The sequence below is a fragment of the Streptomyces tatrensis genome (genome assembly GCF_049310065.1).
Classification (GTDB): Bacteria; Actinomycetota; Actinomycetes; order Streptomycetales; family Streptomycetaceae; genus Streptomyces.
The window spans coordinates 4,444,843-4,499,461 of record NZ_JBMDLB010000011.1 but is presented as its reverse complement, the minus strand read 5'-3'; the positions used below and the strand labels follow the sequence as shown (position 1 = coordinate 4,499,461).

Here is a 54,619-nt window from a genome sequence, read left to right as displayed (position 1 = left end):
CGTGGCCCGCGGCGCAGGCGCCCAGCGAGACGATCGAGAACACGACGGCGGTGGCGGCGAGGGCGCCGCGTCGAAGGCTGCGGCTCACGGGGGAGGCAACTCCTTGGACGTACGGAACGGAAGGGTGGACGCCTCGGAGCGGCGAAGTAAAGCCGCTCTAAGGATGTGTCAGCGGGCCTTAGGTTACCGAGCCGCTGCCCCGCCCCCGCACCCGACCCTCCGCAGCGTGGGGCCGGGCCCTGTACGGGGTCCCGCCCCCGCACCGGCGGGTTCGATCACCGCCCCGCCGGGGCCGGGTGATCTTCCATTCGCAAAAGGCCCGCCCGCAAAGGCCGGCGCGCCTGCGGTGATCAATTTCCGGATTTCCTCGAACACCGCCCGGTGATCAATTCCGGATTGGGCCGGAACGGACGCCGTACGGGTGGCCGCCAGTCGAACGGAGTAGTTCGGTTTCCCGTCCTGGAAACCGTCAAAACGGGACGTACGCCACATCGTCGGGGGTCCCGGGCGGGTGTAACGTAGCCGTTTCGCCCGGTCCGCACAGCACCTCCGACCTGCGAATACCCCCTTCCGGAAGCCTCTCGCAGCACGTTCCTGTCGCTGTTGTCAAGCCCTGAGATGGGCCCTGACCTGCGAAAACGCCATTCATAACGGTCGATTCTCGTGTTACCCTGGATAGCCACGGAAGGGGTACCTGTCACATGACGTTCAAGGTTGGCGACACCGTGGTCTATCCCCATCACGGGGCCGCGCTGATCGAGGCTATCGAAACTCGCCAGATCAAAGGCGTGGACAAGACCTACTTGGTGCTCAAGGTCGCGCAGGGTGACCTGACCGTTCGCGTCCCCGCGGACAATGCGGAGTTCGTAGGCGTTCGCGACGTAGTCGGCCAGGACGGGCTGGACCGGGTCTTCGAGGTGCTCCGCGCACCGTACGCAGAAGAGCCGACGAACTGGTCCCGGCGCTACAAGGCAAATCTGGAAAAGCTCGCTTCTGGCGATGTCATCAAGGTCGCCGAAGTTGTGCGTGACCTGTGGCGTCGTGAGCGTGAGCGCGGACTCTCCGCAGGTGAGAAGCGCATGCTCGCAAAGGCGCGCCAGATCCTGGTGAGCGAGCTCGCGCTCGCCGAGAACACCAACGAGGACAAGGCCGAGGCCCTCCTCGACGAAGTGCTCGCGTCCTGACGCGATCATTCGTACGCTTTGTCGTACACAGTTGTGCCGCGGTGCCCGCTGACAAGGAGACTTGTTGCCGGGCGCTGCGGCATGTCTGGACCCATACCCGCGCTCGCTGAAGCCGCACCTGTGCTCGGCCACTCGAGTACTCGGCTGCTCAAGCCGTGCTACTCAAGCCGTGCTGCTCAAGCCTTACTCACTGGCGTGCCGGGTCCGGGCAGCCGACTCGACCGGTCGTCACGGAAGGGGCGAGGGCGTCGCACCCGGCACCCTTCAGGCCATACCCATGTCGGCCGAAGTCACAAACCTGGCTCGGAGCTACTGATGTCTGACGAATCGCGCCCGCACCGCACCGCCGCGGTGATCCCGGCCGCCGGCCGCGGAGTCCGTCTCGGCCCCGGAGCCCCCAAGGCCCTGCGGACCCTGGGCGGCACCCCCATGCTCATCCACGCCGTACGCGCCATGGCGCGCTCCCGCGCGGTCGCCCTCGTCGTCGTCGTGGCGCCGGCCGACGGCACCGCCGAGGTGCGCCGGATGCTCGACGAGCACGCGCTGCCCGAGCGCACCGAGATCCTGGTCGTCCCCGGCGGGGAGACCCGGCAGGAATCCGTACGCGCCGGCCTGGACGCGCTCCCGGCCGACATCACCGCCGTCCTCATCCACGATGCGGCCCGTCCCCTGGTTCCCGTGGACACCGTCGACTCCGTCGTCGAGGCCGTCCGCGACGGCGCGCCCGCCGTCGTCCCCGCCCTGCCGCTGGCCGACACCGTCAAGGAGGTCGAGCCCGGCCTGCCCGGCGAGCCCGAGCCGGTCGTCGCCACCCCCGTACGGGCCCGGCTGCGCGCCGTACAGACCCCGCAGGGATTCGACCTCGCCACGCTCCGCCTCGCGCACGAGAAGATCGCCGTGAGCGGCGAGGGCGCCACCGACGACGCCGGCATGGTGGAACAGCTCGGCGTCACCGTCGTCGTGGTCCCCGGCCACGAAGAGGCCTTCAAGGTCACCCGCCCGCTCGACCTGGTCCTCGCCGAGGCCGTACTCGCCCGCCGGAGGGCCACCGATGCCTACTAGTCCCGACCCGCTGGTCCCCGCCCCGCTGATCCCGCTCGTCGGCATCGGCACCGACGTGCACGCCTTCGAGACCGGCCGCGAGCTGTGGTGCGCCGGCCTGCTCTGGGAGGGCGAGGACGGCCTCGCCGGGCACTCCGACGGGGACGTCGCCGCGCACGCCGCCTGCGACGCCCTCTTCTCCGCCGCCGGTGTCGGCGACCTCGGCGCGCACTTCGGCACCTCCCGCCCCGAGTGGTCCGGCGCCGCCGGAGTCACCCTTCTGGCGGAAGCCGCCCGCATCGTCCGCGCCGAAGGCTTCGAGATCGGCAACATCGCCATCCAGGTGATCGGCGTACGCCCGAAGATCGGCAAGCGGCGCGAAGAGGCACAGAAGGCGCTCGCCGCCGCGGCGGGCGCCCCCGTCTCCGTCTCCGGCACCACCACCGACGGACTGGGCCTCACCGGCCGCGCCGAAGGCCTCGCCGCCATCGCGACGGCCCTCGTCTACCGGACGAACCGGGCCTAGTACCCCGTACGGCTACACCCCGCCCGCAGCTCTTCGACAACAAAGCGGGCCCCGCGTGCCGAAAGGGTCGCGGGGCACTGCTACAGGCGCACTACCCTGGATGCCGTGACTATTCGCCTGTACGACACCAGCGCCCGGCAGATCCGTGACTTCACCCCGCTCGTTCCGGGCTGCGTCTCGATCTACCTCTGTGGCGCCACCGTGCAGGCGGCTCCGCACATCGGGCACGTCCGCTCGTACCTGAACTTCGACATCGCGCGCCGCTGGTTCACCTACCGCGGGCTCGACGTCACCTTCATCCGCAACGTCACCGACATCGACGACAAGATCATCACGAAGGCCGAGGACCAGGGCCGCCCCTGGTGGTCCATCGGGTACGAGAACGAGCGCGCCTTCAACGACGGCTACAACGCGCTGGGCTGCCTCCCGCCCACCTACGAGCCGCGCGCCACCGGCCACGTGCCCGAGATGATCGAGATGATGCGCGGGCTCATCGAGCGCGGCCACGCCTACGTCGCCGACGGCAGCGTCTACTTCGACGTGCGCTCCTTCCCCGGCTACCTGGAGCTGTCGAACCAGGACATCGACGACCTGCGCCAGCCCACCGAGTCGGGCATCACCGGCAAGCGCGACCCGCGCGACTTCGCCATGTGGAAGGCCACCAAGCCGGGCGAGCCCGACTGGGAGACCCCGTGGGGCCGCGGCCGTCCCGGCTGGCACCTGGAGTGCTCCGCGATGGCGCACAAGTACCTCGGCAGCGCCTTCGACATCCACGGCGGCGGGCTCGACCTGATCTTCCCGCACCACGAGAACGAGATCGTCCAGGCCAAGGCCTACGGCGACGAGTTCGCGAAGTACTGGATGCACAACGCCTGGGTCACCCTCTCCGGCGAGAAGATGTCCAAGTCGCTGGGCAACTCCGTCCTCGTCTCCGAGATGCTCAAGGTCTGGCGCCCGATCGTGCTGCGCTACTACCTCGGCACCCCGCACTACCGCTCGATGATCGAGTACAGCGTGGAGTCCCTGCGCGAGGCCGAGTCCGGCTTCGCGCGCATCGAGGGCTTCATCCAGCGCGTCATCGAGAAGGCCGGCGGCTCCGTCGAGCCCGCCGCCGAGGTCCCGCCCGCCTTCGCCGAGGCCATGGACGACGACCTGGGCGTCCCGCAGGCGCTCGCGATCATCCACACCACCGTCCGCCAGGGCAACAGCGCGCTCGCCGCCGACGACAAGGACGCGGCCATCGCACGCCTGTCGGAGGTACGGGCCATGCTGGGCGTCCTCGGACTCGACCCCCTCGACCCGCACTGGGCCGGCGAGGCGGACCGCGGGGAGGACCTCCACGGAGCCGTGGACACCCTCGTGCGCCTGGTCCTGGAGCAGCGCGAATCGGCGCGCGCCCGCAAGGACTGGGCCACCGCCGACGCCATCCGCGACCAGCTCCAGCAGTCGGGCCTGGTCATCGAGGACAGCCCCACCGGACCCCGATGGACGCTCGGCCCCCGCTGAGCCCACCGGCGCAGTCCCACTGGAGCACTCGGATTGGGCTGCCCGGCGTCCCGGGCGGCACACTCTTCATACGTACATATCGCAGAACCAACGAAATCAGGTAGAGGTCATGGCCGGGAACAGCCAGCGCAGGAACCGCCGCACGTCCAACAAGAAGGGCGCGACGGTCGGCAGCGGTGGCCAGCGGCGCAAGGCCCTGGAAGGCAAGGGCCCCACGCCCAAGGCCGAGGACCGCAAGAAGCACAAGGCCAACCGCATCAGCAACGCCATGGCCAGGCAGGCGGCCAAGCGCCGCCCCGCCCCCCGCCGCGGCGGCCCCAAGGGCACCAGCGAGATGGTCGTCGGCCGCAACCCGGTCTTCGAGGCGCTGCGCGACGGCGTACCGGCCGTCACCCTGTACGTACAGCAGTTCATCGACAACGACGAGCGCGTCCGCGAGGCCCTCCAGCTCGCGGCCGAGCGCGGCAACATCAACCTGATGGAAGCCCCGCGCCCCGAGCTCGACCGCCTCACCAACGGGCTCAACCACCAGGGCCTGGTCCTCCAGGTCCCGCCCTACGAGTACGCGCACCCGGAGGACCTCACCGCCGCCGCGTACGAGAACCACGAGGACCCCCTCATCGTGGCCCTCGACGGCGTCACCGACCCCCGCAACCTCGGCGCGATCGTCCGCTCCGTCTCCGCCTTCGGCGGCCACGGCGTGGTCATCCCCGAGCGCCGCGCCGCCGGCATGACCGCCGGCGCCTGGAAGTCCTCGGCCGGCACCGCCGCCCGTACCCCGGTCTCGCGCGTCACCAACCTGACCCGCGCCATCCAGGAGTACAAGAAGGCCGGCATCACCGTCGTCGGCCTCGCCGCGGAGGGCACCCACGAGGTCCACGAGCTCGAGGCGCTCGGCGGCCCCGTCGTCATCGTCGTCGGCTCCGAGGGCAAGGGTCTCGGCCGCCTCGTCGGCGAGAACTGCGACTACCTCGTGCGCATCCCGATGCCGGGCGGCGCCGAGTCGCTCAACGCCGGTGTCGCCGCGGGCGTCGTCCTCTACGAGGCCTCCCGCCGCCGCGCCACCCGCGGCCGCGCCTGAGCACCACGGGCAGCAGCACCGCCCGCAGCGCCACCCGCAGCACCACCGGCGGCAGCCGCCTGAGCACCACCGCGGCCGCCGCTTGATCCACTTGGCTCATCGGACGTGACCCGTGAGCGTGTCACCCCGCCCCCTACGGGCGGGGTGGCTTGATTTGACGGGTCTCGGACACATCCCTGATGTCAAGGCAGTGTCCTAAACACTCATCACTCGGTTAGATGAGTGTGGACACCAGAACGCCAGGGTTCGACGACCAGCCCGCGCTGAGCATGGTCAAGGTGCCGTGCGACCCCGCACAGGTCATCGTCAACCACGCCAGCTTCCGCGTGCGGCTCGCTCCGAGCCCCAGCGCGCGTCCCAGGCCCTCGGGCGCCCCCGGGCTCGCCCCGGCACTCGGCGGGGCCCTCGCGGCCGCCGGAGCCGGCGCCGCACGCCGCCGCCCCGTCGTCTGGAGCGGCAAGTCCGCCCCCGGCGACGCCGCTGCCAGCGCCGCCATGGGCGGCCTGCTCCAGGCCGTACGCGAGCACGGGCGCGGCCACGACGAGTACGACGGCGGGGCCACGCAGGTCATCCCGCGCATCGACCTCGCCCACGACCTCGCGGACGACACCCTCGCCACCCCGACCGTCATCGGCCAGCGCAGCTACGGCGACGCCGAGGACACGCGCATGCAGCCCGCCGTGGGGGGGCTCTCCCACCCCTACGACGCCTACGACGACACCCACTCCGGCGCCGGATCCGCGGACTCCCGCCGGGTCAACGGCGACGCCCGCGCGCAGGCCTCGTACTACCCCGGCCGCCGCATGAACCTCGGCGTCGTGCTGCTCCCGCTGCGCGTCTTCCTCGGCTTCATCTCCATCTACGCCGGCATGGGCAAGCTGTGCGACCCCGTCTACTTCGACGGCGGCGAGCGCGGCTCCATGGTCACCTGGCTGCAGACCCTGCAGCCCTGGGCGCTCGCCGAACCGCTGCGCGACTTCGCCCTGGCCCACCCGGTCGGCGCCGGACTCAGCGTGGCCTTCCTCCAGGTCATCGTGGGCGTGCTGACGGTCTTCGGCCTGTGGCAGCGGTTCGCCGCCTGCTTCGGCGCCCTGCTGTCCGCCGCGCTGCTGATGACGGTGAGCTGGAAGACCGTCCCCGCCTACGACGCCCCCGACATCATCTACCTCGCCGCCTGGAGCCCGCTGATCATCGCCGGAGCCCCCGTCTACTCCCTGGACGGCCGCCTCGCGAGCGAGGCCTGGCGCACCCTCGGCCCGCGCTCGGAGGTCTGGCGGCTGCGCCGCCGGGTCCTGCGCCGCGGGGCCATCATGGCCAGTGTCATCTGCGGACTCACCCTGCTCATCGGCTCCCTCCTCGGCGGCGCCGTCCGCTCCACCACCGTGGTCACCGTGCCCGGACCGGGCGAGGCCCCGAGCAACTACCTGCCCGGGCGGCCCCTGCCGAGCACCTCCAAGCAGCAGCAGCCCGCGCGCCCCACCTCCCCGAAGCAGGCCGCGAAGCCCTCGGCCGGAGCCTCCTCCCCGGCCGCCAAGACCGGGCGCGGGGCGGCCGGTTCGAGCTCCCCGACGGCCGGCTCCGGTTCGCCCTCCGCGACCCGCGGCACCACCAGCGGCACCAAGGCCCCGCGCAGCACCACCCCCCGCCAGTCCACCCCGCAGAAGCCCCCGGCCAGCTCCACGGGAACGAGCGGCAGCGGATCCACCGGCGGGACGGGGAGCTCGGCACCGTCGCAGCCCGACCTGCTGGGCGGCCTCCTCGGCGGCTGAGGGCCGCAGCACCCGCGAAGACGAAGGGCCCGGTACGCGAGAGCGTGCCGGGCCTTCTTCGTGTGCCGGGTCTTCTTCGTGTGCGGGGGCTGCAAGGGCCCGTACGGGTGCGTGTGGGCCCGTACGGGCGCCAGGAGGCGCTACGGGGCGCTCTGCGCGGCCAACTCCCGTGCGGCCTCGGTGAGGTCCTTCGCCGTGTCGATCGCCCGCCAGTAGGCCCCCTGGGGCAGCGGGAAGCCCGCGAGGCGCCGCTCGCGGGCCAGGCGCGGGAACGTGGTCCGCTCGTGGTCGCCCAAATCGGGCAGCAGGGCCGCGAATTCGGGACCGAAGACGTACACGCCGGCATTGACCGGGTACGGGGACTGCGGCGCCTCGATGAAGTCCAGCACGTGCCCGTACTCGTTGATCTCCACCACCCCCCACGGAATCCGCGGCCGGGCCAGCGCGAGGGTGGCCGTGGCGCCGCGCTCGGCGTGGAAGGCGGCCATCTCGCGCAGCGAGAACCGGGTCCACACATCGCCGTTGGTCGCGTACCAGGACCGGTCGGGGTGCGGGAGGTGCCGGGCGGCGTACTTCAGACCGCCGCCCCGGCCCAGCGGCTCCTCCTCCACGACGGTGGTCACCCGTAGCGGCAACGGAGCCTCGGCCAGCCACTCCTGGAGCACCTCGGCGAGGTGCCCGCAGGAGACCACGGCGTCCGTCACCCCCTCGGAGGCCAGCCACGCGAGCTGGTGCCCGATGATCGGCATCCCCGTCCCGGGGATCTCCACCATCGGCTTGGGGCGGTCGTCCGTATACGGCCGCAGCCGCGAACCCTGGCCCCCCGCCAGGACAACCGCCTGGGTCGGGGAGGCCGGGAACGCGGCCGCGTGGGGTCGGTCGGAACGCTCGGAGCCTTCGGAACGCTCGGAATCGGTCATGTCGTTGTGTCTTCGCGTCTTCGTGTCCGGGTGCAGAAGGGCGTACGGCGGCGGCCGTCAGCCCATGGAGGCGACGCCGGACGCGTACGAGGTGTCACACACCGGCCGGGCGAACGACTGGGCCTTCGTGGGCCCGTAGGCGTCCACCGCGGCCCGCCCGAGGGCGCGCGCGATGCCCACGCAGTGCTCGGCGAGGGACGGCCGCCGGTCGACCTCCTGCTGGAGGTGGGTGAGGACGTCACCCGGCTGCTCGCCCTGCTGGATCTCGCTCAACAGCTTGTCGCGCAGCACGTCCTGGGCGGCGCGCGGCTTCGCGGGGACGGAGACGTCCTCGGCGGACGCGGTCAGGATCTGGGAGGGGGTGTTGTCCGCCCAGGGGACCATGGTGACCGCGAGGGTCCCGGACAGGACCAGGACGACGGGCAGGACCAGGGCGAGGGATCGGCCGATACGGCGGGCAGTGTGGGTCACGAGGGCGAGAGTAGCGCTCGGTGAAGATATGGCGACATTTAGTCACCCGGTCGGGGGATGGTTCGACGTGGCTTTTCGAATTAAGGGTTGACGCTTGGGGCCGAATGGCCCGATCTGCCGGACCTGGAGCCGGCCTTGCGCCGACCTTGCCCCGACCTCGCGCGGGAACTCACGCAGGAACTCATGCCGAAGGGGCGCCCCTTGACGGGACGCCCCTCCAATGGCTGTGTGCAGCCTGCGGGTCAGCCGGAGAGGCGGGCACCCGAGGAGGTCGAGAAGACGTGGATCTCGTCGCCGCGCGGCACCACGTGCAGCGTGGAGCCCTTCTCGGGCACCTGGCGGCCGTTCACGCGCACCACGATGTCCTGCGAGCCCTCGGAGTGCGAGGTCGAGCCGTAGACGTACCCGTCGGCGCCCAGCTCCTCGACGACGTTCACGGTGATTTCCAGGCCGCCCGTCTCGCCGATGTCGAAGTGCTCGGGGCGCACGCCCACGGTGACCGTGCGGTCGCCCGCGTCGGCGGCGGCGGACAGCGCCTCGCGCGACACGGGGACGACGCTGTCGCCGAACTTCACGCCGCCGTCGGTGATCGGGACCTCGACGAGGTTCATGGCCGGCGAACCGATGAAGCCGGCGACGAAGAGGTTCGCCGGGCGGTCGTACATGTTGCGCGGGGTGTCGACCTGCTGGAGCAGACCGTCCTTCAGCACGGCCACGCGGTCGCCCATCGTCATGGCCTCGACCTGGTCGTGGGTGACGTAGACGGTGGTGATGCCCAGGTCGCGCTGGAGGGCCGCGATCTGCGTACGGGTGGACACGCGGAGCTTGGCGTCGAGGTTCGACAGCGGCTCGTCCATGAGGAACACCTGCGGCTTGCGCACGATCGCGCGGCCCATCGCGACGCGCTGGCGCTGACCGCCGGAGAGCGCCTTCGGCTTGCGGTCGAGGTACTGGGTCAGGTCCAGCATCTTCGCCGCGTCCTCCACCTTCCGGCGGATGGTGGCCTTGTCCTCACCGGCGATCTTGAGCGCGAAGCCCATGTTGTCGGCGACGGACATGTGCGGGTACAGCGCGTAGTTCTGGAACACCATCGCGATGTCCCGGTCCTTGGGCGGCAGGTGCGTGACGTCGCGGTCACCGATGCGGATGGCACCGCCGTTGACGTCCTCCAGGCCGGCCAGCATGCGCAGCGAGGTGGACTTGCCGCAGCCGGAGGGGCCGACGAGGACGAGGAACTCGCCGTCCGCGATCTCCAGCTCCAGCTGGTCGACGGCGGGCTTGTCGCCGCCGGGGTACAGACGGGTCGCCTTGTCGAAAGTGACAGAAGCCATGGTGATGAATCCCTTCTACCGGCAGGAACGTGCCGGACGATCCGAGTGGAAGGTCTAGTCCAGTGGACTGGACTCGGCCCGACGCTACCCGCCCGCGCCGCTCCTGTCAGCACCTGGGGGCGAGCGACTTCCAGGGCGTCCTCACACGGCGGGGGCGACTGTCGGAGGCGGCTGTCAGAGGCGGCTGCTTTGATCACGGCCATGACCATCTACGACGTGACCCGCGCGCTCCCCGACATCGAGACGCTGCGCGACCGCTGCCGGGCGATGGCGGCGCTGGAGCTGGTGATCAGCGGCGAGGAGGACGACGGCTACTTCGCCTACGACCCGGCCTGGGGCCCCGGGGAGGAAGCGGCGCTGATGGACAACGGCTCCGGCGACGACTACGCGATCGTCTTCACGCCGGCCGGGGTCTTCGGGCACGGCTTCGACCACGAGTCGCCGATGAGCCCGTGGGCGGACACGGACAACGAGGACGGGTGGCCGGGCCTGACCGACGGCATACCGGAGGCCTTCCGGCCGTACCTGACGGAGCCGGCGTTCTGCGTGGACGGCGTGCTCAACGCGACCGCCGTCTTCTGGCGCGGGACCGGCGACGCGCAGTGGAGCGCGGGCAAGGTGGAGTTCCCGGAGGGCAGGTCCGACGCGGACGGCGCGGATTACCTCTTCGAGCTCCTCGTGGCGGGCACCCCGGAGGCCTACCGGGACTTCGCCGAGGACTACTACGAGACGGACCTCCCCCTGGAGGCGGTCCGCCACGTCTGGGAGCTCCGCCCGCTCACCCAGGCCGTCGTGGACGCCCTCAACCCGGGCCTGCCCCTGGCGGCGGTGGCCCCGCGGCTGGTGCGCGCGGGGTATCCGGGGGTGTGACGGAGGCCGCCGACGGCGGCCCCGGACACCGGAAAGTCCTTCGCTGAGGGGTCGGGGCGATGTGTAGAGTGAAGGCGATTCCGTGCCGTGCGCAGAGTCACCACGCCTCCTTAGCTCAGTCCGGCCAGAGCAACGCACTTGTAATGCGTAGGTCGTCGGTTCGAATCCGACAGGGGGCCCCATCCCGGGTCGGAAGCTTTTCGGTCAAGGGAGTTCGTACGGAAGCAGAAGGCCCCGGGCGGTTGCCCGGGGCCTTTTGCGTGCCGTCAGTGGCGGCCCGAGATGCGGTCTGCCAGGCGGGCCAGCGGGGTTGTCGTCGGGGTGTGGGTGGTGGTCTCCCGGCGGTCGGCCTCGCGGTAGGCGGCGTAGAGGGCCTGGACGCCGAGCCAGCGGAAGGGTTCCGGTTCCCAGCGGCGGACCCGGTGGTTGACCCAGGGGAGGGTCGTCAGGTCCGTCTTGTCGCCCAGGACCAGGTCGCGGAGGGTGCGGGCCGCGAGGTTCGCCGTGGCCACGCCGGAGCCCACGTAGCCGCCGGCCCAGCCGAGGCCCGAGGCCGCGTCCAGGGTGACCGTGGCGCACCAGTCGCGGGGGACGCCGAGGACGCCGGACCAGGCGTGGGTGATCTCCACTCCCGTGAGGGCCGGGAAGAAGGATTCGAGGAGGTTCGTGAGGGCCGTGATCGTGGCGGGCTGGGTGCGGCCGTCGTTGTCGGTGCGGGAGCCGTAGCGGTAGGGGACGCCGCGGCCGCCGATGGCGATGCGGTCGTCGGCCGTGCGCTGGGCGTACATGTAGGCGTGGGCCATGTCGCCGAGGGTGGAGGCTTCGCTCCAGCCGATCTGGGACCAGACCTCCGGGGGGAGCGGGGCCGTGGCGATCATCGAGGAGTTCATCGGCAGCCAGGAGCGCTTCTGGCCCTTGAGGGCGGCGGTGAAGCCCTCCGTGCAGCGCAGGACGTACGGGGCGCGGACCGTGCCGTACGGGGTGAGGGCGCGGCGCGGTGCGATCTCCGTGACGGGGGTGGACTCGTGGATGACGACGCCGAGGCGTTCGCAGGCGGCCGCCAGGCCCTTGACCAGCTTTAGGGGGTGGATGCGGGCTCCGTGGGGGGTCCAGGAGGAGCCCACGGCGTCCGCGACGTTGATGCGGGCGCGGGTGTCGGTGGCGTCGTAGAGCTCGCGGTCCGTTTCGCCGAAGGCGAGTTCGGCGGTGTGGAAGGCCTTGAGTCGGGAGAGCTGGGCGGGGGTGCGGGCGACTTCGAGGACTCCGCCGCGGTGGATGTCGGCGTCGATGCCTTCCTTGGCGGCGGTGTCGATGACCTCGGTGACGGTCTCGTTCATGGCGTGCTGGAGGCGTTGTGCGGCCTGGTGGCCGTGGAGGGCGGCGTAGCGGTCGCGGCCGGCGATGCCGTTGTAGAGCCAGCCGCCGTTGCGGCCGGAGGCCCCGTAGCCGCAGAACTTCTGCTCCAGGACGGTGACGCGGAGGTCGGGGGCGGCGGTCTTGAGGTAGTACGCGGTCCACAGGCCGGTGTAGCCGCCGCCGACGATGACGACGTCGGCCGTGGTGTTGCCGGTGAGCGGGGCGCGGGGCGGGTGGTCGGGGGCGGTCTCGTCCGTCGCGTACCAGAAGGAAATTCCGCCGTTGATCGTCATGGGGGATTTGGTACACGGCGTTGCGGAGGGGTGTCCAGGGGCGTGACGTCGGGTTTTGGGTGCCCAGAGGTGGCCGAATGGCTGATGTGGGCGGTGCGGATCCTTCTTAGGGTGGGGCGGGGATTTTGTCAGGTTTTTGTGTGAGAGGTGCTGGTTCGTGTGGCGCGGGTGGTGAGGGCAGGACGGCTGGTCGCGGCGGTCGCGTCCGTGGCCCTGTTGGGCGGGGCGGTCGTCGGGTGCGGTTCCGGGACGGGTGAGGGGGAGGCCGTGGCCGCCTCCGAGGTTCCGGTGCGGACCAGTCCGATCGCCGCGCAGCTCGCGGGGCTGCCGGCGGCGGTGGACGGGGCGAAGATCGTCGTGGGGAAGCCGGACGCGCCGCGTACCGCGCAGGTGCTGGTGGATCCCAAGTGCGGCTACTGCGCGCGGTTCGAGGAGGCGGGCGGGGAGTCGCTGCTGAAGCTGGCGGTGGCCGGCCAGGTGAAGATCGAGTACTTGTTGGCCTCCTTCCTGGACCAGGGCGGGGCGAGCGGTTCGGTCAGGGCGGTCAACGCGCTCCGCGCGTCGGCGGACTCGGGGAAGTTCGCGGAGTTCAACGCGGCGGTCTTCGCCAGCCAGCCGAAGGGGAAGTTCACCGACGAGCTGCTCCTGAAGATCGCGGACCGGGTGCCGGGGCTGCGCGGGGCGGAGTTCGACGCGGCGGTGAAGGACCAGAAGTACAAGGGGTGGGTCGCCGAGGCGGAGAAGGGCTTCGAGGCGACGGGCGCGCAGGCGACGCCGATGGTGCTGGTGGAGGGGAAGCCGGTCGGGGCGAAGGACGGGTCGCTGTTCGACGCGGGGGCGTTCACGCGGGCGTTGAAGGGCGCCGGGATCGGGGGCTCCGCCGAGTAGGACGGAGGTGGTCCTGGATCGGCTGCGTCTGCTTGTGGGTTGTCGGATCGGCGCCGTCGGGTTCGTCGGTGAAGGCTAGGGCCTGTCGTCACACTCCCGTCGTCACACTCCCGTCGTCGCCCGAAGGGCGAGCCAGACGGGAGTGTGACGACAGGCCCTAGGGTCGGGTCATGGACGGTGCGACGGCGGGTGGTTCGGGCGGCTCGGGTGGTGTGGGCGGCTCGGATGGTGGTGGGTTCGGCGGGGTGCCCCGGGGGTTCGCGCGGGCGCAGGTGCGGGACAACGGCGCGGCCGGGCGGGCGTTCGTCGACGCGTTGCCCGGGCGGGTGGCCGCGTTCCTGGAGCGGTGGGAGCTACGGGTGACCGGGCCCGGGATGTACGGGGTGACGGCCCTGGTGCTGCCGGTGGTGCGGGCCGACGGGACGGCGGCGGCGCTGAAGCTGCCTGCGCTGGACGAGGAGAACGCGGACGAGGCCCTCGCGCTGCGCGCGTGGGCGGGGGAGGGCTGCGTACGGCTGCTGGCGGACGACGCGGAGACCGGCACGCTGCTGCTGGAGCGCCTCGACGAGGGCCGGCCCCTGTCGGCGCAGGCCGTACGGGACTCCGGGCGGGCGGTGGAGGTCGTCGGCGGGCTGCTGGCCCGGCTGACGGCGGTCCCGGCGCCGGCCGGGCTGCGGCGGCTCGGGGACGTGGCGGCGGGGATGCTGGAGGCGGTGCCGGGGGCGCTGGAGCAGCTGGGGGACGGCCGGGAGCGGGGGCTCGTCGCGGACTGCGCGGCGGCGCTCGCGGAGGTGGCGGGGGAGCCGGGGGACCGGCTGCTGCACTGGGACCTGCACTACGACAACGTCCTGGCGGGCGGGCGCGAGCCGTGGCTGGCCATCGATCCGAAGCCGCTCTCCGGCGACCCGGGGTTCGAACTGCTGCCGGCGCTGGTCAACAACTTCGGTGCGCGGGAGGTGCGGTGGCGCTTCGAGGCGCTCGCGGAGGCGGTGGGGGTGGATCGGGAACGGGCGCGGGCGTGGACGCTGGGGCGGGTGCTGCAGAACTGCCTGTGGGACGTGGAGGACGGGGACCGGCCGGCGGGGGTGCAGCTGAGGATCGCGGAGTCGCTGCTGGGGCGGGACGGGCGCGGTGGGAGGGGCGGGCGCGGTGGCTCGTAGGGTGCAGGCATGATCCGTAGCGCCGTCGTCAGCGACGTACCCGTCCCTTGAGGGGGTGGACCAGCTTGGGAGGCTGCGCCTTCGGCGGGTATTGCGCGAACGGGTGCACGTGGTCCTGTTCGCCGTTGAGCTGTTTCAGCTCAGCTCAGCTCAGCTTCGGAGTCGGCGCGGAACTCCCGCGTGATCTCTTCGGTGCGGGTCAGCATGACGTCGGTGAATGCTTTCCGCCGGTACATGGTGACGAAAGCCAAGTGAACGTGCAGGTTGTGAACAATATGACGTCCGGTGCGTACATCGGGACGAGGGTTCCAGCGCGGCGACATTAGCCAGTGCTAGGTTCTCGATCGTGAGTCAAGACATCCTGGTCAAGCAGCAGTTCGGGCACTGCGCCCGGCTCACGCTGTCGCCTGCCGGGGTGTTGAAGACTGATGGCCAGGCGCATGCCGCCCGCACTATGTGGAACTGTCTGCACGCGTGGTGGCAGATGATGCCGAAGGATAAGCGGACTCTGGCGAATGCGGATGCTGCGATCCGGCAGGCCCGCGAGGACATCGACTTTCTTGCTGTTCTTCCGGCACAGGCCGCGCAAGCGGTGTTGAAGACGTATTTCCAGGCGTGGAAGAACTGCTGGGACGGCCGCGCAGACGCCCCCAATTTCAAGGGGCGGTTCCGCACGGTGATGTCCGTGGACATTCCGCAGGGCCGTGACCTGAACATCACACGTGTGCATCGCCGCTGGGGCATGGCCAATATCCCCAAGGTGGGCCGGGTCCGTTTCCGGTGGACCAAAGACCTGCCCGTCGGCAAGCGTGCCGACGTGGAGAATCGGATCACCGGGGCCCGGCTCATCAAGGACGCACTCGGCTGGCACATCGCCTTCCGCGTCCAGACCCTGGAGGTCAGCCCCGCGCCCCACCGGGGGCCGGACGTCGGCATCGATGTGGGCGTCACCGTGCCCATCGCCCTCTCCGACGGCGAAACCTACGAGCACGGCGAGTGGCTGACCGGTAAGGAGAAGGCGAAGCTCCTGCGTCTGGAGCAGCGCGCCGCGCAGCGCAAGGCACACCGCAAGCCCGGCGAGCACGCCAGCCGCCGGCTGCACCGCACCTACGACCAGATCGCAGGACTCCGCGCGAAAGCCAAGCGCCGGGCCTTGGACTGGCAGCACCAGGCGACCACCTTCATCGCCCGTACATACGGCACGGTCGTGGTCGAAGCACTCACCATCACGAACATGGTCAAGTCGGCCAGGGGAACCATCGAGGAGCCGGGGAAGAACGTCGCCCAGAAGTCCGGGCTGAACCGCTCCATCAGCGGGGAGGCATGGGGCCGGACGGCCGCCATGCTGACGTACAAGACCGCCCGGCACGGCGGCGCCCTGCACAAGGTCCCCGCCCCCGGCACCTCCCAGCGCTGCTCAGCGTGCGGCTTGACCACGCCCGGGAGCCGGGAGTCCCAGGCCGTTTTCGTGTGCAAGAACCTGGACTGTGGATGGTCGGGCAACGCCGACCACAACGCGGCCCGCAACGTCTTGCACCTGTACCGGATGGGCCTTGCGCTCGTCCCGGCTGCCGGGAGGGCAGTCGTCAGGCGCGCGAAGCGCGTCAAGCCCGCTGCCGCAAGGTAAGCAGGAATCTCCCGGCTTCAGCTGGGAGAACACTTCAACTGGAGGACCTGTACGTCCGTCCGGGCGTGCGCGGCGGCGGCCACGGGAAGGCGCTGTTGCGGGAGTTGGTGCGGATCTGTGTGGAGCGCGGGTACGAGCGGCTGGAGTGGTCGGTCCTCGACTGGAATGTGTCTGCCATCGACTCCTACCGATCGGTCGGAGCGGTGTCGATGGACGAGTGGACCGTGAACCGGCTGATGGACGAGGCGCTCCGAAAGCTGGGCGGGGCGGAGTAGCCGCCGGACGCCCGCCCGGGACGGCGAGAAGGCGGCACCGGGTGGGCTGTCCGCCTATCCGACGGCCGGGACCGGGTGTTCCGGGGAGTCGAGCCAGGCCCAGGCAGTGCCGTCGGGGTTCACGGTGAGCCCGAACCGCTCGAAGTCCGGGCGGCCCCGGTCGTCCCACCAGGCGTGGGCGGCCGTGAGTTCGCTCCACAGCTCCCGTGGCCCAGACTGGTAGACCTCGAACTCCTCCGCGCCGGGAACGAAGTCGATCGACGCCCAGGAGGTAACCTGGGTGTCCCGGAGCCAGAGCGTGTAGCGCCCGCCGTCGAGTTTCTCCGGGTAGGGGAACATGCCTTCCGTCTGGAGCCCGATGGCGAACATCGGGAGCCAGTCGGCCACGTCCGCGGGGGACATGGAGGTGGTTCTCCGGCGGCCATCGGCCGGCCACGGCTTCCCGCCCAGGTACGTCTTCACGTGGGTCCGGTACGCGCGTTGCTGCCGGAGCCGCATGAAGGCGGAGGATGTGACGAACGGGCCGGACGCGCTTCCGTCCTCCCGGACGGTCAGGCGGACCACGGCCTCCCCGCCGTACTCCGTGGCGTACGGGGAGACGATGATCCCGCCGGGCCGGGTCTGCTGGATGATGTCCGCCGGGATCTCCCGGAGGGAGGCCGTGATCAGCACCCGGTCGTACGGCGCGCGTGCCGCCCAGCCCTGAGAGCCGTCACCGACCACGGCCACCGGGTTGTAGCCGGCGGCGTCCAGGCGGGCACGGGCCGTGGCCGTGTTCTCCGGGTCGAACTCGATGGTGGTGACGTTCTCCGAGCCGACCCGTTCGGACAGCAGCGCCGCGTTCCAGCCGGTCCCCGTGCCTACTTCCAGCACCTTGGCGCCCGGCTGGACGTCCAGGGCCGTCAGCATGGAGAACACCATGGCGGGCTGGGAGTTGCTGCACGTCGGGATGTTCCCCCGCTTGGAGCCTGCGTGGCTTCCATCGTCCCACTGGGTGGTGAGGGAGGTGTCCGAGTAGACCGCGCGGAACCACGCTTCCGGCTCGGTCCGCCGGTCGATGCTCGCCACCGGTCCGCCGTCGGCCGGGCCGACACCGGGCCAGATCGCATCCGGGACGAACGACTCCCGGAGCACCGCTTGGTAGGCGGGGAGCCAGCCGGAGGTCAGGGCCCCGGCATCCATGAGCCGGGAGGCCAACCCCTGGGGGCCGGCCTCCGTCGTGGCGCGTTCGGTCACTTGGTGCCGCTGCCCTTCGTGTCGCTGTGACCGGAGTCCTGGCCCTCCGAGCCGCCTCCGCCGTGACCGGCGCCCGACTGGCCGTCGTCCTGCTGGCTTCCGCCCTGGCCCGAACCCGATCCGCCGCCGTGCTGTCCGCCCATGAACGTGCTCCTTCTCGTGATGGATGAGTGGTGCTGTGGGCCGCCCCAGATGAGCGGTGTACTGGTCACCGGGGCGGAGTTTGTGAGGGTGAGGGACAACCCGGCCCGCGATGCGGCCTGCACCTGTCGCTCTCCGGCCTCCGCCAGGAATTCCAGGAGGGGACTCCCCGGAGTCAGATGGCGCGCGAGCTGGGCGGCCCATTCGCCGCGTTCCCGGAGGTCATGGAGCTGGGCCGCTATGTCGTCCCAGGACTCTGGGCGAGGTTCCGGTGGGGTGGTCACCGCGCCGTCCCCCGGCTCCGCCGGTTCGCTTCGGTCACCTTGGCGTTCAGCCGCTGGGTGCTGCCGGTGGCCGGTCGGTACTCCGGGCAGACCGGTTGTCCGCACTCGCACGGACGCCATTTCAAGGCGTTGCCGGGACTCAGGTCCGGGCCCTCGAACCGCACCCAAGTGGATTCCGTACGGCTCTCCTGGCTGTCCCGGGAGCTCATGTGTTTCCCCGCTTCACGACCTGCGCCAGCCTTATCGCGACGTCGAGGCGGACACTTCCCAGCCTCACCAGGCCGGGGCCCGGCGGTGCCGGGTCGATGCCGAGGGAAGGGAGAACGATTCCAGCGGCCATCAGCGATTCGCGCAGCGACTCCACGACCGTGCTCGGGGTCACTGTCTCCAGTTCGTGCAAGCTGTCCATGAGAGGGACGCTAGGGCTGAGCACCTGGCTCTGTGGGGGCTGATTCGCCGGGATTCTTGAGCTGGTCCGTGATCTTCCGGGGGATTCTCAGGCGGTGTCGAGAGCGCGCCGGGCGCGGGCGATCACGCGGTGGGCGTCGGCGCCGTAGACCGCCGAATCGGAGAGTGCCTGCCAGACCTTCCGGTATACGCCGACGCTGTCCGCGTCGTCCATCCAGAGTTCCGCGTGCCAGTCCTCCACGATCACCAGGCGGTCGTCGTACAGCCAGAAACCGTTGGCCGGCGGGATCTTCAGGGAGGCACCGAACGGGACGATGCCCAGGGAGACGGTGTCCAGCCCGAGGACTCCCGCCAGGCGGTCGAGCTGGGCGGCCAGTACGGGAGGAGGGCATACGAGAGCCCGGAGCGCGGCCTCCCACATCACGATGTGGAACGTGCGCCCCGGCTCGTAGAGCATCTCCTGACGCTTCACGCGGGCCCGTACGGCTTCCTCGGTGTCCCGGACGGACTGGTGGAGGTCGGCATAGCGGGTGAAGACGTGGCGGGCGTACTCGGCGGTCTGGAGAATCCCCACGACCGTGGAGCCCTGCCAGACGTGGAACGTCCTCGTACGCTCGTACTCGGCCGTCAGCGTGTCCTGGACCGGCTTGTGGCCGGCTGCGAGCTGTCTGCGCCAGGCCCGGGAGCGGGACTCCAGGCTCCGCAGCCGGGTGATCAGCTCCTCTGCCGCCTCTGGATGGCCGGTGCCGTCCGCCCAGGCCACCAGATCGTCCGCCGTCGCGGTCTGGCGGCCTGTCTCCAACTTGCTGACTTTGGACTGGGTCCAGCCGAGCAGGACCGCCAACTGGCGTCCCGTGAGCCGCCGATCGGTGCGCAGCTCGCGCAGCCGCGCACCGAGGGCAACTCTTGCTTGTTGGAAGTCGGTGCTCACTCGGCGGACGGCACCTGTTCCGCGAAGGTCTCGTACGGGACGGCGTGATGCCACGCGGCGTCCCGGACCTGGCAGGCGCGGGCGACCTCGACAGGGTCCGTGACCAGTTCGACGCTGGTCATTCGGTCGTCGTCATCGAAGTGGAGCCGGGCGATGACCCGCGAGTCGAAGAGCCAGAAGTCGTCGTCGGGGAGTTGGAGCCGCTCGGCATCGGAGCGCCACAGGTTGCGGATGTCCTCGCCCACCGCGCTGTTGCGGCGGGCGTTGTCGAGTAGGTAGCGCTGGCCGGGGGTGGGCGGGTTGTCGGCGATCCGTACCCGCTCGAAGCGCTTGCCCAGGGTGGACTGTTCACGCCGGGACACGCACCAGGGGTCGTTCAGGTTCCAGCCGGCGTCCTCACCCCGGACGAACCGCTGGTAGGTTTCCGTCTCCTCGTCCGACTGGTAGCGACGCCGCGTCTCCAGGCGCCAGGAGGTGCGCGCGAAGGTCCGGAACATCCCGGCGAACTCCTCGAAGCTGATCAGCACGGGCGTCCTTTCCGCGTCCCTGGGCGCGAAGTCGGCCAGGAGCACGCGCGGGACGACCACGAACCCCTCCCCATCCTTGACGTTCCGGAGCTGCGCCACGTCGTGGGGGTCGGTCACCGCGTCGCCCTGGACCAAGACCTCCCCGGTGTCCAGGTCCTCGTACAGGGTCGGGCATCCGTCGTTGCCGGAGTTGGTACCGATGAACCGGAGTCGCCGTGCCATTGCCGTTCCCCTCCCACCAGCGGACAAGTCCTGACCAGGATGGGACGGGCACGGGCTCCCTGTCCTGCTTGATTCGCAATGATTCTCGGGACGCGACGCAAAGAAGCCCCCTGCTCCCGGCGTTTGCCAGGGAACAGGGGGCAGGTTCGGTTGAGACGAAAGGTGAGCCGAAAGGGCAGTAGCGGCGGTTCGGCGGGCATACGTGAACCTTGCAAAGGGTTAGTAGTCGCAGGTCGGAGCGGGTGCGAGTGGTCAGCGGACCCGGGCTGCTGGACCGTGGAACCCGTACAGACAGCGGACTGCCATCACGCTTCGATCTGTCTCGGCTCGATCCGGGGGGCTTCCCCCAGGTCGGAATCACTCGGAGTTACAGCGATTCCAGCGACCGAACGGAGATCAGATCAGAGGTCTCCCGGGTGCGGACGCTCCGGCCGGCGGACGGTCGGACGGACCGTGGCCGCTCGGGCCTCCGAGTAACCGGACTTCCAGGTGCGCTCGGGAAGGTAGTGGCGACGGTCGATCAGTGCCCGCCAACAAGCAGGGTCTACGCCATGTTCCGCGGCCATTGCACCATCTTCAGAAGTCCGCACAACCCTCGACGATCACGCGGTGGCCGCTCCCGAATCGGTTCCACCCGCCAACTGGTGCCAGGCATGACCACACCCGTCGGCGCAGAAGCGCTCCCGGCGACGCTCGTCCGCCACCCACAAGAGCGCGACCAACAGCCGAAATGACTTCACACGCTCGTCCTGCGGCAGATTGATAATCCTCTCCAGCTGCACGTTCAGCTGCCCACGCGTGATCAGCACCGCTGGGGTGTACGTCGGCCGAAGACCGGCGCGTCGCACGCTCCCCGGCCCGTCCTCCTCCGTTGCGCGGGCTTGCATGCAGTGTCCGCACAGATCCCGCAAAACCTCGAACTGGTTCTCAGCTGGCAGAGCTTCGAACCACTCGACACCCTGCTCGATCGGACGCAACTTCTGAGCGAGCATGTTCAGCATGACCGCGCGCTCGTCCATCTGTCCCCCCTGCGATTCGTCCGAGGCGAGTCGCCCCAGTGGGCCATCGAACCAGATCGCGGAGTATGACTGGAGTATTAGGTCCATCCCCCATTGCAGCCCACACAAGGCAGGCCAGGGGGCCCGTGTGCGCAGGACGAGTGGTCGGTGTACCGGCTGACCGACGGGGCGCTGGCGGAGCTCGGGGGCGCGTAGCCGCGTAGCCGCTCAGGGTTCCAGGACGACCTTGCCGGTGGTGGCGCGGGTCTCCAGGTCGTGGTGGGCCGCGGCGGCTGCGGCGAGGGGGTAGCGCTGGAGGGCGGGGCGCAGGCGGCCGGTGGCGGCTTCGGTGAGGGCGCGGGTTTCCAGGAGGCGCAGGGGGTTCTCGCCGCCGGCGCGCCGGAGCATTTCGGGGCCCAGGACGTGCTGCGTGGTGATGCCGCGGGCGTCCAGGGCGGACTGTTCGGCGCCGGTGAGGGCGAGGGGGCCGCCGGACCAGCCGAAGACGAGGTGGAGGGCGCCGTCCCGGAGCAGTCCGAGGGCGGTGCGGGCGACGGAGCCGCCGACGGAGTCGAAGAGGACGGTGGCGCCGTCGGGGTGGTGGGCGCGGAGGGTGTCGGCCCAGTCCGGGGCGGTGTAGTCGAGGGCGAGGTCGGCGCCGTTGGCGGCGGCGCGGGCGGTTTTGGCGGGGCCGCCGGCGAGGGCGACGACGGTGGCTCCGGCGTGCTTGGCGTACTGGACCAGCAGGGTGCCGATGCCGCCCGCGGCGGCGGGGATCAGGGCGACGGAGCCGGGGCCGAGCTCGGCGAACTGCAGGATGCCGAGGGTGGTGCGGCCGGTGCCGATCATGGCGACGGCGGTGGCGGGGTCGAGGCCGGGCGGGATGGCGTGCAGCCGGGCGGCGTCGGTGACGGCGTACTCGGCGTAGCCGCCGGGGGTGAATCCGAGGTGTGCGACGACGGGCCGGCCGAGCCATCCGGGGTCGGTGCCGGGGCCGAGCGCGTCGACGGTGCCGGCGACTTCGCGGCCGGGGACGGTCGGCAGTTCGGGCAGGGGCGCGGGCGGGCCCTGGACGCCGCGGCGCAGTGCGGTGTCGAGGAGGTGGACGCCGGCGGCGGTCACGGCGATGCGGACTTGGCCGGGGGCGGGGACGGGGCGGGGGACGGACTCGTAGGTGAGGTTCTCGGCGGGGCCGAAGGCGTGGAGGCGGATGGCGCGCATGGTGGATGTGGTGGATGTGGCGGGTGTGGTGGGCCGCGTGGGTGTGGGCATGGGTGAAGCCTCGGACCTCAAGCGGGGTTGAGGTCAAGGGGTGGGCCAGGATGGGGGGATGGCGATGGCGCGGGACGGGCGGAAGACGCAGCAGCGGCAGCAGGGGCAGCAGCAGCGGCAGCAGCAGGGGGTGAAGGCGGCGCGGCGGCCGGAGGTGCGGTTGCCGGAGCTCACCGGGTGGGAGGACGCGGGGCCGGGGCTGGAGCCGGACGGGGACTACGACGGGCTGGAGCTCGTCGAGGTGGACCTCGCGGGCGGGGACGGGCGCGGGGCCCGGTTCATGGACTGCGCGCTACGGCGCTGCGTGCTGGACGAGACCGGTCTGGCCAAGGCGCGGATCCTGGACTCGGTGCTGGACGGCGTGCGCGGGGTGGGGACGGACCTGTCGCAGGCCTCGCTGCGCGACGTGGAGCTGCTGGACGCCCGGCTGGGCGGGGTGCAGCTGCACGGGGCGGTGCTGGAGCGGGTGCTCGTGCGCGGGGGCAAGATCGACTACCTGAACCTGCGCACGGCGCGGCTCAAGGACGTGGTCTTCGAGGGGTGCGTGCTGGTGGAGCCGGACTTCGCGGGCGCCGTGCTGGAGCGGGTGGAATTCCGGGGCTGTGAGCTGCGGTCGGTGGACTTTTCGGGGGCGCGGATGGCGGACGTGGACCTGAGGGGGGTCGCGGAGCTGGAGATCGCGCGGGGCGTGGAGGCGCTGGCGGGGGCGGTGATCAGTCCGGCGCAGCTCATCGGCCTGGCGCCGGCGATGGCTGCGCAGCTGGGGCTGAGGGTGGTCCCGTAGCGGGCGCCGTCGGGCGGGTTACGGGTACGGCCAGTGCGGGTCGTTCCAGCGGTCGGCATCGGTGAGGCCGAGCAGCCGCACGGTGTGGAGGACCGCTGCGGGGGCGCCGTGGGCGTGCAGGCGTGCGGGTGCGCGGCTTGCGAGCCAGTCGGTCAGTTCCGTGCGTACGGCTTCTTCCTCGTCCGGCCGGAAGGTCCGCGTGTACCAGGGGAGCGCGTAGCAGAGGAGGTCCCGTTCCCACGCGTCGACCGTGTCGGCGAGGTGCCGGTCGGCGACCGGGTGGTGGAGGGTCTCCCAGTCCGCGAGCCAGGGGCCGATGGTGCCGGAGGCTTCGGTGCACATCTGGAGGACTTCACGTGCGGGGAGGGCGGGGTCCGGGGTGAGGAGGGTGTGGGCCCACCAGGCGTGCAGGAACTCCCCTACGGCCGCGCTCTGCGGCGCGGGCCACTGCTGCCACTCGGCGCGGTGGAACGAGTCGCCGACCCGGTCGACGTCCCACGCGTAGGCGCCGAGGCCGGCGGTCAGCTCGCGGGCGAACTGCGGCAGGACGCGGCGCAGCACGGCGCCGTGGTCGCTCCAGTCGGGGGCGCTCCAGGTGCGGTGCACGAGGTCGGGGTCGAGGTCCGTGCCGTCCCTGCCGTCCCTGCCGTCCCTGCCGGGGAGCTTCAGCAGGGCGAGCTCCTCCGTACTGCCCCAGTGGCAGTCGCACTGGCCCTCGCCGGCCGGGGCGGTCATCCCGCGGAAGGTGACGGCGAGCCGGGCCAGCGCGCGGTCGAGCCGTACGCGGGCGGCGGTCGCGGCGTCCGCCGCGGGGGCGTGCGCGGGATCGGTCATTGGTCGGCGTGCCTCACGGGGACTCCAGGCCGTCCGGACCCGAAGAGTGCGACCGTACCGGCCGACCGGCCGGTCGTTCGCGGCGGCCTGGCGGCCTGGCGGCCTGGCGGGGCTGTGGCCCGGTAGCCCGACAGGCCGATGGTCCGGCAGCCCAGCAGCTTCGGCAGGCCGTTGGTCCGGGAGTCCGGGAGCCCCAGCAGGCCGGTGGCCGGCCAGGCCCGGCGGCCCCGGAGGGCGGTGGTCCGGCGGGCCTGGTGGTCCGGCAGCCCGGGAGCCCGGGAGCCCGGGAGCCCGGGAGCCCGGCAGTCCCGGCAGGCCGGTGGCTCGGCAGCTCGGCAGGCCGGTGGTCCGGGAGGCTGCTGGTGGCTCGTTGGTCCGGGAGCCTGGGAGCCCCGGGCAGGCCAGTGGCCGGCAGACTCGGCAGACTCGGCAGACCCGGCAGACCCGGCAGGCCGGCCGGGCCCGGCAGACCGGGCAGGCCGACGGCCCGGCGGCCCCGACGGCCCGGCGGCCCCGACGGCCCGGCGGCCCCGACGGCCCGGCGGCCCCGACGGCCCGGCGGCCCCGACGGCCCGGCGGCCCCGACGGCCCGGCGGCCCCGACGGCCCGGCGGCCCCGACGGCCCGGCGGCCCCGGCAGGGCGGTGGTCCGGCAGGCCGGGAGCCCCGGCAGCTCCGCAGCCCCGGCAACTCCGCAGCCCCGCAGGCCGGTGGCTCGTTGGTCCGGGAGCCTGGGAGCCTGGGAGCCTGGGAGCCTGGGAGCCTGGGAGCCTGGGAGCCTGGGGAGCCTGGGAGCCCCGGGCAGGCCAGTGGCCGGCAGACCCGGCAGGCCGGTGGTCCGGCGGCCCGGACAGGCCCGTGGTCCGTCCGGACGGCAGCTTCGGCAGCCCGGTGGTCCGGCAGGACGGGAGCCCGGGAGCCCGGTGGTCCGGCAGGACACTGGCTCGGTGGCTCGGCAGCCGTTGGCCCGGTAGCCCGGTAGCCCGGTAGCCCGGTAGCCCGGTAGCCCGGTGGGGTGGCCGGGGCGTCGGGTAGGGGTCAGGCCGGGACTCGGGGGAAGCGGGACTGGAGGGTCCAGATGACCGGGTTGTCGCCGAGGCCGTCGTGCATGTCGACGAGGTCCGCGATCACGTCGTGGAGGAAGTCCCGTGCTTCGCGGCGCAGCAGGCGGTGGCTGAAGGTGAGGGGGGCTTCCTCCGACGGCATCCAGTCGGCCTCGACGTCGACCCACCCGAAGCGGCGCTCGAAGAGCATGCGGTCCGAGGACTCGGTGAAGTCGATCTCGGCGTACTGCCGGTTGGCGGCGCGGCTGCCGCGCGGGTCCTGGTCGAGCTGCTCGACGATGTCGCACAGCGCCCAGGCGAAGTCCAGTACGGGCACCCATCCCCAGGCTGTGGACACTTCCCGGTCCGCGTTGGTGTCGGCGAGGTAGACGTCCCCGCAGAACAGGTCGTGGCGCAGCGAGCGGACGTCCGCCGAGCGGTAGTCGGTCTGCGGGGGGTCGGGGAAGCGCCGGGAGAGGGAGTAGCCGATGTCGAGCACGTCTCCGATGGTGTCACGTGCGGGGCGGGGGGTCTCCCGCGCGTCCTGGCGGGGATCCCGGGGGTCGCTTGCCGCACCGCTCGGCGGGGTCCCGTAGCGCTCCGTCCGCCGGGGTTCCGTACCGCACCGTCTGCTGGGGTCCCGTAGTGCACCGTCCGGCGGGGTCCCCGTAGCGCACCGTCTGCCGGTGTCCGGTACCGCACCGTCTGCTGGGGTCCCGTAGCGCACCGTCTGCCGGGGTCCCGTACCGCACCGCCCGCCGGGGTCCCGTACCGCACCCGTCCGGCGGGGTCCCGTACCGCACCGTGCGGCGCCGGGTACCAGGCCCGCGGGGTTCCGTACGGCGGCTCCGTGGGCGGTGCGGGTACGGGGATCAGAGTTCCTGATGCCCCCCGGGGGTGTCGGGTCGGCCGGATTAAGCTCGGCGCGTTCGGGGGGCGTGGCGAGAGGGGGCGGGTGTGGGGGGAGCCGGGGGGCACGGTGAGGCCGTGGGGGTCGGGGTGTTGCGGGAGCGGAACCGGCTCGCTGCCGAGTTGCACGACACCGTGGCCCAGGGGCTGGCCAGCATGCACCTGTTGCTCGACGCGGCCGACCGGGAGTGGACCCGGGAGCCGGGGCAGGCCCGCCTGCTGGTCCGGCAGGCGGCCGCCGCCGCGCGCGAGAACCTCGCCGAGGCCCGGCGGATCATCCACGACCTGGCTCCGGTGGAGCTGGAGCGGGGTGCCCTGGCCGAGGTGCTGGGCGAGCTGTGCGCCGGGGTGGACGGGGCCCGGTTCCGGCTGGAGGGGGAACCCCGGCCGGTGCCGGGCAGGGTCGAGGGCGCGGTGTTGCGGGCGGCCCAGGGGGCCCTGGCCAACGTACGCCGGCACGCGCGGGCCTCCGTTGTCGTGGTGACGCTGACCTACCAGCCGTACGTACTCGCCCTGGATGTCTGGGACGACGGCGTCGGGTTCGACCCGGCCGCCGCCACCGGGGACGGCCAACCGGGCGGGGACGGGCTGCGGCTGCTGCGCCGCCGTATCGGGTACCTGGGGGGTACGGCCACGGTGGAGAGCAGCCCGGGTGGGGGCGGGACGGTGGTGTCGGTCTGCGTGCCGGTGCCCCCGCTGGTGCCGGTGCCGGTGCCGGTGCCGGTGCTGGGGCTGGGGCCGGTGCCCGCGCCGGGGCCGAGACCGGGGCCGAAACCGGGGTCGGGATGATGCCCGTCCGGATCCTGCTGGTGGACGATCATCCCGTCGTGCGGGCGGGGCTGCGCGCGCTGTTGGGCGGGTGTCCCGAGTTCGAGGTGTGCGGGGAGGCGGCCGACGGGGGTGCCGCCCTGCGGATGGTGCGCGAGCTGCGGCCCGAGCTGGTGTTGATGGACATCCGGATGGGCCCGGGGATGTGCGGGGTGGAGACCACGCGGCGGATCGGCCGGCTGCCCGCGCCGCCCCGGGTGGTCGTGCTCAGCAGCTACGAGTCCGACGCGTACGTGGTCCGGGCCGTGGAGGCGGGTGTGGCGGGGTACCTGCTGAAGGGGTCCCCGCCCGACCTGCTGTTCCAGGCGCTGCGGACGGTCGCGGCGGGGGAGTCGGCGCTGTCGCCCTCGGTGGTCTCGCGGCTGATGAGCCGCTACCGGGCGCCGAGCGCGGCGCTGACGGCGCGGGAGACCGAGATCCTGGAGCTGATCGCGACGGGCCGCTCCAACCGGGAGATCGGCTCGGCGCTGTTCATCAGCGGGACCACGGTCAAGACCCACCTCGTGCACGTCTACGAGAAGCTCGGGGTGGAGAACCGTACGGCGGCCGTGCGCGCGGCCGTCGACCGGGGGCTCATCGGGCTGGGGTGAACCCCGGGGCGGGTCGCGTCAGTTCGGGTAGTTGATCTGGACCGCGGCGGCGTTGTACTGCCAGAGCGGGGAGAAGACGCGCTTGCGGATCTTCCAGACGCCCGCGGACCTCACGTACTCGTCGCGGTAGCGGATGCCGCGTACGACGACGGTCTCCGGGGCGGTGGCGGTGGCCGGGTACACGAGCTGGGCGGTGGCGTGGCTGTCGCCGGTCGCGGTGTAGCGGCCGGTGACGCGGATGAGGGCGTTGGCCGTGACGTGGGTGGAGTAGCCCCAGGCCGCCGCGCCGTCGAGGTTCGCGACGACCGCCTCGATGCCGGACTTGACGATGCCGGCGGTGCCGTCGGGGTGGGCCATCACCGTGAGGGTGGCGTCGTCGGTGAAGAGGGTCCGGAAGACCGTCTTGTCCTTGGTGTCCACGGCGAAGAGGTAGGTCTCCAGCAGGCGGTTGATCGCCAGCTCGTCCTCCGCCGAACCGGCCGGGCCGGAGCCGTAGGAGGCGGTCGAGAGCTCCTCGGACGCGGCGGAGGTGGCGGGCGTCGCGGAGGCGAGTGCGCCGAGCCCGGCTACGGCGGCGCCGGTGCCCAGCATGGTGAGCATGCGGCGGCGTTCCGGGGCGAAATCGGTGGTCGGCATGGCGGGTTCCTCTCGACACGGCTGGTTGCGCCCGGGCCGGCTCGGGATGGTCCGGGCACTGACGAGCCTGTCGTGCGGCCGCCCGCGGGGGATCGGCGCGGCGTACGAGCGCGATCTCGTACGGATGGACGATGCCGATGGCCCCCGTCTCGGGGACGGCTTCAGGGACGGCTTCAGGGAAGGAGGCGCTGCTCCTTGGCCACCGAGACCGCGCCCGCGCGGGTGTCGACGCCGAGCTTGTCGTAGATGCGGCCCAGGTGGGTCTTGACCGTGGCCTCGCTGATGAACAGGGCGCGGGCGATGTCGCGGTTGCCGAGGCCGCGGGCGAGCTGGCCGAGGATGTCGAGCTCACGGTCGGTCAGGGTGGGCCGGTTGCCGCCGCGCATGTGGGCCATGACGCGGCTGGCCACGGGGGCGGAGAGCGTGGTGCGGCCCTGGGCGGCGGAGTGGATCGCGGCGAACAGCTCCTCCGGGCGTTCCGCCTTCAGGAGGTAGCCCGTGGCGCCCGCGCCGATGGCCCGGGTGATGTCCGCGTCGGTGTCGTACGTGGTCAGGACCAGGACGTGCGGGGGGTTCGGGGCGGCGGTGATGCGGCGGGTGGCCTCCACGCCGTCGATGCCCTCGCCGAGCTGGAGGTCCATCAGGACCACGTCGGGGCGGAGTTTGGCCGCCAGCGCGACCGCCTCCTCGCCGCTGCCCGCCTCGCCGAGCACCTCGATGTCCGGCTCGCTGCCGAGCAGGGCCAGCAGGCCGGCGCGGACCACCACGTGGTCGTCGCAGAGGAGGATCGTGGTCATGGGGTGTGCTCCAGGGGGATCGACGCCGACAGGACCGTGCCCTCGCCCGCGGTGGATTCGATGGTCAGGGTGCCGCCGAGCTGGCGGACGCGGGCGCGCATAGCGGGGAGGCCGTGGCCGCGTTCGGCGGCAACGGAGCGCAGTTGGGTGAAGCCGTGGCCGTCGTCGGCGACGTCCAGGACGACCTGGTCGCCCAGGAAGCTCAGCGTGAGGGCCGCGGTACGGGCCCCCGAGTGCTCCCGTACGTTCGCCAGCGCGCCCTGCGCGATGCGCAGCAGCGCCTGCTCCGCGCGGGCGGGGAGGGGGACCGGCGCGCCCTCCAGGTGGAAGCGGACCTCGATGTCCGGTCCCGCGTCCAGCGCGCGCAGGGCGTCCGGGAGGCCGGCGCCGTCGGAGAGTTCGCGCGGCGCGAGGTCGTGCACCAGGCGGCGGGCCTCGGCGAGGCCGCGGGCGGTGATGTCGGTGGCGGTACGGACGTGCGCGCGGGCGGTGCCCGGGTCGGTGTCCCAGGTGCGGTCGGCGGCTTGGAGGAGCATCTGCTGGCTGGACAGGTGCTGGGCCAGGGTGTCGTGGATCTCCATCGAGAGGCGCTGGCGTTCGGCGAGGGTGCCGGCGCGGCGTTCGGTGGCGGCCAGTTCCCGGCGGGTGCGGATCAGGTCGTCGATCAGGGTGCGCTGGGCTGCCGCCTGGCGCTCCATGTGGACGAACACGGCGGTGGCGATCGCGGCGACGGCGGGCGGGGCGAGGAGGAGGTTGGGGTCGAAGGGCTCGCCGCCCGGGCCGGAGGTCTGGGCGAGGCGGAGCTGGGCCGCTACGACGAACACGGTGAGCAGGGCCACGAGGACGACGGCCGCGCGGGGCGGGAGGGTGCGCAGGGCCGTGTAGAAGAGCGGTACGGCGCACCAGGCGAAGCTCGGCGCGAGGACGACGAGGACCACCCAGACGGCGACGACCAGGCCGAGCCAGAGGAGGCGGCGCAGGGTGGGGGCGGCGCCGAGGGCGGGGCCGAGTACGTAGAGCAGGGCCAGGGTGATGCCGAGGGCGATGATCCACGGGGTGCGGGGTTCGCCGGGGTGGCGGAGGAGGAAGCGGGCCACGGAGGCGCCCAGGAGGAGGAAGAACGCGGTGTGCATGACCGTGGCGAGGGCGCGGGTGTCTTTTTGGGGTGGGGTGGTTGCCGGGCTCGGCGGGCCGGGGAGGTGTGCGCTGGTCACGGGGGTGCTCCTGGGGGTGGTGCGTATGTCCATGGTGCCGGTTGTCCGGCTGTGCGGGTGGTCGGCCCTGCGGGGCGGAGTCCCCTACCCGCCCTTCCTCCGTTCCCAGGGCCGGCCCTGACCCGGTCCTCAAGCGCCGGACGGGCTGGAGGGGTACCGGGCTGCGCCCGGACCCCCCGGGGCTCCGCCCCGGACCCCCCGGGGCTCCGCCCCGGACCCCCCGGGGCTCCGCCCCGGACCCCCCGGGGCTCCGCCCCGGACCCCCCGGGGCTCCGCCCCGGACCCCCCGGGGCTCCGCCCCGGACCCCGGTCCTCAAACGCCGGACGGCTGAAAGTGCCCAGGCCCTGGGCCTCCGACGCCGGACGGCTGGAAAGGCCCGGACCCTGGTCCTCGAGCGTCGGACGGCTGGGATGGGTGGGAAGGCGGCCCGGGCGGCTGGGTGTGGTGCCGGAAGGTCAGGTAAGCGTGCCGTGGGGGCAGGGCGCATCAGCCGATCGGTTGACCCCTGGGTCAGCCGGTGGGGGGCGGGTTCGGAGCCGGTACGGGGACGGGGTGGTGGGGGTGGCGGGGAGAGGCTTGGAGCAACGGCAGGACCGCCCGCCGTGCCGACGTTCACAGGAGCAGCAGACATGAAGACCCGCACCCGCGTTCTCACCGGTACCGCCGTCGCCGTCGCCCTCGGCGCCGGAGCCTTCGGCGCGGTCAGCGCCAGCGCCGCCCCGGCCTCCGCTCCGGCCGCCGCCACCGCCGCCGTCGCGAAGAAGGACGGCGACAAGAAGAACTTCACCACCTCCACGCACCTCACCATCGACGCCGCCACCCGCGCCGCCCAGGCCGCGCTGCACGCCGCCGAGCAGGAGAACCAGAAGGTGACCGTCGCCGTGGTGGACCGCAACGGCAACACCATCGTCACGCTGCGCGGTGACGGCGCCGGCCCGCAGTCCTACGAGTCCGCGCAGCGCAAGGCCTTCACCGCCGTGTCCTGGAACGCCCCGACCTCGGTGCTCGCCGGCCGCCTCGCGCAGACCCCGAACCTGAAGGACATCCCCGGCACCCTCTTCCTCGGCGGCGGCACCCCGGTCCAGGCCGAGGGCGCCCCGGTCGCGGGCATCGGCGTGGCCGGCGCCCCGAGCGGTGACCTGGACGAGAAGTTCGCCAAGGCCGGCGTGGACGCCCTCGCCAAGTAGCCGGAGACGAGCGTTACGGGACGTAGTCTCGAAGGCGTGGATCACCGCTTTCTCGCACGCCTGGCCGCCCCTGCCGTCGCCACCCTGCTCGCCCTCACCGGCTGCACGGGGGAGACCGTGCAGGGGCGGCCGGGTGCGTCGGGGGTGCGCGACCCGTTCTTCCCCAAGGCCGGCAACGGCGGTTACCAGGTCGAGCACTACTCCCTGGACCTCGACTACGACCCGGCCGACGGGCGGCTGCACGCCACCGCCGTCATCACCGCCCGCGCCGAGCACGGGCTCAGCTCCTTCAACCTCGACCTCAGCGGACTCGAGGTGGAGGGCGTGAGCGTGCAGGGCGTCGGGGCCCGCTTCAACCGCTCCGGCAACGAGCTGACGGTGCGCCCCGCCGAGGATCTGGAGCGGGGGGAGGTCTTCCGTACGGAGGTCGACTACTCCGGCCGGCCCAAGACGGTGACCGACCCCGACGGGTCCGAGGAAGGGTGGATCGTCACCCCGGGCGGCAAGGGCGCGGTCGCCGTCGGCGAACCCGTCGGGTCGATGGCCTGGTTCCCGGGGAACCACCACCCGAGCGACAAGGCCACGTACGACATCAGGGTGAGCGTCCCCCGGGGGTACGAGGCCGTCTCCAACGGCGTGCTGCGTTCCCGTACGGAGGAGAAGGGGGAGGCGGGCGGCGGGCGGACCGTGTTCGCCTGGCACTCCGCGGAGCCGATGGCGAGCTACCTGGCGACCGTGGCCGTCGGGAAGTTCGAGGTGACGACCGGGCGGACCGCCTCCGGGATCCCCGTCTACACGGCGGTGGCGCCCGGCGAGGCGGCGGCGAGCAGGGCCCCGCTGTCGCGGCTGCCCGAGATGGTGGAGTGGGGCATCGGGCGGTTCGGCCCGTACCCCTTCTCCGCGACCGGCGCGATCGTGCTGCCCGCGCACAGCCTCGGCTACGCACTGGAGACGCAGACCCGGCCGGTGTTCCCGGGGGCGCCCGGCAGCCAGGAGCTGGTGCTGCACGAGCTGGCGCACCAGTGGTTCGGGAACTCCGTGTCGCCGAAGTCCTGGAAGGACATGTGGCTCAACGAGGGCTTCGCGACCTACGCCGAGTGGCTGTGGTCCGAGGACCACGGCGGGCCGAGCGCACAGCAGCACTTCGACGCCTACCTCGCCGGGGACACCCGCGTCGACGGGGAGGCGGGCTCGGACTGGGGCGCCTTCCCGCCGGCCGCCCCGCGGAGCCCGAAGGAGATCTCCGCGTCCCCGGTGTACGGGCGCGGGGCGATGGTCCTGCAACGGGTCCGGCAGGAGGTCGGCGACGAGAAGTTCTTCGCCCTGGTGCGCGGCTGGGCCGCCGACCACCGGCACGGGAACGCGAGCACGGCCGACTTCACCGCCTACGCGGAGGAGAAGACCGGCCGTGACCTGACGGAGGTCTGGGACGTGTGGCTGTACGGGAAGGACCGCCCCAAGGCACCCAAGGCGCCGTAGGCGGCCCCGCAGCTCCCCCGCCTACAGGGCCTTGCGCAGGACCGTGCAGGGCCGGCCCGCCTCGCGGTCGGCGCCCTGGCGCAGGGTGACGTAGCCCTGGGACTGCCAGAAGGCGAGGCCCTTCTCGTTGCCGTCGAGCACGGCGAGCCGTACGCCCGAGCGTCCGGCGGCGCGGAAGCGGTCCTCGACCAGGGCGACCACGGCGCGGCCGTACCCCTCGCGGTGCGCGGTGGCGTCGATGAGCAGGAGGCCGATCCACGGGTCGGGGTCCTCGGACGCCGGATCACCAGGGGAAAGGTGACCAGTGTGGGCGAGGGTGGCGGCCAGGCCTACGAGGCGTCCGGCGGAGCGGGCGAGGAGGACCTCGGCGCCTTCATGGGCGAGCTCGTCGGCGAGTGCGGCGGCGACCTGCTCGACCGTGATGCGGCCGGGGTCGGGGAAATCGCCGCTGAGCTCGAAGAACGCGTGGTTCGTCGCGTAGAGCGTGGCGATTTCGCTGAGGACCGGGCCCGGCAGGGCGCCGTCCTCGAGGGGAGCGAGCGGCAGGAGGATCACGTACCGAACGGTAGCGAAGCCCCCTCCCCGGACGGCCGGGAGGGGGCTTCAGCTGAGACGCGTCCTCGGACGCGGGCGCTCAGGGTCAGACGTTGACGCCGAAGTCCTGGGCGATGCCGGTCAGGCCGGAGGCGTAACCCTGGCCCACGGCACGGAACTTCCACTCGGCGCCGTTGCGGTACAGCTCGCCGAAGACCATGGCGGTCTCGGTCGCCGCGTCCTCGGAGAGGTCGTAGCGGGCGATCTCGACGCCGCCGGCCTGGTTCACCACGCGGATGTACGCGTTGCGGACCTGGCCGAAGTTCTGGCTGCGGGTCTCGGCGTCGTAGATGGAGACCGGGAAGACGATCTTGTCGACGTCGGCGGGCAGGCCCGCGAGGTTGACGTTGATGGCCTCGTCGTCGCCCGCGCCCTCGCCGGTGCGGTTGTCACCGGTGTGGACGATGGTCTGGTCCGGGGTGGACTTGTTGTTGAAGAAGACGAAGTGGCCGTCGGAGACGACCTTGCCCTGCGGGTTGACCGCGATCGCGGAGGCGTCCAGGTCGAAGTCGACACCGGTGGTCGTCCGGGTGTCCCAGCCGAGGCCGACGGTGACGGCCGCGAGGCCCGGGGCCTCCTTGCTGAGCGAGACGTTTCCGCCCTTGGAGAGGCTTACTGCCATGGTGACTGGTGTCCCTTCCTAGTCTCACTTGGTCTCACTTGTCGTATCGACCGTGAGAGTGCCCAAGTTACCGCTGCCCTCCATAACGCGGGGAGAGGGGCGCCAGGTTCCGCATTCGGAGAATTGTCCGCGATGCGGTCGGAAATGCGGGTGACGGGGCCCCGGCGGGCACGGATCATAGGGGGCATGCCTGGTCCCTATGTCATCCGCGGTTCGGTCGTGCTCCCCGAGGGCGAGCTCGCCTGGCGTTTTTCGCGGTCCTCCGGGCCGGGCGGCCAGCACGTGAACACCTCGGACTCGCGCGTCGAGCTCCTCTTCGACGTCGCGGCGACGAAGTCGCTGCCCGACGTGTGGAAGGAGCGGGCGCTGGAGCGCCTCGCGTCCCGGCTGGTCGACGGGGTGGTGACCGTACGGGCCTCCGAGCACCGCTCGCAGTTCCGCAACCGGGAGATGGCGCTGGTCCGGCTGACCGCGCTGCTGGCCGAGGCCACGGCGCCGCCGCCGAAGGCGCGGCGGGCGACGAAGATCCCCCGGGGCATCAACGAGCGGCGGCTGCGCGAGAAGAAGGCCCGCGGCGAGACCAAGCGGGGCCGCAACGCGCGGGACTGGTAGCCCCCGCTCCCGGCAGCCCCCGGACGCCGGCGCTCAGGGCGCCAGGTGCCGGTAGCGCCCCCGGAAGTACGTCAGCGGCGGGGAGTCCGGCGCCGGCTGGGTCGCGGTGAGGACGTGGCCGATGACCAGGGTGTGGTCGCCCGCCTCGACGCGGTTCTCCGTACGGCACTCCAGGGTGGCCAGAGAACCCGAGAGCAGCGGGGCGCCGGAGATGCCCCCGCGCGTGTGGGGCAGGTCGGCGAAGAGCAGCCGGTCGCTGATGCGGTTCTTCATCGAGAACCGGCTCGCGGTCTGGACCTGGTGGTCGGCGAGCACCGACACCGCCCACAGGGGCTGCTCGGCCAGCAGGTCGTCCATCCGGGAGCCCTCGCGCACGCTGACGAGGACCAGGGGCGGTTCCAGGGACACGGACATGAAGGCGGTCGCCGTCATGCCGACGTCCTCGCCGCGGCCGCCGGCCGACAGGGGGGGTTCCTGCGCGGTGATCAGGCATACGCCTGCCGCCAGTCGGGACATCGCGGCCCGGAACTCGTCGTTGCTCACCCCCTCAGCATGGGGGGCGGGTACGGAAAGTGGTGTCACGGGGGTCGTTGGGGGCACGGTCGGGACGCTACTGTCACCCCTCGCGCGGCGCATCGGGCGGAGGTCCGAGGTGCGCCCCCGCCCCTCGCCCTAAGCCGCCCCGGCCCGACCGGGCCGTTCCCAGCAGATCCGGGAGCCCTCGGGCCCCCTCGGGTCCCCGGGATCTCCCGGGTCCGGGCGTATCGTTTGCTCCCGGGAACGAGTCGGGCGAACCGGCCGGAATGGATCCGAGTGGGGCGGCGCGGCGGTCACCCTTATTCATCTCATGTGACTTGAGCCACAGAGAGCAAGATTTGTTGACCCTGTGTACCTGCCGCACAGCTCACTGTGATTCAGTGGACGGGACACCGCAACGAAGCGCCGATGACAAACCTGGAGTTGCTGTCGAGGTCTCGGGGAGAGCGAGCAATGGAGACCGAGTCGGAGCCGTACGTCCGTCTTGCGACCCTGCGGCAGCTGCACCGGGTGGTGGCCGAGCTCAATACGGCCCGGAGCCTGGCGGACACCCTGCAGACCGTCGTCGACGGCATCGTCCTCGGCCTCGGCTACGAACTCGCCTGTGTCAACCTCGTTCGCCCCGACGGTGATCTGGTCGTCGCCGCCTTCGCGGGAGACCCCGCCGCCGAAGCCCTGATCACCGGCCGCGTCGGCTCGCGCGCCTCCTGGGAACGCCGCCTGACGATGGGCGAGAACTGGGACGGACTGCGCTTCATCCCGCACACCGAGGGCTGGGTCCTCGTCGAGGACGACGTTCCCCAGTGGCACACCGAGGGCCCCGACCCGCGGTTCGAGGACGAGTGGCACCCCGAGGACCGGCTCTACGCACCCATGTACGCCTCCGGCGGCGAACTGCTCGGCGTGGTCTCCGTGGACCGCCCGCGCAACGGCCGCCGGCCCGGCGCCTGGGGTCGCGAAGCGCTCCAGATGTATGCCTTCCAGGCCGCGATTGCCATCAGCAACGCCCGGCTCCGCGCGAACATGCAGCGGGCCCTGGTCCGCCTCGAGCGCGAGCAGCAGGCCCTGCGCGCCAGTGAAGAGTCGTTCCGCCAGGCCTTCGAGTACGCGCCGAGCGGCATGGCCATCGCCGAGATGGGCGGCGACCAGCACGGCCGCCTGCTGCGCACCAACGACGCGCTGTGCCGGCTGCTGGGGCGGCCCGCCTCCGTGCTGCGCCGGTACTCCTTCTCCGACCTCGTGCACCCCGAGGACATCGGCACCCTGCTGCGCACCTCCGCCGAGGGCGGCCGCGCCGAGCTCAGACTGGGCCGGCGCGACGGTACGTACGTCTGGGTCTCGCTGCGCAACTCCGTCGTCGCCGACGCAGCCGACGGGCCGCGCTTCCTGCTCACGCACGTCGAGGACATCGAGGAGCGCAAGCGGCACGAGCTGCAGCTCGCCCACCGGGCCAGCCACGACTCGCTGACCGGCCTGCCCAACAGCGCCGAGCTGCGCTCCCGGCTCGGGGCCCGGCTCTGTCGCCGCCCGCAGTCGGTGCGCGCCACCGCCGTGGAGGCGCTGGACGCGGCCTTCGAGACCCGGCCCTCGGTGGAGGGCGCACCGGGCGAGCACGGGTTCCGGCCCGACGGCTTCCCCGAGCCCTTCGAGTTCCCCGGCGGCATGGGCGGCCCGGGCGGTTCGGCCGCGGGCGGCCCGTACGACCACCACGTGCACACGGTCGCTCCGGCGACCGACATCGACGACGGTACGAAGGGGCTCGCGGTGCTCTTCTGCGACCTCGACGGGTTCAAGTCGATCAACGACCGGTTCGGGCACCACACCGGCGACGCGGTCCTGATCGAGGTGGCCCGGCGGCTGACGACCGGTGTCCGGGACGGGGACACGGTCGCCAGGCTGGGCGGTGACGAGTTCGTCGTCCTCGCCGACGGGCTGGGCGCCGCCGACGCCGCCGACCTCGCCGTGCGGCTGCGGAACGCCATCATCCCGCCGATCCGGGTGGACGGCCGTGCGGTCCGTGTGGGAGCGAGTTTCGGGATCGGTTGGGCGAGCTGCGGCATGTCGGCGGACGAGGTGTTGCGCTCCGCCGACCAGCGCATGTACATCGAGAAGCGTTCCCGTTCGAAGGCACACCGCAGGGCCGGGTAAACTCTCGGGCCGCCCGTGGGCGCACCTGTTCGGGGTAGGCTCCCCGGGGTCGAAAGGAGTGACCTGCGATGACGACGCCCGCGAACCACGGCCCGAACAACGGGGCGAACAAGCCCGAGGATGACGACCCGTTCGGCTACCTCTACGAGGACGGCCAGGCCGCGGGTGCCACCCCGCCCGGGCAGGGCGGCGGGTACGGCTACCCGGGACCCACCGGCGGTCAGCCGGGTGTGCCCCGGACCTCGTACAACCAGGTCCGCACGGTCGGTGACCGGCCCTACGGCGGCCAGCGCGGGCAGGTCCCGCAGCAGCAGCCTCCGGCCTACCAGGCGCAGTACCAGGCACCCGAAGCGCTCCAGGCGGGCGGCTACGGCGTTCCGCCGCAGCAGCAGCCCCCGCAGTACACCCAGTCCGTTCCGCTGCCGGGCTCCGGCGGCGGGCGCGGCGGGAGCCACGGCGGCGGGCACGGCGGCGGCGGGTCCAGCCGCAGGGGCATGCTCATCGCGGCCGTCGCGGTGGTCGCCGCGGTGGCGATCGGCATCGGCGCGGCCGTGATCTTCGGCAAGGACGACGACGCCGACAAGAACAAGAACAACGCGAACGCGGGCCAGAGCCCGTCGGCCCCCGCCCAGAACACCCCCTCGAACCAGCCGAGCGGCTCCGCGTCGGCGGACGCCCCGCTGCCCAAGGGCGACGCGGGCGGCCCGGGCATGGTGATCAGCGGTGGCGCGGCGCTGGAGAGCGCGGTGCCGGGTGCGAAGAGCGACGGCGGCAAGTACGTCGGCGGCTTCAACCAGCAGGGTGCCGCGGTGACCTGGACGCTGGAGGTCCCCAAGACCGGCGAGTACACCTTCCGGATGTACTACGGCGTGCCGGGCAAGGACGCCGGCATGACGCTGGCGATCAACGACAAGGTGCAGACCCGGCCGATCAACATGAAGAACTTCGCGAAGGCCGGCGAGGGTGACTGGGCCAAGGGCTGGACCAACACCTACTCCTACGTGAACCTCAAGCAGGGCACGAACACCATCAAGATCTCCTGCGAGGCGGGCAACTCCTGCGAGGCGGTCATCGACCGGTTCGTCCTCGAGAAGCGCTGACCTCCAGCCGGCCGCTCAGCCGGCCGTGACCTTCACCGACCCCCGTACCTCCTCGTAGGTGCGGGGGTCGAAGTCTCCCGCCGTGGGGGCCGCGACCGTGGCTGCCGAGAGGGCCACCGCGCGGGTCAGGCGGTCCGGCCAGTCCAGGCCTTCGGTGAGGGCCGAGAGGAGGCCCGCGACCGCGGAGTCGCCGGCGCCGGTGGGGTTGCCCGCCAGGGTGCGGGGCGGGGCCGCGCGCCAGGTGCCCTGGGCGGTGGCGGCCAGCAGTCCCTCCGGGCCGAGCGAGGTGACCACGGCGTGGGCCCCGCGGCGGCGGGCGTCCCGGGTGGCGGGCAGCGGGTCCCGCGATCCGGTCAGCTCGGCCAGCTCGGCGGCGTTCGGTTTGATCACGTCGGGGCGGGCGGCGACCCCGCGGCGCAGGGCTTCGCCGCTGGTGTCGAGGAGGACGGGCACGCCGGCCGCGCGGGCCGCCCGTACGAGGGTCGCGTAGGCCCCTATGGGGACGCCCGGGGGCAGGCTGCCGCACAGGGCCACCGCGCGGGCGCCGCCCGCCAGCAGGGCCTCGTAGCGGGCGAGGAAACCGGACCACTCGGCGGCGGTGATCAGCGGGCCGGGTTCGTTGAACTGCGTGGTGTCCCCGGAGGCCTCGTCGACGACGGCCAGGGTGCGGCGGGTGGTGCCCGCGCAGGGGACGAGCTCGTCGCGGACGCCGGGGGAGCCGGCGAGCAGCTCGCGCACGAGGGTTCCGGTGGGGCCGCCCGCGAAGCCGGTCGCGGTGACCTCGTGGCCGATCGCGGCGAGCACGCGGGCCACGTTGAGGCCCTTGCCGCCGGGGCGTTCGGTGACCTCGGTGACGCGGTGGGAGGCGTGCGCGAGCAGGCGCGGTACGCGGTAGGTGACGTCGAGCGCGGTGTTGAGCGTCACGGTCAGGATCATGACGGGCCCCGGTCTCGGTGTGTGCCGCCTCGTGCGGGGCAACAGCATGTCAAACAGAGGAGCGGTCGGCCCAGCACCCGGGGCCGACCGCTTCCGGAGAAGTCCCTGATCAGTTGCCCGCGGCGAGCGGGTCCACGATCCATTCGCCGCGCCGCATGACGCCGCGGACGTCGAAGGCGGAGTCGAGGACGACGAGGTCCGCGTACTTGCCGGGCTCCAGCGAGCCGACCTGGTCGTAGACGCCGATCAGCTTGGCCGGGTTGGCGGAGATCGCCTGGACCACGGACTCGACGGGGAGCTTGTCGAGGGTGACCGACCGCTTGAAGGCGGTGTCCAGGGTGAGGGTGGAGCCCGCGATGGAGCCGCCCTCGACGAGGCGGGCAACGCCCTCCTTGACCTCGACCTCCAGCGGGCCGAGGTGGTAGATCCCGTCGCCGAAGCCGGCCGCGTCCATCGCGTCGGTGATCAGCGCCACCCGGTTCGCGCCCGCGTGGTGGAAGGCCAGCTCCAGCATGGCGGGGTGCAGGTGGGTGCCGTCGTTGATCAGCTCGACGGTGACCCGCTCGTCCTCCAGCAGGGCCGCGATGGGGCCCGGGGCGCGGTGCTCCAGGCCCGGCATCGCGTTGTAGAGGTGGGTGGCGACGGTCGCGCCCGCGTCGATGGCTTCGAGGGTCTGCTCGTACGTGGAGTCCGTGTGGCCGATCGCCGCGATGACCCCGTGCTCGGCGAGCAGCCGTACGGAGTCCAGGCCGCCGGGGAGTTCGGTGGCGAGGGTGAACATCCGGGCTGCGCCGTGCGAGGCGTCGATCAGCTTGCGGACCTCGGCCGGGTCGGGGTCGCGCAGGAGGTCTTCCTTGTGCGCGCCCTTGCGGCAGGGGTTGATGAAGGGGCCCTCGAAGTGGATGCCCGCGATGTCGCCCTGCTGGGTCAGCTCGGCGAGCAGTCCGGCGCGGCGGGCCAGCTCGTCCAGGTCGCCGGTGACGGTGGAGGCGACCAGGGTGGTGGTGCCGTGCTCGCGGTGGGTCCGTACGCCCTTGAGCACCTCCTCGGCGGTGCCGGAGGTGAAGGAGGCGCCGCCGCCGCCGTGGTTGTGCATGTCGACGAAGCCGGGGACGATCAGGCACCCGGAGAGGTCGACGACGGCCGCGTTCTCCTCGGCGCTGCCGGCGATGCGCTCGCCGTCGACGATGAGGCGTCCGCCCTTGACGATGCCCGTGGGCAGCACCACGTCGGCGCCGGTCAGAACGGTGCTGCGGCCCACATGTGCGCTTCCGGACATCAGGCAGGTACCTCCGTGGCGAGTAGATCCCAGGCGAGCAGCCCTGCACCCAGGCATCCGGCGGTGTCCCCGAGGGCCGCCGGAACGATGTGGGGCAGCCGCTGGAACGTCACGCGTTCCTCGACGGCCGTCCGTAGTGGTGTGAACAAGGTTTCCCCGGCCTCGGCCAGCCCGCCACCGATGATCAGCGTGCGCGGGTCCAGCAGGGTGATCGCGGTGACCAGCCCGTCGGCCAGGGCGCCGATGGCGGCGAGCCAGACCTCCCGGGCGCGCTCGTCGCCCGACTCCACGGCCTTGGCGCAGTCCGCGGCGTCCGCTTCGGGGTCGCCGGAGGCGGCAGCCCAGGCGCGGCTGACGGCGGAGGCGGAGGCGAGGGTCTCCAGGCAGCCGCGCTGGCCGCAGCCGCAGGCGGGGCCGCCGGGGCGGACCACGATGTGGCCGATCTCGCCCGCGTACCCGTGCGCGCCGGCCTCGATGCGGCCGGCGATGCCGATGGCTCCGGCGATGCCGGTGCCGAGGGGGACGAACAGGAAGCGGTCGGCGCCGCGGCCCGCGCCGATGCGGCCTTCGGCGAGTCCGCCCGTGCGGACGTCGTGGCCCAGCGCGACCGGGATCCCGCCGAGGCGTCTGCCGAGCAGCTCGCGCATGGGGACGTCGCGCCAGCCCAGGTTCGCCGCGTAGACGGCGATTCCGTTCTCGGCGTCGACGATGCCGGGGACGGCCACGCCGGCCGCGGAGGCGGTGGTGGCGAAGCGCTCCCGGCCGAGGTCGAGGAGCTCGGCGGCGAAGTCCTGGATCGTCTCGACGACGGCTTCGGCGCCCCGCTCGCGGCCGGTGGCGCGGCGCGCCTCGTGGAGCAGGGTGCCGTCGGCGGCGACGAGGGCGGCCTTCATCCCAGTGCCGCCCACATCGAGGGCGATGACGTGTTTCACGGGTTTCACGGGTGACAGTCTCGCGTGATCGGAGGGCAAAGGTCTAGTCCACTGGGAGGGATTGTTGAGTAGCCATACAAATTCAGGACCTTCGTCGGGCGGCGGGCCGGCACGCGGGTCCGTGCGCGGGCCCGTACGCGTGTGCGCGTGCAGGCTGTGTGCACGTTTGGACCCGGATGTTGACGAGGCTCAAAAGTGGTGTAGACCTTTACGCGAATCGTACGGAACAACCTGGGGTGGAACGAGAACTTTGAAGGCGCGAACTGTCCAGGCCAGAAAGCTGAACCTCGCCGCGTCCGGCCTCGCACTGTGCCTGACGACCGTGACGCTGACCGGCTGCGGCGCCGTGTCGGGCCTCACCGGAGACAACGAGGTCACCCTGAAGGTCGTGGCGGCCGACTACGGGGACAAACCGGAAAACTCCTCCAAGCCCTACTGGAAGGACCTCGCCGCGTCCTTCGAGAAGCGCAACCCCGGCATCAAGGTCCAGGTCGACGTCTACTCCTGGTCCGAGGTCGACGCCAAGGTCGCCGAGATGGTCAAGGCCGGCGAGGCCCCCGACATCGCCCAGATCGGCGCCTACGCCGACTACGCGGCCGAGGGCAAGCTGTACTCCGCCGACGAGCTGCTCTCCGTGAACACCCAGGCCGACTTCCTCGAACCGCTCGCCGAGGCGGGCAAGGTCCGGCGCGTCCAGTACGGCATGCCCTTCGTGGCCAGCACCCGGCTGATGTTCTACAACGAGAAGCTCTTCGCCGACGCCGGAATCATCCCCAAGGACGGCAAGACCCGCTGGCAGCCCAAGAGCTGGGCCGACCTGGAGGCCGCCGCCAAGAAGCTCAAGGCGGACGGGGTCCCGACGCCCTTCGCGCTGCCCCTGGGCCGCGAGGAGGCGCAGGCCGAGACCATGCAGTGGCTGCTCGCGGGCGGCGGAGGCTACGCCGACAACGAGGACGCGTACTCGATCGACTCCGCGGCCAACATCAAGACCCTGGAGTTCCTGCGCGACGAGCTCGTCGGCACGGGCCTGACCGGCCCCGTCGCACCGGCCAAGCTGGACCGCCAGGCCGCCTTCGACTCCTTCGCGCGCGGCGAGGTCGGCATGCTCAACGGGCACCCGACCCTCCTCAAGCAGGCCGCCGCGAAGGGCGTGGAGTACGGCATGACGCCCATGCCGACCTCCGACGGGGTGCCCCACCCGACGATGGGCGTCGCCGACTGGGTGATGGCCTTCAAGACCGGCCACCAGACGCAGTCCGGGAAGTTCCTCGACTTCCTGTACGAGGAGAACAACGTCACGACCTTCACCGAGAAGTACGACCTGCTCCCGGTCACCACCAGCGGCTCCCGGGCGATGGACGCCTCCACGGGCGCGTCCTCGGCGGAGCTGAAGACCTTCCTGCACGCACTGCCCAACGCACGCCTGTACCCGGTGGGCAAGAAGTCCTGGGCGGCCGTCAGCGAGGACGTCAAGAAGAACATCGGCAAGGCCGTGCAGCCGGGCGGACAGCCCGACAAGACCCTCGCGGACCTCGCGGAGATGGCGCGCAAGGCGGAGCCCCGCTGATCCGGGCCGGATCGGCGCGCTGATCGGCGCGCTGGTCCGTGCGCTCGTCCGCGCGCTGGTCCGCGCCGGGCGGGGGCTGTCGTAGGGCGGGGCTAATCTGGCCGTATGACGGACGCGGACGAGAGGCCGCCGGCCGGGCTGAGCGCCGACGAGGCGGCCGTACTGGCCTACGAAGGCCGCACCTGGCCCGGGCCGGGCGCCAAGGAGCGGGCCATAAGGGAAGGACTGGGGATGCCCCCGGTCCGGTACTACCAGCTGCTCAACGCGCTGATGGACGACCCCAGGGCCCTCCAGCACGCACCGGGCACCGTGAACCGGCTGCGGCGCATCCGCGAGGCCCAGCGGGCGAGGCGGTAGCTGCGGGGCCGCGCGCCGTAGCCGTGGCCCGGTTGGGCCGTTAGGGTCGTGCGTATGGGGAGCCATCCGCACGATCTGCCGATGCCCGTCACCGCCGCCGGACGCGAGGGACTCGCAGCCCTCCTCCGCGCACCGCGCCGCTCCGTCGTCGCCCTCGACTTCGACGGCACCCTCGCCGACATCGTCCCCGACCCCGACCAGGCACGGGCCCACCCCGGAGCCGTCCCCGCGCTCGCCGCCCTCGCCCCCGAGGTCGGCTCCATCGCGGTCGTCACCGGCCGGCCGGCCGGGGTCGCCGTCCGCTACGGCGGCTTCGCCGGGGTCCCGGGACTCGAACACCTGGTGGTGCTCGGGCACTACGGGGCCGAGCGCTGGGACGCCGTGAGCGGCATCGTGCACGCTCCGGCCGAGCATCCGGGGGTGGCGGCGGTCCGGGCGGAGCTGCCCGGGTTCCTGGACGCGATCGGCGCGTGGCGCGGGACCTGGATCGAGGAGAAGGGCCAGGCGCTGGCCGTCCACACCCGCCGCGCGGCCGACCCGGATGCGGCCTTCGCGGCCCTGCGCGAGCCCCTGGCGGGGCTGGCGGCCCGGCACGGCCTGATGGTCGAACCGGGCCGGGCCGTACTGGAGCTGCGGCCGCCGGGGATGGACAAGGGCGTCGCCCTCACGGAGTACCTCGCGGAGGTGGGGGCGGAGGCCGTGCTCTACGCCGGGGACGACCTCGGGGACCTCGCGGCGTACTCGGCGGTGGAGAAGCTGCGGGCCGGGGGGATGCCGGGGCTGCTGCTGTGCAGTGGCTCCGCGGAGGTTCCGGAGCTGGCCTCCCGCGCGGACCTGACGCTGTCCGGACCGGCGGAGGTCGTCGCCTTCCTGGCGGGGTTGGCCGCGGCCGTCCGGGCTTAGTTCCTGACGCGCCCCTCGGGTCCCTCGCGTCCCGCCGCGCCGCCGGGCGGGTGCGGCTCGCTGCCCTGCGGGGCCGTCCCCTACCCACCCTTCCACCGTTCCCCGGGCTCCGCCCGGACCCCTGCCGTGTGCGGCGCCGTTCCCGGGGGCCAGCCCCCGGACCCCCGCTCCTCAAACGCCGGAGGGGCTGGATTTCCGCTCGGCGAGGCTGGGACGGGCCGGCCGGCTGGGTTGCCGCGCAGCGGCAAATCCAGCCCCGCCGGCGTTTGAGGCGCGGGGTCTGGGGCGGAGCCCCAGGGGGTCCGGGCGCAGCCCGGCTGGGGGTCCCCCCGGACGGAGTCTGGGGGATGGGCGAAGGGCGGGGAGGGGACTTCGCCCCGCGCAGCGGCAAGGGGTGCTGTGGGGCCGTCAGGTGCGCAGGGCGTCCAGCTGGGACGTGAGCCACTGGGCCGGCGGGAGGGCCGTCGCCGCCGCGGCCAGGCGTTTCGTACGGTCCGCCCGCTCCGCCGCCGGCATGGAGAGCGCGGCGTGCAGGGCCTCCGCCGTCGCCGTGACGTCGTACGGGTTCACCGTCAGCGCATCCGCGCCCAGCTCCTCGTACGCCCCCGCCCCGGTGGACAGCACCAGCACGCACCCCGCCTCCGAGACCACCGGGATCTCCTTCGCGACGAGGTTCATGCCGTCCCGCACCGGGTTGACCAGCGCCACGTCCGCCAGCCGGTACGCCGCCAGCGACCGCGCGAAGTCGTCCTCGACGGAGACGAGCACCGGCTGCCAGTCGGCCGTGCCGAACTCCTCGTTGATCGAGGCCGCCAGCTCCCGCACCGACTCGGTGTACTCCCGGTAGACGGTCAGGTCCTGCCGGGACGGGTACGCGGAGGCCAGGTGGACCACCCGCTCGCGCCACTCGGGGTGCGTGATCAGCAGCTCCCGGTACGCCAGCAGCCCCCGCAGGATGTTCTTCGACAGCTCCGTGCGGTCCACCCGGACGATCGTCTTCAGCCCGCCGACCTCCGCCCGCAGCGCCGCCAGCTTGTCGTCCACCTCCGGCCGGTGCGCGAGCGCGCGCAGCTCGTCCCCGTCCACGCCGAGGGGGTAGGGGCTCACCGTGGCGAACCGCTTCTCCGCGTACGTCCCGCGGTCCGCGAGCAGCTTGCGGTGCCACACCCCGGCCTGTCCGTCCCGGGGGAAGAAGGGGTCCGCGATGCCGGTCGCATCATCGAGGTGCGCGCCGGTGATGAAGTTGTGGGCCCACCCCCAGGTGTGGAACCCCAGCCGGTCCGCCCCGAGCATCCCCCACACCAGCTGGCTCCGGATGTCCGCCGGGAGCATCTCCAGGAACTCCCGCGAGGCCCACGGCGTGTGCGTGAAGTGCCCGATCCGCAGGTCGGGGCGGAGCTCCCGGAGGAGCCCCGGGGCGAGGGCCAGGTGGTAGTCCTGGATCAGGACCGCCGCGCCCTCGGCCGCCTCCTGCGCCAGCGCCGCAGCGAAGGCCTCGTTGTACGTGACGTACGCGTCCCAGCGCCGCCGGAACTCCGCGTCGAAGACCGGCTCGCGCGGGATCTCGTACAGGTGGTGGTGGAGGAACCACAGCACCGAGTTCGCGATGCCGTTGTACGCCCCGTCGTACACCTCGGGGTCGATGTCGAGCATCCGTACGCCCGGCTCGGCGACCCCGCGCCGTACCGCCTCCCGGTCCGCGTCGGACAGGGCCGCGCAGATCCACAGCGCCCCCGGCTGTTCCGCGAGGGCCGCGGAGAGGCCGGAGACGAGGCCGCCCCCGCCGCGGCGGGCACTGAGCGTGCCGTCCGCAGCGAGGGCGTACGAGAGGGGGCCGCGATTCGCGGCGACGAGCACCTGGGAAGCCATGCGGCGAACCTAGCCCGCCCCGCCTCCGGTCAAACGTCGGTGCCCGCGTGTGCGCGGGACCGAGAGGAAGGCCACACCGCCGAGGGCGCTATGCCACGCGGCGGCGCGCGTACTCCTCGATGTCGAGCATCGGGGGCCGCTCCTCGGTGTCCACGGCGTAGGTGTGCGGTACGAACCCGTCCGGGCCCCGCTCGAACTGCGTCAGCTCGGGGCGTACGAGGTGCCCGCGCGAGAGCCGTACCTGCGCCGTGCGGTAGATCGCGGCGGCCATCCGCCCCAGCGCCTGGCCGTCCTGGTGGCGGTGCAGCCGTACGCCCACGTCCACCTGGGCCAGCGCGTCCAGCCCGGCCGTGTGCAGGGCGTCCACCAGCAGCCCCAGCTCGACCCCGTAGCCCACGGGGAACGGCAGCCGCTCCAGCAGCTCGCGGCGTACGGCGTACTCGCCGCCCAGCGGCTGGACGAAGCCGGCCAGCTGCGGCCAGTGGAGGTTGAGCAGGGGGCGGGCCACCAGCTCCGTGACCCGGCCGCCCTGGCCGTGGGCCCTGGCGGAGGCCAGGGCGTTCGGGTCGCTGAACTCCTGGCCGAAGGGGCGGTCGTACATCGCCTTGACGAAGCGCACGTCCGGATCGGTCAGCAGCGGGCCGACGATCCCGGACACGAAGGCGGCCGAGAAATCGCGCAGATCTGCGTCCACGAAGCAGACGATGTCGCCGGTGGTGACCAGCAGCGAGCGCCACAGCACCTCGCCCTTGCCGGGCAGCGCCGGGATCCGCGGCAGCACCTCGTCGCGGTGCACCACACGGGCCCCGGCCTTGGCCGCGACCTCCGCGGTGCGGTCGGTGGAGCCCGAGTCGATCACGACGAGCTCGTCCACCAGGGGCACCGGCAGCCCCTCGATCAGATCGCGCCTGATCACCTCGACGATCCGGCCGACCGTCGCCTCCTCGTTCAGCGCCGGCAGCACCACGCTCACCGTGCTGCCCGCTGCCCGCTTGGCCGAAAGCAGCTGGCCGAGCGGTCGGTCGGCGGCTGACCAGGAGCGGTCTGCCAGCCAGCGCTCCACCTCTTCCAGCACCTTCAGCACTCCTTGTTCCCTCACGCGTTCTGCACGGGTTCGACACGGGTTCGACACTGGGATCATCACTCGTTTGGACCGAAATGTGATCCATCTCGCCGTTCGGACGGCTGTCTCAACCACCCGGGCCTTCGGTTACAGTCTTGAACAACGCGAAGGTCCACCGCATGCCGGGGGGCCCCGCGTACAAACGCACCGGCGCGCCACAGAGCGCGTCCGCCGGTGCCATACCGCTCATCCAGAGGGGCAGAGGGACACGGCCCGTTGAAGCCCCGGCAACCCTCCAGTCGGTTCTCGCGATCGCGCATTCCAGCGCCGCCAGCGAGGTCCCCGGCTAGGGAAGGTGCCAATTCCGTCTCATGGCGAAGTGCGCCATGGGGAAGATGAGGAGAAAGGGCCTCGCCATCATGGCTGCACAGTCTGTCGCAACCTCTGCCGAAACCGTTGAAAACACCGGCGTTGAAACCAACACCGTTGGCACCTCTGTCGATCTCGGTCCCGCCACCGGCCTTTCCTGTCGTGAGTGCGGTACCCGCTTCGAGCTCGGCCCGATCTTCGCCTGCGCCGAGTGCTTCGGCCCGCTCGAAGTCGCCTACGACCTGCCGCTGGGCGACCCGGAAGCCCTGCGCGCCGCCATCGAGGCCGGCCCGAACAACATCTGGCGCTACGCGCCGCTGCTGCCCGTCCCGGCGGACGTGGCCTCCAAGCCGAGCCTGAACCCCGGCTTCACCAAGCTCGTGGACGCGGCCAACCTGGCCAAGGAGCTCGGCGTCACCGGCAAGCTGTACGTCAAGGACGACTCCGGCAACCCGACGCACTCCTTCAAGGACCGCGTCGTGGCCATCGCCGTCGAGGCCGCCCGTGCCTTCGGCTTCACCACCCTCTCCTGCTCCTCCACCGGCAACCTGGCCGGCGCCGTCGGCGCCGCGGCCGCCCGCGCCGGCTTCCGCTCCTGCGTGTTCATCCCGCACGACCTGGAGCAGGGCAAGGTCGTCATGGCCGGTGTCTACGGTGGCGACCTCGTCGGCATCGAGGGCAACTACGACGACGTCAACCGCTTCTGCTCCGAGCTCATCGGCGACCCGCTGGGCGAGGGCTGGGGCTTCGTCAACGTCAACCTGCGCCCGTACTACGGCGAGGGCTCCAAGACCCTGGCGTACGAGATCTGCGAGCAGCTCGGCTGGCAGCTGCCCGACCAGATCGTCATCCCGATCGCGTCCGGCTCGCAGCTCACGAAGATCGACAAGGGCCTGCAGGAGCTGATCAAGCTCGGCCTCGTCGAGGACAAGCCGTACAAGATCTTCGGTGCCCAGGCCGAGGGCTGCTCGCCCGTCTCGACCGCCTTCAAGGCCGGTCACGAGGTGGTCCGCCCGCAGAAGCCGAACACCATCGCTAAGTCGCTGGCCATCGGCAACCCGGCGGACGGCCCGTACGTCCTGGACATCGCGCGGCGCACCGGCGGCTTCGTCGAGGACGTCAACGACGAGCAGGTCGTCGAGGCCATCAAGCTCCTCGCCCAGACCGAGGGCATCTTCGCCGAGACCGCGGGCGGCGTGACCGTCGGCGTGACGAAGAAGCTCGTCGAGAACGGGCAGCTCGACCCCACGCTGACCACCGTGATCCTGAACACCGGTGACGGCCTCAAGACCCTGGAGGCGGTGGCCGAAGGTGGTGGCCAGACCGCCACCATCCGCCCCAGCCTGGACGCGTTCCGCGCCGCCAACCTGGCCTAGGGGGGTGTCCGGCGGATCAGGGCCGGGCCCGGGTGGTCTGGCACCGCGCCTTGCCGCGTTGTCGTCGGTCGCCGACGCTCCGCGTCGACTCCCTCCTCCGCCTTGCAATGCACGGCACCAGACCACCCGGGCTGATCCGGCCCTGATCCGCCGGACACCCCCTTCTCTTCTCCCTGCACACCGGAAAGGCAGTAGCGCCATGAGCGTCAACGTCCGCATCCCCACCATCCTGCGCACCTACACCGGCGGCCAGGCCGAGGTCCCCGCCGAGGGCGCGACCCTCGAAGAGGTCATCCAGTCCCTGGAGGCGAGCCACCCCGGCATCGCCGCGCGCGTCCTGGACGACCAGGGCAAGCTGCGCCGCTTCGTCAACGTCTACGTCAACGACGACGACGTGCGCTTCGAGGGCGGGCTGCAGACGTCCACCCCGGACGGCGCGGGCATCTCGATCATCCCCGCCGTCGCGGGCGGCTGCTGAGCGGTCAACGGCTCGTAGAAACTGAATTGCCCCCTCCGTTACCAAACGGAGGGGGCAATTCTGCTTGATTGGGCGCGGTAGAGTTGGGGAAGTCCCCTCCGCTGTTCTTGCCCGCCGCATATGAGCGGGCCGCTGGAGGGTTGACATTGAGTCAACATGCAAGCGCGCTATGGGTCGTTGGCCAGGTTTGTCCGGCCCGAGTTGCCCAGGAATATTCCGGGTTTTCACCCTATTTCAATCTTTTGGCGTGTCCAGAATTCTCGTCGGAATGACCTGTTGCAGACAGCAGCGGTGCGGATACATTCAGCCCCGGTCGAGGCGTTCCGGCGCAAGTTCTGACCCGGGACCGCGAAGTGCGGTCCTGCGCAAGGGCCAGTAATAGGGGAGTTAGGCATGGCTCAGGGCACCGTCAAGTGGTTCAACGCGGAGAAGGGCTACGGCTTCATCGCGGTCGACGGTGGTGCGGATGTGTTCGTCCACTACAGCGCCATCCAGATGGACGGGTACCGCACCCTTGAAGAGGGTCAGCGGGTCGAGTTCGAGATCTCGCAGGGCCAGAAGGGTCCGCAGGCGGACATGGTCAAGCTCGCCGCCGGCTAGTCCGACCGCGATCGACCACCGACACGTACGGGGCCGCGCACAGCGGCCGCGCACGACGGCACAACGGCATATGTACGAGGGGCCCACATCCTGGACACGGGATGCGGGCCCCTCGTGCGTGGCGGTTCCGGCGCCCTTGCGGCGCCTGGGTGTTCATCCCGGGTTGCCCGAAGCCGCTTGCACTCGGGGGGGTCGAGTGCTAATCATTGGCGTTAGCACTCTCCGGGTGAGAGTGCTACCTATACGAGGACCGGGTCAGTGAGGCCCGCAGGGTCCGGCGGGAAGAAACCGCCGGGCACGCAGGCCGTCCGTCGCGGGCGCGGGCGCGGTCCGGGAGCAATCCACCGCTGTCCGGGAGGACCACTTCAGATGGCCAAGATCATTGCGTTCAACGAGGAGGCCCGGCGCGGTCTCGAGCGAGGCATGAACCAGCTCGCCGACGCCGTCAAGGTCACCCTTGGCCCCAAGGGTCGCAACGTCGTCCTTGAGAAGAAGTGGGGCGCCCCCACGATCACCAACGATGGTGTCTCCATCGCCAAGGAGATCGAGCTCGAGGACCCGTACGAGAAGATCGGCGCCGAGCTGGTCAAGGAAGTCGCCAAGAAGACGGACGACGTCGCCGGCGACGGTACGACCACCGCCACCGTTCTCGCCCAGGCGCTCGTCCGCGAGGGCCTGCGCAACGTGGCCGCCGGTGCGAACCCGATGGCCCTCAAGCGCGGTATCGAGAAGGCCGTCGAGGCCGTCTCCGCCGCCCTGCTGGCGCAGGCCAAGGATGTCGAGACCAAGGAGCAGATCGCTTCGACGGCCTCCATCTCCGCTGCCGACACCCAGATCGGCGAGCTCATCGCCGAGGCCATGGACAAGGTCGGCAAGGAAGGCGTCATCACGGTCGAGGAGTCGCAGACCTTCGGCCTGGAGCTCGAGCTCACCGAGGGCATGCGCTTCGACAAGGGCTACATCTCGGCGTACTTCGCCACCGACATGGAGCGCATGGAGTCGTCCCTCGACGACCCGTACATCCTGATCGTCAACTCCAAGATCGGCTCGGTCAAGGACCTGCTGCCGCTCCTGGAGAAGGTCATGCAGTCCGGCAAGCCGCTGCTGATCATCGCCGAGGACGTCGAGGGCGAGGCGCTCTCCACCCTCGTCGTCAACAAGATCCGCGGCACCTTCAAGTCCGTCGCCGTCAAGGCTCCGGGCTTCGGCGACCGTCGCAAGGCCATGCTCGGCGACATCGCCATCCTCACGGGCGGCACGGTCATCTCCGAGGAGGTCGGCCTCAAGCTCGAGAACGCCGGTCTCGACCTGCTCGGCCGCGCCCGCAAGGTCGTCATCACCAAGGACGAGACGACCATCGTCGACGGCTCCGGTGACAGCGACCAGGTCCAGGGTCGCGTCAACCAGATCCGCGCCGAGATCGAGAACTCCGACTCGGACTACGACCGCGAGAAGCTGCAGGAGCGCCTGGCGAAGCTCGCCGGCGGTGTTGCGGTCATCAAGGCCGGCGCCGCGACCGAGGTCGAGCTCAAGGAGCGCAAGCACCGCATCGAGGACGCCGTTCGCAACGCGAAGGCGGCCGTCGAAGAGGGCATCGTCGCCGGTGGCGGCGTGGCCCTGCTGCAGGCCTCCTCGGTCTTCGACAAGCTCGAGCTCACCGGCGACGAGGCGACCGGCGCCAACGCCGTCAAGCTCGCGCTGGAGGCCCCGCTCAAGCAGATCGCCGTCAACGGTGGTCTCGAGGGTGGCGTCGTCGTGGAGAAGGTCCGCAACCTGCAGATCGGTTGGGGCCTGAACGCCGCGACCGGCGAGTACGTGGACATGATCGCGGCGGGCATCATCGACCCGGCGAAGGTCACCCGCTCTGCCCTGCAGAACGCGGCGTCCATCGCGGCTCTCTTCCTCACCACCGAGGCCGTCATCGCCGACAAGCCCGAGAAGGCCGGCGCCGGTGCCGGCGGCGGCATGCCGGGCGGCGACATGGACTTCTGATCCACCCCCGGGCTCCGGCCCGAAGGTAGATCGGCTGTTCTTCACGTACCGAGGGCGGCATCCTCTCCTGACGGAGGGGGTGCCGCCCTCGGGCGTTTGCGCGGCCCTAGAAGCCGGTGGTGTCGATGTCGAAGTCGAACGGCTCCGGGACGTGCAGGGGCTGGCCGAAGGAGACCGTCTTGCGGGAGCGGTATCCGTGAGGGGAGGGGTCCCAGAAGCAGGTGATCTCCGAGTGCTGCATGTCGACGACCAGATAGATGGGCACGAGCAGGCCGTACACATCCAGCTTCTCGTTCCAGTCGGCGTCCTTGGTGGAGACGGACGTGAACTCTCCGACCAGCGACAGTGCCGCTCCGTCCGCGTGGAGTCCCTCTTCGTCGAAGGCTGCCTCGTCCGCGACGTACAGGTCCGGCCCATAGCCGCGCTCCGCCGCCGCGAACCGGAAGAGGAAGGGCGAGGTGTCCGCGAAGTGGCCCTTGGGGACGTGTGCCTGGAGCTGCTCTCGCAGGAGACGCATGCGACGGGAGTAGCGCAGCTTGGAGAACGGCGACACGATGATCTTCCCCCGGATGAGCTCGGCTTTGAAGCCGACTGGCGTGTTCATCTCCGCAACCGTCTGCAGGAGGTTCTCGAACGTCGGTGGCGCCGACAGCGTGTCTATGGGTGTGGCCCGCTCGGTCATGATCGTCACCGTCATCCTCCGGATGGCGTGCTGTGCCCCTGAATGTGTGCCTCGTCCCAGGCTAGCGGCGGGCGGACCGCCATGCCCGGCCTATGGGACGGACCGCCCCAGCCCCCCGACCTTTGGTTGACTGCAGACATGACTGATGTGTTCGTCAAGATCTGCGGGCTCAAGACCGCGCACGACGTCGAGGTCGCCGTGGCCACCGGGGCCGATGCCGTCGGCTTCGTGTTCGCGCCCGGCAGTCCGCGCACGGTCGACGCCGAGACGGCACGGGAGCTCGCCGTGCACGTGCCGGACGGGGTGCTCACCGTAGGAGTGTTCCGCGGGCAGTCCGTCGCCGAGGTGCGGCGCTTCGCCGAGGAGAGCGGCGTACGGGGCGTGCAGCTGCACGGCGAGGAGGGCCCGGAGGACTTCGCGGCGCTGCGCGCGGAGGGCCGCACGCTGCTGCGGGCCACGGCGCAGCACGTGGAGCGCTGCGGGGAGTACGGCGAGGACCTGCTCCTGATCGACGCCCCGGACCCCGGCTCGGGCAAGCCGTGGAACTGGGGCTCGGCGGAGTTCACCGCCCCCGCGGGCCGCTGGCTGCTGGCGGGCGGTCTGACCCCGGCGAACGTGGCGGAGGCCCTCACGGTCACCGGCGCCTGGGGCGTGGACGTCTCGAGCGGCGTGGAGAGCGAGCGCGGAGTGAAGTCCCCGTCCCTGATCCGCGCCTTCATCACGGCAGCCCGCACCGCAAGGCCCCACCGGACCTGACGCCGAGCGCCGCGCGCTTCCGGCCGCCCGACGCTCGAGCCCCGGGCCGTAGCCCGGCGCCCCGCAGCCCGCCTAGGCGGCGGACAGCGAGTCGATCCAGCGCTCCAGGCGACGCCCTTCCGAGGCCATCATCTCCGGGTCGCGGAAGGTGTTCGTGAGCAGCGAGATGCCCTGGTACGAGGCGATCAGGGCGACCGCGAGCTCGCGCGCGTCCGCGGTGCGGCCCAATGCGAGGAACTGTTGCTCGGCCCAGTCGAGGAGCACCCGCATCACCTTGGCGAGGGTCTGGTCGAGGCCGTCGTCGCGCTTGTCGAGCTCGGAGGCGAGCGAACCGGTGGGGCAGCCGTAGCGGGCGGTGAGCTCGCGCTGTTCGATCCAGCCGGCGAGGAGGGCCTTCAGCCGGTCCTGCGGGGTGGGGAGCGCGTCCAGTGCGGAGATCAGCCCGGCCAGGTGCTGCGCGTGGGCGTCGATGGCCGCTTCGACCAGCTGGTCCTTGGTCTTGAAGTAGTAGTAGACGTTGCCGAGCGGGACGTCGGCCGCGCGCGCGATGTCGGCGATCGTCGTCTTCTCCATGCCCTGCTCGTGCAGGACCTGGGCCGCGGCCGAGACGAGGCGCTCGCGCTTGCCCTGCTGCTTGCCCTCGCGCTCGCCCTCGCGCTCGCCCTCGTACTTCGCATCTGAGTAAGTCACCTGACTAAGTGTAGACGGGTGCCGCCCGGGAGGGCTATGGTCGCCCTGGGAGTTAGTCAGTCGACTGACTCACTTCACGAGTGGGGGACCTTCATGATCGTCATCACGGGTGCGACCGGAAACGTCGGCAGCGAGCTCGTACGGATCCTCGCGGCGGCGGGGGAGCGCGTCACGGCCGTCTCCCGCCGGGCGCCGCAGGACGCCCTGCCCGAGGGGGTCCGCCACCACCGGGCCGACCTCGCCGCACCGCAGAGCCTGCGGCCCGCACTCGCCGGGGCCCAGGCCCTGTTCCTGCTCGTGGCGGGCGAGGACCCGCAGGCGGTCCTCGAAACGGCCGCGCAGGCCGGCGTACGCAGGGTCGTGCTGCTGTCCTCGCAGGGGGTCGGGACCCGGCCCGAGCAGTACGCGCACCCGGCCGCCTTCGAGGAGGCCGTCCGCCGGTCGGGGCTGGAGTGGACGGTCCTGCGCTCGGGCGGGCTCGACTCCAACGCCTTCGCCTGGGCCGAGTCGATCCGTACGCACCGCACGGCCGCCGCGCC

General features: G+C 71.8%; 54 protein-coding genes, 1 tRNA gene, 2 pseudogenes and 1 riboswitch (2 of these 58 running past the window's edge). Of the genes and pseudogenes, 29 read left to right on the top strand and 28 right to left on the bottom strand.

Annotation, left to right across the window (positions count from 1 at the left end):
• Window positions 1-88, bottom strand: partial view of a DUF461 domain-containing protein gene (locus tag ACODT5_RS36185; protein ID WP_422523295.1) — the 5' portion only. Its footprint begins 575 nt before the window's first position; only the first 88 of its 663 coding nucleotides appear in the window; the start codon lies at window positions 86-88; its stop codon lies off the left edge, out of view.
• A gap of 613 nt (window positions 89-701) precedes the next feature.
• Between ACODT5_RS36185 and ACODT5_RS36180 the strand changes: the two genes are divergently transcribed.
• From ACODT5_RS36180 to ACODT5_RS36155, 6 genes are all read left to right on the top strand, one after another.
• Entirely contained in the window at window positions 702-1,184 is a 483-nt protein-coding gene (locus ACODT5_RS36180) for a CarD family transcriptional regulator (RefSeq protein WP_003953493.1), read from the top strand.
• Between the two features lie 315 nt (window positions 1,185-1,499).
• The gene (gene ispD / locus ACODT5_RS36175) at window positions 1,500-2,246 is read left to right on the top strand and encodes a 2-C-methyl-D-erythritol 4-phosphate cytidylyltransferase (RefSeq protein WP_422523294.1); all 747 of its coding nucleotides are present in this window, start codon (window positions 1,500-1,502) and stop codon (window positions 2,244-2,246) included.
• A complete protein-coding gene (ispF, locus tag ACODT5_RS36170) occupies window positions 2,236-2,751 on the top strand; it encodes a 2-C-methyl-D-erythritol 2,4-cyclodiphosphate synthase (protein ID WP_422523293.1) in 516 nt (171 codons plus the stop codon). The genes ispD and ispF overlap by 11 nt, the downstream gene beginning before the upstream one ends.
• A gap of 105 nt (window positions 2,752-2,856) precedes the next feature.
• Window positions 2,857-4,257 carry a cysteine--tRNA ligase gene (gene cysS / locus ACODT5_RS36165; RefSeq protein ID WP_422523292.1) on the top strand — a complete coding sequence of 467 codons (1,401 nt, stop codon included), beginning with the start codon at window positions 2,857-2,859 and terminating at the stop codon, window positions 4,255-4,257.
• A gap of 109 nt (window positions 4,258-4,366) precedes the next feature.
• On the top strand, window positions 4,367-5,338 hold the full coding sequence (rlmB, locus tag ACODT5_RS36160; RefSeq protein ID WP_327253530.1) for a 23S rRNA (guanosine(2251)-2'-O)-methyltransferase RlmB: 972 nt from the start codon (window positions 4,367-4,369) through the stop codon (window positions 5,336-5,338).
• Between the two features lie 218 nt (window positions 5,339-5,556).
• Complete coding sequence (locus tag ACODT5_RS36155; RefSeq protein ID WP_422523291.1) at window positions 5,557-7,107, top strand: DoxX family protein; 1,551 nt, start codon at window positions 5,557-5,559, stop codon at window positions 7,105-7,107.
• Between the two features lie 140 nt (window positions 7,108-7,247).
• Here the strand turns inward: ACODT5_RS36155 and ACODT5_RS36150 are convergent, their stop codons facing one another.
• From ACODT5_RS36150 to ACODT5_RS36140, 3 genes are all read right to left on the bottom strand, one after another.
• Window positions 7,248-8,027 (bottom strand): nucleotidyltransferase family protein, encoded by a 780-nt coding sequence (locus ACODT5_RS36150; protein WP_422523290.1) that lies wholly within the window; start codon window positions 8,025-8,027, stop codon window positions 7,248-7,250.
• 57 nt (window positions 8,028-8,084) lie between these two features.
• Window positions 8,085-8,498, bottom strand: coding sequence for a hypothetical protein (locus ACODT5_RS36145; protein ID WP_250744566.1), 414 nt, complete (start codon window positions 8,496-8,498; stop codon window positions 8,085-8,087).
• 242 nt (window positions 8,499-8,740) lie between these two features.
• Window positions 8,741-9,829: an ABC transporter ATP-binding protein gene (locus ACODT5_RS36140; protein WP_422523289.1), complete on the bottom strand. Its 1,089-nt coding sequence runs from the start codon at window positions 9,827-9,829 to the stop codon at window positions 8,741-8,743.
• A gap of 201 nt (window positions 9,830-10,030) precedes the next feature.
• Between ACODT5_RS36140 and ACODT5_RS36135 the strand changes: the two genes are divergently transcribed.
• Together ACODT5_RS36135 and ACODT5_RS36130 are read left to right on the top strand one after the other, a co-directional pair.
• A complete protein-coding gene (locus ACODT5_RS36135; protein ID WP_422523288.1) occupies window positions 10,031-10,699 on the top strand; it encodes a hypothetical protein in 669 nt (222 codons plus the stop codon).
• A 104-nt stretch (window positions 10,700-10,803) separates the two neighbouring features.
• Window positions 10,804-10,881, top strand: a tRNA-Thr gene (locus ACODT5_RS36130).
• Window positions 10,882-10,965: 84 nt separating this feature from the next.
• Here ACODT5_RS36130 and ACODT5_RS36125 read toward each other — a convergent pair.
• A complete protein-coding gene (locus ACODT5_RS36125; protein WP_422523287.1) occupies window positions 10,966-12,348 on the bottom strand; it encodes an NAD(P)/FAD-dependent oxidoreductase in 1,383 nt (460 codons plus the stop codon).
• A 147-nt stretch (window positions 12,349-12,495) separates the two neighbouring features.
• Here ACODT5_RS36125 and ACODT5_RS36120 point away from each other — a divergent pair, with 147 nt between their 5' ends.
• Together ACODT5_RS36120 and ACODT5_RS36115 are read left to right on the top strand one after the other, a co-directional pair.
• A complete protein-coding gene (locus ACODT5_RS36120; protein WP_422523286.1) occupies window positions 12,496-13,236 on the top strand; it encodes a DsbA family protein in 741 nt (246 codons plus the stop codon).
• Between the two features lie 170 nt (window positions 13,237-13,406).
• Window positions 13,407-14,396, top strand: a complete 990-nt coding sequence (locus ACODT5_RS36115; RefSeq protein ID WP_422523285.1) for an aminoglycoside phosphotransferase family protein — start codon at window positions 13,407-13,409, stop codon at window positions 14,394-14,396.
• A 43-nt stretch (window positions 14,397-14,439) separates the two neighbouring features.
• Here the strand turns inward: ACODT5_RS36115 and tnpA are convergent.
• Window positions 14,440-14,719: pseudogene (gene tnpA, locus ACODT5_RS36110) on the bottom strand (IS200/IS605 family transposase); the annotation flags it as partial.
• Between the two features lie 23 nt (window positions 14,720-14,742).
• On the opposite strand from tnpA, the gene ACODT5_RS36105 reads away from it, so the two are divergent.
• The gene (locus tag ACODT5_RS36105) at window positions 14,743-16,023 is read left to right on the top strand and encodes an RNA-guided endonuclease InsQ/TnpB family protein (RefSeq protein ID WP_422523284.1); all 1,281 of its coding nucleotides are present in this window, start codon (window positions 14,743-14,745) and stop codon (window positions 16,021-16,023) included.
• 32 nt (window positions 16,024-16,055) lie between these two features.
• A pseudogene (locus tag ACODT5_RS36100) lies at window positions 16,056-16,298 on the top strand (N-acetyltransferase family protein); the annotation flags it as partial.
• Window positions 16,299-16,352: 54 nt separating this feature from the next.
• Here the strand turns inward: ACODT5_RS36100 and ACODT5_RS36095 are convergent.
• The 7 genes from ACODT5_RS36095 to ACODT5_RS36065 all read right to left on the bottom strand — a co-directional run bounded on the left by ACODT5_RS36095 (window position 16,353) and on the right by ACODT5_RS36065 (window position 22,266).
• Entirely contained in the window at window positions 16,353-17,534 is a 1,182-nt protein-coding gene (locus ACODT5_RS36095) for a methyltransferase domain-containing protein (protein ID WP_422523283.1), read from the bottom strand.
• Entirely contained in the window at window positions 17,531-17,677 is a 147-nt protein-coding gene (locus ACODT5_RS36090; RefSeq protein ID WP_266817403.1) for a hypothetical protein, read from the bottom strand. Before ACODT5_RS36090 ends, ACODT5_RS36095 begins: the two co-directional genes overlap by 4 nt.
• Window positions 17,678-18,164: 487 nt before the next feature.
• Window positions 18,165-18,368: a hypothetical protein gene (locus ACODT5_RS36085; protein WP_422523282.1), complete on the bottom strand. Its 204-nt coding sequence runs from the start codon at window positions 18,366-18,368 to the stop codon at window positions 18,165-18,167.
• Between the two features lie 87 nt (window positions 18,369-18,455).
• A complete protein-coding gene (locus ACODT5_RS36080) occupies window positions 18,456-19,298 on the bottom strand; it encodes a helix-turn-helix domain-containing protein (protein WP_422523281.1) in 843 nt (280 codons plus the stop codon).
• Window positions 19,295-20,047 (bottom strand): DUF6879 family protein, encoded by a 753-nt coding sequence (locus ACODT5_RS36075; RefSeq protein WP_422523280.1) that lies wholly within the window; start codon window positions 20,045-20,047, stop codon window positions 19,295-19,297. The genes ACODT5_RS36080 and ACODT5_RS36075 overlap by 4 nt, the downstream gene beginning before the upstream one ends.
• Before the next feature lie 602 nt (window positions 20,048-20,649).
• On the bottom strand, window positions 20,650-21,066 hold the full coding sequence (locus tag ACODT5_RS36070; protein ID WP_422523279.1) for a DUF5958 family protein: 417 nt from the start codon (window positions 21,064-21,066) through the stop codon (window positions 20,650-20,652).
• A 207-nt stretch (window positions 21,067-21,273) separates the two neighbouring features.
• Entirely contained in the window at window positions 21,274-22,266 is a 993-nt protein-coding gene (locus ACODT5_RS36065) for a zinc-binding dehydrogenase (protein ID WP_422525144.1), read from the bottom strand.
• Window positions 22,267-22,375: 109 nt separating this feature from the next.
• Between ACODT5_RS36065 and ACODT5_RS36060 the strand changes: the two genes are divergently transcribed.
• Complete coding sequence (locus tag ACODT5_RS36060) at window positions 22,376-23,101, top strand: pentapeptide repeat-containing protein (protein ID WP_422523278.1); 726 nt, start codon at window positions 22,376-22,378, stop codon at window positions 23,099-23,101.
• Between the two features lie 18 nt (window positions 23,102-23,119).
• Here the strand turns inward: ACODT5_RS36060 and ACODT5_RS36055 are convergent, their stop codons facing one another.
• Both ACODT5_RS36055 and ACODT5_RS36050 read right to left on the bottom strand, forming a co-directional pair.
• A complete protein-coding gene (locus ACODT5_RS36055) occupies window positions 23,120-23,935 on the bottom strand; it encodes a hypothetical protein (protein ID WP_422523277.1) in 816 nt (271 codons plus the stop codon).
• Between the two features lie 1,037 nt (window positions 23,936-24,972).
• Window positions 24,973-25,476, bottom strand: coding sequence for a hypothetical protein (locus ACODT5_RS36050; RefSeq protein ID WP_385371296.1), 504 nt, complete (start codon window positions 25,474-25,476; stop codon window positions 24,973-24,975).
• A 488-nt stretch (window positions 25,477-25,964) separates the two neighbouring features.
• On the opposite strand from ACODT5_RS36050, the gene ACODT5_RS36045 reads away from it, so the two are divergent.
• Entirely contained in the window at window positions 25,965-26,675 is a 711-nt protein-coding gene (locus ACODT5_RS36045) for a sensor histidine kinase (RefSeq protein WP_422523276.1), read from the top strand.
• Window positions 26,672-27,304: a response regulator gene (locus ACODT5_RS36040; protein WP_422523275.1), complete on the top strand. Its 633-nt coding sequence runs from the start codon at window positions 26,672-26,674 to the stop codon at window positions 27,302-27,304. The genes ACODT5_RS36045 and ACODT5_RS36040 overlap by 4 nt, the downstream gene beginning before the upstream one ends.
• Window positions 27,305-27,322: 18 nt before the next feature.
• Here the strand turns inward: ACODT5_RS36040 and ACODT5_RS36035 are convergent, their stop codons facing one another.
• The 3 genes from ACODT5_RS36035 to ACODT5_RS36025 form a co-directional block, all read right to left on the bottom strand.
• Entirely contained in the window at window positions 27,323-27,940 is a 618-nt protein-coding gene (locus ACODT5_RS36035; protein ID WP_422523274.1) for a nuclear transport factor 2 family protein, read from the bottom strand.
• A gap of 173 nt (window positions 27,941-28,113) precedes the next feature.
• On the bottom strand, window positions 28,114-28,737 hold the full coding sequence (locus ACODT5_RS36030) for a response regulator (protein ID WP_383953186.1): 624 nt from the start codon (window positions 28,735-28,737) through the stop codon (window positions 28,114-28,116).
• Window positions 28,734-29,870, bottom strand: a complete 1,137-nt coding sequence (locus ACODT5_RS36025) for a sensor histidine kinase (RefSeq protein WP_422525143.1) — start codon at window positions 29,868-29,870, stop codon at window positions 28,734-28,736. Before ACODT5_RS36025 ends, ACODT5_RS36030 begins: the two co-directional genes overlap by 4 nt.
• A 711-nt stretch (window positions 29,871-30,581) precedes the next feature.
• On the opposite strand from ACODT5_RS36025, the gene ACODT5_RS36020 reads away from it, so the two are divergent.
• Together ACODT5_RS36020 and ACODT5_RS36015 are read left to right on the top strand one after the other, a co-directional pair.
• Entirely contained in the window at window positions 30,582-31,139 is a 558-nt protein-coding gene (locus tag ACODT5_RS36020; RefSeq protein ID WP_422523273.1) for a GlcG/HbpS family heme-binding protein, read from the top strand.
• 36 nt (window positions 31,140-31,175) lie between these two features.
• Window positions 31,176-32,618 (top strand): M1 family metallopeptidase, encoded by a 1,443-nt coding sequence (locus ACODT5_RS36015; RefSeq protein WP_422523272.1) that lies wholly within the window; start codon window positions 31,176-31,178, stop codon window positions 32,616-32,618.
• 21 nt (window positions 32,619-32,639) lie between these two features.
• Here the strand turns inward: ACODT5_RS36015 and ACODT5_RS36010 are convergent, their stop codons facing one another.
• Window positions 32,640-33,173 (bottom strand): GNAT family N-acetyltransferase, encoded by a 534-nt coding sequence (locus ACODT5_RS36010; protein ID WP_422523271.1) that lies wholly within the window; start codon window positions 33,171-33,173, stop codon window positions 32,640-32,642.
• Window positions 33,174-33,258: 85 nt separating this feature from the next.
• Entirely contained in the window at window positions 33,259-33,834 is a 576-nt protein-coding gene (locus ACODT5_RS36005) for a TerD family protein (protein ID WP_403717096.1), read from the bottom strand.
• A 186-nt stretch (window positions 33,835-34,020) separates the two neighbouring features.
• On the opposite strand from ACODT5_RS36005, the gene arfB reads away from it, so the two are divergent.
• The gene (gene arfB / locus ACODT5_RS36000) at window positions 34,021-34,446 is read left to right on the top strand and encodes an alternative ribosome rescue aminoacyl-tRNA hydrolase ArfB (RefSeq protein ID WP_243339524.1); all 426 of its coding nucleotides are present in this window, start codon (window positions 34,021-34,023) and stop codon (window positions 34,444-34,446) included.
• Window positions 34,447-34,479: 33 nt separating this feature from the next.
• On the opposite strand, the gene ACODT5_RS35995 is transcribed toward arfB, so the two are convergent.
• Window positions 34,480-35,082, bottom strand: a complete 603-nt coding sequence (locus ACODT5_RS35995) for a flavin reductase family protein (protein ID WP_422523270.1) — start codon at window positions 35,080-35,082, stop codon at window positions 34,480-34,482.
• A gap of 354 nt (window positions 35,083-35,436) precedes the next feature.
• On the opposite strand from ACODT5_RS35995, the gene cdgB reads away from it, so the two are divergent.
• Together cdgB and ACODT5_RS35985 are read left to right on the top strand one after the other, a co-directional pair.
• Window positions 35,437-37,131, top strand: coding sequence for a diguanylate cyclase CdgB (cdgB, locus tag ACODT5_RS35990; RefSeq protein WP_422523269.1), 1,695 nt, complete (start codon window positions 35,437-35,439; stop codon window positions 37,129-37,131).
• 68 nt (window positions 37,132-37,199) lie between these two features.
• The gene (locus ACODT5_RS35985) at window positions 37,200-38,231 is read left to right on the top strand and encodes a carbohydrate-binding protein (RefSeq protein ID WP_422523268.1); all 1,032 of its coding nucleotides are present in this window, start codon (window positions 37,200-37,202) and stop codon (window positions 38,229-38,231) included.
• 15 nt (window positions 38,232-38,246) lie between these two features.
• Here ACODT5_RS35985 and ACODT5_RS35980 read toward each other — a convergent pair whose 3' ends face one another.
• The 3 genes from ACODT5_RS35980 to ACODT5_RS35970 all read right to left on the bottom strand — a co-directional run bounded on the left by ACODT5_RS35980 (window position 38,247) and on the right by ACODT5_RS35970 (window position 41,378).
• Window positions 38,247-39,167 carry a 1-phosphofructokinase family hexose kinase gene (locus tag ACODT5_RS35980; RefSeq protein WP_422523267.1) on the bottom strand — a complete coding sequence of 307 codons (921 nt, stop codon included), beginning with the start codon at window positions 39,165-39,167 and terminating at the stop codon, window positions 38,247-38,249.
• Between the two features lie 109 nt (window positions 39,168-39,276).
• The gene (gene nagA / locus ACODT5_RS35975; protein WP_422523266.1) at window positions 39,277-40,446 is read right to left on the bottom strand and encodes an N-acetylglucosamine-6-phosphate deacetylase; all 1,170 of its coding nucleotides are present in this window, start codon (window positions 40,444-40,446) and stop codon (window positions 39,277-39,279) included.
• On the bottom strand, window positions 40,446-41,378 hold the full coding sequence (locus tag ACODT5_RS35970) for an ROK family protein (RefSeq protein WP_383953198.1): 933 nt from the start codon (window positions 41,376-41,378) through the stop codon (window positions 40,446-40,448). The genes nagA and ACODT5_RS35970 overlap by 1 nt, the downstream gene beginning before the upstream one ends.
• 250 nt (window positions 41,379-41,628) lie before the next feature.
• Here ACODT5_RS35970 and ACODT5_RS35965 point away from each other — a divergent pair, with 250 nt between their 5' ends.
• From ACODT5_RS35965 to otsB, 3 genes are all read left to right on the top strand, one after another.
• The gene (locus tag ACODT5_RS35965; protein ID WP_422523265.1) at window positions 41,629-42,945 is read left to right on the top strand and encodes an extracellular solute-binding protein; all 1,317 of its coding nucleotides are present in this window, start codon (window positions 41,629-41,631) and stop codon (window positions 42,943-42,945) included.
• 105 nt (window positions 42,946-43,050) lie between these two features.
• Window positions 43,051-43,302, top strand: coding sequence for a DUF3263 domain-containing protein (locus ACODT5_RS35960; protein WP_243339532.1), 252 nt, complete (start codon window positions 43,051-43,053; stop codon window positions 43,300-43,302).
• 54 nt (window positions 43,303-43,356) lie between these two features.
• Entirely contained in the window at window positions 43,357-44,205 is an 849-nt protein-coding gene (gene otsB, locus ACODT5_RS35955) for a trehalose-phosphatase (RefSeq protein ID WP_422523264.1), read from the top strand.
• Window positions 44,206-44,613: 408 nt separating this feature from the next.
• On the opposite strand, the gene ACODT5_RS35950 is transcribed toward otsB, so the two are convergent.
• Window positions 44,614-46,074, bottom strand: coding sequence for an alpha,alpha-trehalose-phosphate synthase (UDP-forming) (locus tag ACODT5_RS35950; protein WP_422523263.1), 1,461 nt, complete (start codon window positions 46,072-46,074; stop codon window positions 44,614-44,616).
• An 88-nt stretch (window positions 46,075-46,162) separates the two neighbouring features.
• A complete protein-coding gene (locus ACODT5_RS35945; protein ID WP_422523262.1) occupies window positions 46,163-47,149 on the bottom strand; it encodes a glucosyl-3-phosphoglycerate synthase in 987 nt (328 codons plus the stop codon).
• Window positions 47,150-47,380: 231 nt separating this feature from the next.
• A riboswitch (SAM riboswitch) is annotated at window positions 47,381-47,539 on the top strand.
• Between the two features lie 17 nt (window positions 47,540-47,556).
• Here ACODT5_RS35945 and thrC point away from each other — a divergent pair.
• The 4 genes from thrC (at window position 47,557) to groL (ending at window position 51,952) form a co-directional block, all read left to right on the top strand.
• Entirely contained in the window at window positions 47,557-48,882 is a 1,326-nt protein-coding gene (thrC, locus tag ACODT5_RS35940) for a threonine synthase (protein ID WP_422523261.1), read from the top strand.
• A 199-nt stretch (window positions 48,883-49,081) separates the two neighbouring features.
• Window positions 49,082-49,360: a MoaD/ThiS family protein gene (locus ACODT5_RS35935; RefSeq protein WP_266907411.1), complete on the top strand. Its 279-nt coding sequence runs from the start codon at window positions 49,082-49,084 to the stop codon at window positions 49,358-49,360.
• A 393-nt stretch (window positions 49,361-49,753) separates the two neighbouring features.
• Window positions 49,754-49,960: a cold-shock protein gene (locus ACODT5_RS35930; protein WP_008743607.1), complete on the top strand. Its 207-nt coding sequence runs from the start codon at window positions 49,754-49,756 to the stop codon at window positions 49,958-49,960.
• Between the two features lie 369 nt (window positions 49,961-50,329).
• A complete protein-coding gene (gene groL / locus ACODT5_RS35925) occupies window positions 50,330-51,952 on the top strand; it encodes a chaperonin GroEL (protein ID WP_422523260.1) in 1,623 nt (540 codons plus the stop codon).
• 106 nt (window positions 51,953-52,058) lie between these two features.
• On the opposite strand, the gene ACODT5_RS35920 is transcribed toward groL, so the two are convergent.
• Window positions 52,059-52,634 (bottom strand): Uma2 family endonuclease, encoded by a 576-nt coding sequence (locus tag ACODT5_RS35920; RefSeq protein WP_422525142.1) that lies wholly within the window; start codon window positions 52,632-52,634, stop codon window positions 52,059-52,061.
• A gap of 138 nt (window positions 52,635-52,772) precedes the next feature.
• On the opposite strand from ACODT5_RS35920, the gene ACODT5_RS35915 reads away from it, so the two are divergent.
• On the top strand, window positions 52,773-53,390 hold the full coding sequence (locus tag ACODT5_RS35915) for a phosphoribosylanthranilate isomerase (RefSeq protein WP_422523259.1): 618 nt from the start codon (window positions 52,773-52,775) through the stop codon (window positions 53,388-53,390).
• Between the two features lie 72 nt (window positions 53,391-53,462).
• Here the strand turns inward: ACODT5_RS35915 and ACODT5_RS35910 are convergent, their stop codons facing one another.
• Window positions 53,463-54,080 (bottom strand): TetR/AcrR family transcriptional regulator, encoded by a 618-nt coding sequence (locus ACODT5_RS35910; protein ID WP_422523258.1) that lies wholly within the window; start codon window positions 54,078-54,080, stop codon window positions 53,463-53,465.
• Window positions 54,081-54,173: 93 nt separating this feature from the next.
• Between ACODT5_RS35910 and ACODT5_RS35905 the strand changes: the two genes are divergently transcribed.
• Window positions 54,174-54,619, top strand: partial view of an SDR family oxidoreductase gene (locus tag ACODT5_RS35905; protein ID WP_422523257.1) — the 5' portion only. 376 nt of this gene lie beyond the right edge of the window; 446 of the gene's 822 nt are visible here — the first part of the coding sequence; the start codon lies at window positions 54,174-54,176; its stop codon lies beyond the right edge, outside the window.

Excerpts from the sequence above, each read along its gene's own strand:
- ACODT5_RS36180 (WP_003953493.1), top strand. The coding sequence starts at position 702 with ATGACGTTCAAGGTTGGCGACACCGTGGTCTATCCCCATCACGGGGCC.
- ispD (WP_422523294.1), top strand. The coding sequence starts at position 1,500 with ATGTCTGACGAATCGCGCCCGCACCGCACCGCCGCGGTGATCCCGGCC.
- ispF (WP_422523293.1), top strand. The coding sequence starts at position 2,236 with ATGCCTACTAGTCCCGACCCGCTGGTCCCCGCCCCGCTGATCCCGCTC.
- rlmB (WP_327253530.1), top strand. The coding sequence starts at position 4,367 with ATGGCCGGGAACAGCCAGCGCAGGAACCGCCGCACGTCCAACAAGAAG.
- ACODT5_RS36155 (WP_422523291.1), top strand. The coding sequence starts at position 5,557 with ATGAGTGTGGACACCAGAACGCCAGGGTTCGACGACCAGCCCGCGCTG.
- ACODT5_RS36150 (WP_422523290.1), bottom strand. The coding sequence starts at position 8,027 with ATGACCGATTCCGAGCGTTCCGAAGGCTCCGAGCGTTCCGACCGACCC.
- ACODT5_RS36140 (WP_422523289.1), bottom strand. The coding sequence starts at position 9,829 with ATGGCTTCTGTCACTTTCGACAAGGCGACCCGTCTGTACCCCGGCGGC.
- ACODT5_RS36135 (WP_422523288.1), top strand. The coding sequence starts at position 10,031 with ATGACCATCTACGACGTGACCCGCGCGCTCCCCGACATCGAGACGCTG.
- ACODT5_RS36125 (WP_422523287.1), bottom strand. The coding sequence starts at position 12,348 with ATGACGATCAACGGCGGAATTTCCTTCTGGTACGCGACGGACGAGACC.
- ACODT5_RS36115 (WP_422523285.1), top strand. The coding sequence starts at position 13,407 with ATGGACGGTGCGACGGCGGGTGGTTCGGGCGGCTCGGGTGGTGTGGGC.
- ACODT5_RS36090 (WP_266817403.1), bottom strand. The coding sequence starts at position 17,677 with ATGGGCGGACAGCACGGCGGCGGATCGGGTTCGGGCCAGGGCGGAAGC.
- ACODT5_RS36085 (WP_422523282.1), bottom strand. The coding sequence starts at position 18,368 with ATGGACAGCTTGCACGAACTGGAGACAGTGACCCCGAGCACGGTCGTG.
- ACODT5_RS36075 (WP_422523280.1), bottom strand. The coding sequence starts at position 20,047 with ATGGCACGGCGACTCCGGTTCATCGGTACCAACTCCGGCAACGACGGA.
- ACODT5_RS36070 (WP_422523279.1), bottom strand. The coding sequence starts at position 21,066 with ATGGACGAGCGCGCGGTCATGCTGAACATGCTCGCTCAGAAGTTGCGT.
- ACODT5_RS36065 (WP_422525144.1), bottom strand. The coding sequence starts at position 22,266 with ATGCGCGCCATCCGCCTCCACGCCTTCGGCCCCGCCGAGAACCTCACC.
- ACODT5_RS36060 (WP_422523278.1), top strand. The coding sequence starts at position 22,376 with ATGGCGATGGCGCGGGACGGGCGGAAGACGCAGCAGCGGCAGCAGGGG.
- ACODT5_RS36055 (WP_422523277.1), bottom strand. The coding sequence starts at position 23,935 with ATGACCGATCCCGCGCACGCCCCCGCGGCGGACGCCGCGACCGCCGCC.
- ACODT5_RS36040 (WP_422523275.1), top strand. The coding sequence starts at position 26,672 with ATGATGCCCGTCCGGATCCTGCTGGTGGACGATCATCCCGTCGTGCGG.
- ACODT5_RS36035 (WP_422523274.1), bottom strand. The coding sequence starts at position 27,940 with ATGCCGACCACCGATTTCGCCCCGGAACGCCGCCGCATGCTCACCATG.
- ACODT5_RS36030 (WP_383953186.1), bottom strand. The coding sequence starts at position 28,737 with ATGACCACGATCCTCCTCTGCGACGACCACGTGGTGGTCCGCGCCGGC.
- ACODT5_RS36025 (WP_422525143.1), bottom strand. The coding sequence starts at position 29,870 with ATGCACACCGCGTTCTTCCTCCTCCTGGGCGCCTCCGTGGCCCGCTTC.
- ACODT5_RS36020 (WP_422523273.1), top strand. The coding sequence starts at position 30,582 with ATGAAGACCCGCACCCGCGTTCTCACCGGTACCGCCGTCGCCGTCGCC.
- ACODT5_RS36005 (WP_403717096.1), bottom strand. The coding sequence starts at position 33,834 with ATGGCAGTAAGCCTCTCCAAGGGCGGAAACGTCTCGCTCAGCAAGGAG.
- arfB (WP_243339524.1), top strand. The coding sequence starts at position 34,021 with ATGCCTGGTCCCTATGTCATCCGCGGTTCGGTCGTGCTCCCCGAGGGC.
- ACODT5_RS35995 (WP_422523270.1), bottom strand. The coding sequence starts at position 35,082 with ATGCGCCGCGCGAGGGGTGACAGTAGCGTCCCGACCGTGCCCCCAACG.
- cdgB (WP_422523269.1), top strand. The coding sequence starts at position 35,437 with ATGGAGACCGAGTCGGAGCCGTACGTCCGTCTTGCGACCCTGCGGCAG.
- ACODT5_RS35985 (WP_422523268.1), top strand. The coding sequence starts at position 37,200 with ATGACGACGCCCGCGAACCACGGCCCGAACAACGGGGCGAACAAGCCC.
- ACODT5_RS35980 (WP_422523267.1), bottom strand. The coding sequence starts at position 39,167 with ATGATCCTGACCGTGACGCTCAACACCGCGCTCGACGTCACCTACCGC.
- nagA (WP_422523266.1), bottom strand. The coding sequence starts at position 40,446 with ATGTCCGGAAGCGCACATGTGGGCCGCAGCACCGTTCTGACCGGCGCC.
- ACODT5_RS35960 (WP_243339532.1), top strand. The coding sequence starts at position 43,051 with ATGACGGACGCGGACGAGAGGCCGCCGGCCGGGCTGAGCGCCGACGAG.
- otsB (WP_422523264.1), top strand. The coding sequence starts at position 43,357 with ATGGGGAGCCATCCGCACGATCTGCCGATGCCCGTCACCGCCGCCGGA.
- ACODT5_RS35950 (WP_422523263.1), bottom strand. The coding sequence starts at position 46,074 with ATGGCTTCCCAGGTGCTCGTCGCCGCGAATCGCGGCCCCCTCTCGTAC.
- thrC (WP_422523261.1), top strand. The coding sequence starts at position 47,557 with ATGGCTGCACAGTCTGTCGCAACCTCTGCCGAAACCGTTGAAAACACC.
- ACODT5_RS35935 (WP_266907411.1), top strand. The coding sequence starts at position 49,082 with ATGAGCGTCAACGTCCGCATCCCCACCATCCTGCGCACCTACACCGGC.
- ACODT5_RS35930 (WP_008743607.1), top strand. The coding sequence starts at position 49,754 with ATGGCTCAGGGCACCGTCAAGTGGTTCAACGCGGAGAAGGGCTACGGC.
- groL (WP_422523260.1), top strand. The coding sequence starts at position 50,330 with ATGGCCAAGATCATTGCGTTCAACGAGGAGGCCCGGCGCGGTCTCGAG.
- ACODT5_RS35920 (WP_422525142.1), bottom strand. The coding sequence starts at position 52,634 with ATGACCGAGCGGGCCACACCCATAGACACGCTGTCGGCGCCACCGACG.
- ACODT5_RS35915 (WP_422523259.1), top strand. The coding sequence starts at position 52,773 with ATGACTGATGTGTTCGTCAAGATCTGCGGGCTCAAGACCGCGCACGAC.